This window comes from Candidatus Paraluminiphilus aquimaris (genome assembly GCF_026230195.1).
GTDB lineage: Bacteria > Pseudomonadota > Gammaproteobacteria > Pseudomonadales > Halieaceae > Luminiphilus > Luminiphilus aquimaris.
The window spans coordinates 1033814-1091484 of record NZ_CP036501.1; the positions used below are offsets into that span (position 1 = coordinate 1033814).

At 53.3% G+C, this 57671-nt stretch carries 51 protein-coding genes (2 of these 51 running past the window's edge); 38 read left to right on the forward strand and 13 right to left on the reverse strand.

Going from position 1 to position 57671, the window contains the following annotated elements; genetic code table 11:
- From rplO to rplQ, 8 genes are all read left to right on the forward strand, one after another.
- Nucleotides 1-431 carry the 3' portion of a 50S ribosomal protein L15 gene (gene rplO / locus E0F26_RS04850; protein WP_009470011.1) on the forward strand. 16 nt of this gene lie to the left of the window's left edge, so only the last 431 of its 447 coding nucleotides appear in the window; its start codon lies beyond the left edge, outside the window; its stop codon occupies nt 429-431.
- 2 nt (nt 432-433) lie between these two features.
- A complete protein-coding gene (gene secY / locus E0F26_RS04855) occupies nt 434-1759 on the forward strand; it encodes a preprotein translocase subunit SecY (RefSeq protein WP_279242916.1) in 1326 nt (441 codons plus the stop codon).
- A 16-nt stretch (nt 1760-1775) separates the two neighbouring features.
- Entirely contained in the window at nt 1776-1892 is a 117-nt protein-coding gene (rpmJ, locus tag E0F26_RS04860; protein WP_083829777.1) for a 50S ribosomal protein L36, read from the forward strand.
- A 73-nt stretch (nt 1893-1965) separates the two neighbouring features.
- Nucleotides 1966-2322: a 30S ribosomal protein S13 gene (gene rpsM, locus E0F26_RS04865; RefSeq protein ID WP_279242917.1), complete on the forward strand. Its 357-nt coding sequence runs from the start codon at nt 1966-1968 to the stop codon at nt 2320-2322.
- A gap of 78 nt (nt 2323-2400) precedes the next feature.
- On the forward strand, nt 2401-2793 hold the full coding sequence (gene rpsK, locus E0F26_RS04870; RefSeq protein WP_279242918.1) for a 30S ribosomal protein S11: 393 nt from the start codon (nt 2401-2403) through the stop codon (nt 2791-2793).
- Between the two features lie 25 nt (nt 2794-2818).
- Nucleotides 2819-3439, forward strand: coding sequence for a 30S ribosomal protein S4 (gene rpsD / locus E0F26_RS04875; protein ID WP_279242919.1), 621 nt, complete (start codon nt 2819-2821; stop codon nt 3437-3439).
- Between the two features lie 49 nt (nt 3440-3488).
- Entirely contained in the window at nt 3489-4493 is a 1005-nt protein-coding gene (locus tag E0F26_RS04880; RefSeq protein WP_279242920.1) for a DNA-directed RNA polymerase subunit alpha, read from the forward strand.
- Between the two features lie 69 nt (nt 4494-4562).
- The gene (gene rplQ, locus E0F26_RS04885) at nt 4563-4964 is read left to right on the forward strand and encodes a 50S ribosomal protein L17 (RefSeq protein ID WP_279242921.1); all 402 of its coding nucleotides are present in this window, start codon (nt 4563-4565) and stop codon (nt 4962-4964) included.
- Between the two features lie 127 nt (nt 4965-5091).
- Here rplQ and E0F26_RS04890 read toward each other — a convergent pair whose 3' ends face one another.
- Entirely contained in the window at nt 5092-6816 is a 1725-nt protein-coding gene (locus tag E0F26_RS04890) for an MBL fold metallo-hydrolase (RefSeq protein ID WP_279242922.1), read from the reverse strand.
- 488 nt (nt 6817-7304) lie between these two features.
- Between E0F26_RS04890 and E0F26_RS04895 the strand changes: the two genes are divergently transcribed.
- The gene (locus E0F26_RS04895; protein ID WP_279242923.1) at nt 7305-10214 is read left to right on the forward strand and encodes a TonB-dependent receptor; all 2910 of its coding nucleotides are present in this window, start codon (nt 7305-7307) and stop codon (nt 10212-10214) included.
- A 217-nt stretch (nt 10215-10431) separates the two neighbouring features.
- Here E0F26_RS04895 and uvrA read toward each other — a convergent pair whose 3' ends face one another.
- Entirely contained in the window at nt 10432-13254 is a 2823-nt protein-coding gene (gene uvrA, locus E0F26_RS04900) for an excinuclease ABC subunit UvrA (RefSeq protein ID WP_279242924.1), read from the reverse strand.
- A 191-nt stretch (nt 13255-13445) separates the two neighbouring features.
- Between uvrA and E0F26_RS04905 the strand changes: the two genes are divergently transcribed.
- The 4 genes from E0F26_RS04905 (at nt 13446) to moaB (ending at nt 16700) form a co-directional block, all read left to right on the forward strand.
- Nucleotides 13446-14642, forward strand: a complete 1197-nt coding sequence (locus E0F26_RS04905) for an MFS transporter (protein ID WP_279242925.1) — start codon at nt 13446-13448, stop codon at nt 14640-14642.
- A gap of 146 nt (nt 14643-14788) precedes the next feature.
- A complete protein-coding gene (gene ssb, locus E0F26_RS04910) occupies nt 14789-15262 on the forward strand; it encodes a single-stranded DNA-binding protein (RefSeq protein ID WP_279242926.1) in 474 nt (157 codons plus the stop codon).
- Between the two features lie 47 nt (nt 15263-15309).
- Nucleotides 15310-16203, forward strand: coding sequence for an SDR family oxidoreductase (locus tag E0F26_RS04915; protein WP_279242927.1), 894 nt, complete (start codon nt 15310-15312; stop codon nt 16201-16203).
- Nucleotides 16200-16700, forward strand: coding sequence for a molybdenum cofactor biosynthesis protein B (moaB, locus tag E0F26_RS04920; RefSeq protein WP_279242928.1), 501 nt, complete (start codon nt 16200-16202; stop codon nt 16698-16700). The genes E0F26_RS04915 and moaB overlap by 4 nt, the downstream gene beginning before the upstream one ends.
- Nucleotides 16701-16832: 132 nt before the next feature.
- Here moaB and fabB read toward each other — a convergent pair whose 3' ends face one another.
- Nucleotides 16833-18053 (reverse strand): beta-ketoacyl-ACP synthase I, encoded by a 1221-nt coding sequence (fabB, locus tag E0F26_RS04925; protein ID WP_279242929.1) that lies wholly within the window; start codon nt 18051-18053, stop codon nt 16833-16835.
- Nucleotides 18053-18586 (reverse strand): 3-hydroxyacyl-[acyl-carrier-protein] dehydratase FabA, encoded by a 534-nt coding sequence (fabA, locus tag E0F26_RS04930; protein ID WP_279242930.1) that lies wholly within the window; start codon nt 18584-18586, stop codon nt 18053-18055. The genes fabB and fabA overlap by 1 nt, the downstream gene beginning before the upstream one ends.
- A gap of 203 nt (nt 18587-18789) precedes the next feature.
- Between fabA and E0F26_RS04935 the strand changes: the two genes are divergently transcribed.
- The 5 genes from E0F26_RS04935 to E0F26_RS04955 all read left to right on the forward strand — a co-directional run bounded on the left by E0F26_RS04935 (nt 18790) and on the right by E0F26_RS04955 (nt 25105).
- The gene (locus E0F26_RS04935; protein ID WP_279242931.1) at nt 18790-20208 is read left to right on the forward strand and encodes a mannose-1-phosphate guanylyltransferase/mannose-6-phosphate isomerase; all 1419 of its coding nucleotides are present in this window, start codon (nt 18790-18792) and stop codon (nt 20206-20208) included.
- Nucleotides 20209-20281: 73 nt separating this feature from the next.
- On the forward strand, nt 20282-21112 hold the full coding sequence (gene galU / locus E0F26_RS04940; protein ID WP_279242932.1) for a UTP--glucose-1-phosphate uridylyltransferase GalU: 831 nt from the start codon (nt 20282-20284) through the stop codon (nt 21110-21112).
- Between the two features lie 11 nt (nt 21113-21123).
- The gene (locus tag E0F26_RS04945) at nt 21124-22479 is read left to right on the forward strand and encodes a phosphohexomutase domain-containing protein (RefSeq protein WP_279242933.1); all 1356 of its coding nucleotides are present in this window, start codon (nt 21124-21126) and stop codon (nt 22477-22479) included.
- A 205-nt stretch (nt 22480-22684) separates the two neighbouring features.
- Nucleotides 22685-23653, forward strand: coding sequence for an aldo/keto reductase (locus E0F26_RS04950; RefSeq protein ID WP_279242934.1), 969 nt, complete (start codon nt 22685-22687; stop codon nt 23651-23653).
- Nucleotides 23654-23863: 210 nt separating this feature from the next.
- The gene (locus E0F26_RS04955) at nt 23864-25105 is read left to right on the forward strand and encodes an acetyl-CoA C-acetyltransferase (RefSeq protein ID WP_279242935.1); all 1242 of its coding nucleotides are present in this window, start codon (nt 23864-23866) and stop codon (nt 25103-25105) included.
- A 153-nt stretch (nt 25106-25258) separates the two neighbouring features.
- Here E0F26_RS04955 and pgi read toward each other — a convergent pair whose 3' ends face one another.
- Nucleotides 25259-26872, reverse strand: coding sequence for a glucose-6-phosphate isomerase (gene pgi / locus E0F26_RS04960; protein WP_279242936.1), 1614 nt, complete (start codon nt 26870-26872; stop codon nt 25259-25261).
- 3 nt (nt 26873-26875) lie between these two features.
- Nucleotides 26876-27841: a polyprenyl synthetase family protein gene (locus tag E0F26_RS04965; protein WP_279242937.1), complete on the reverse strand. Its 966-nt coding sequence runs from the start codon at nt 27839-27841 to the stop codon at nt 26876-26878.
- A gap of 217 nt (nt 27842-28058) precedes the next feature.
- Here E0F26_RS04965 and rplU point away from each other — a divergent pair, with 217 nt between their 5' ends.
- From rplU to E0F26_RS04990, 5 genes are all read left to right on the forward strand, one after another.
- On the forward strand, nt 28059-28370 hold the full coding sequence (gene rplU, locus E0F26_RS04970; RefSeq protein WP_279242938.1) for a 50S ribosomal protein L21: 312 nt from the start codon (nt 28059-28061) through the stop codon (nt 28368-28370).
- 15 nt (nt 28371-28385) lie between these two features.
- Nucleotides 28386-28643 (forward strand): 50S ribosomal protein L27, encoded by a 258-nt coding sequence (gene rpmA, locus E0F26_RS04975; protein WP_279242939.1) that lies wholly within the window; start codon nt 28386-28388, stop codon nt 28641-28643.
- Between the two features lie 92 nt (nt 28644-28735).
- Nucleotides 28736-29935 carry an Obg family GTPase CgtA gene (gene cgtA, locus E0F26_RS04980; RefSeq protein WP_279242940.1) on the forward strand — a complete coding sequence of 400 codons (1200 nt, stop codon included), beginning with the start codon at nt 28736-28738 and terminating at the stop codon, nt 29933-29935.
- On the forward strand, nt 29932-31062 hold the full coding sequence (gene proB, locus E0F26_RS04985) for a glutamate 5-kinase (protein ID WP_279242941.1): 1131 nt from the start codon (nt 29932-29934) through the stop codon (nt 31060-31062). The genes cgtA and proB overlap by 4 nt, the downstream gene beginning before the upstream one ends.
- A gap of 12 nt (nt 31063-31074) precedes the next feature.
- A complete protein-coding gene (locus tag E0F26_RS04990) occupies nt 31075-31890 on the forward strand; it encodes a ZIP family metal transporter (RefSeq protein ID WP_279242942.1) in 816 nt (271 codons plus the stop codon).
- Nucleotides 31891-32062: 172 nt separating this feature from the next.
- Here the strand turns inward: E0F26_RS04990 and hemH are convergent, their stop codons facing one another.
- Nucleotides 32063-33142: a ferrochelatase gene (gene hemH / locus E0F26_RS04995; protein WP_279242943.1), complete on the reverse strand. Its 1080-nt coding sequence runs from the start codon at nt 33140-33142 to the stop codon at nt 32063-32065.
- A gap of 163 nt (nt 33143-33305) precedes the next feature.
- Between hemH and E0F26_RS05000 the strand changes: the two genes are divergently transcribed.
- The 4 genes from E0F26_RS05000 to E0F26_RS05015 all read left to right on the forward strand — a co-directional run bounded on the left by E0F26_RS05000 (nt 33306) and on the right by E0F26_RS05015 (nt 38675).
- Nucleotides 33306-34472, forward strand: a complete 1167-nt coding sequence (locus tag E0F26_RS05000) for an acyl-CoA dehydrogenase family protein (protein ID WP_279242944.1) — start codon at nt 33306-33308, stop codon at nt 34470-34472.
- A 56-nt stretch (nt 34473-34528) separates the two neighbouring features.
- Nucleotides 34529-35734, forward strand: coding sequence for an acyl-CoA dehydrogenase family protein (locus tag E0F26_RS05005; protein WP_279242945.1), 1206 nt, complete (start codon nt 34529-34531; stop codon nt 35732-35734).
- 12 nt (nt 35735-35746) lie between these two features.
- Nucleotides 35747-36874 (forward strand): acyl-CoA dehydrogenase family protein, encoded by a 1128-nt coding sequence (locus tag E0F26_RS05010; protein WP_279242946.1) that lies wholly within the window; start codon nt 35747-35749, stop codon nt 36872-36874.
- A 274-nt stretch (nt 36875-37148) separates the two neighbouring features.
- Nucleotides 37149-38675 carry a cryptochrome/photolyase family protein gene (locus E0F26_RS05015; RefSeq protein ID WP_279242947.1) on the forward strand — a complete coding sequence of 509 codons (1527 nt, stop codon included), beginning with the start codon at nt 37149-37151 and terminating at the stop codon, nt 38673-38675.
- A gap of 115 nt (nt 38676-38790) precedes the next feature.
- On the opposite strand, the gene E0F26_RS05020 is transcribed toward E0F26_RS05015, so the two are convergent.
- Together E0F26_RS05020 and E0F26_RS05025 are read right to left on the reverse strand one after the other, a co-directional pair.
- On the reverse strand, nt 38791-38943 hold the full coding sequence (locus E0F26_RS05020; RefSeq protein ID WP_279242948.1) for a DUF2256 domain-containing protein: 153 nt from the start codon (nt 38941-38943) through the stop codon (nt 38791-38793).
- Nucleotides 38930-40234, reverse strand: a complete 1305-nt coding sequence (locus E0F26_RS05025) for a DASH family cryptochrome (protein ID WP_279242949.1) — start codon at nt 40232-40234, stop codon at nt 38930-38932. Before E0F26_RS05025 ends, E0F26_RS05020 begins: the two co-directional genes overlap by 14 nt.
- Nucleotides 40235-40422: 188 nt before the next feature.
- Between E0F26_RS05025 and E0F26_RS05030 the strand changes: the two genes are divergently transcribed.
- The 4 genes from E0F26_RS05030 (at nt 40423) to E0F26_RS05045 (ending at nt 47590) form a co-directional block, all read left to right on the forward strand.
- Nucleotides 40423-41532, forward strand: a complete 1110-nt coding sequence (locus E0F26_RS05030; protein WP_279242950.1) for an NADH:flavin oxidoreductase — start codon at nt 40423-40425, stop codon at nt 41530-41532.
- Nucleotides 41533-41717: 185 nt separating this feature from the next.
- A complete protein-coding gene (locus E0F26_RS05035) occupies nt 41718-44741 on the forward strand; it encodes a TonB-dependent receptor (RefSeq protein ID WP_279242951.1) in 3024 nt (1007 codons plus the stop codon).
- A gap of 765 nt (nt 44742-45506) precedes the next feature.
- Nucleotides 45507-46736, forward strand: a complete 1230-nt coding sequence (locus E0F26_RS05040) for a NupC/NupG family nucleoside CNT transporter (protein ID WP_279242952.1) — start codon at nt 45507-45509, stop codon at nt 46734-46736.
- A 2-nt stretch (nt 46737-46738) separates the two neighbouring features.
- Entirely contained in the window at nt 46739-47590 is an 852-nt protein-coding gene (locus E0F26_RS05045) for a 2OG-Fe(II) oxygenase family protein (protein WP_279242953.1), read from the forward strand.
- Here the strand turns inward: E0F26_RS05045 and E0F26_RS05050 are convergent.
- Nucleotides 47583-48494, reverse strand: coding sequence for a DMT family transporter (locus E0F26_RS05050; RefSeq protein WP_279242954.1), 912 nt, complete (start codon nt 48492-48494; stop codon nt 47583-47585). The two genes, E0F26_RS05045 and E0F26_RS05050, sit on opposite strands and share 8 nt — an antisense overlap.
- A 78-nt stretch (nt 48495-48572) precedes the next feature.
- Here E0F26_RS05050 and E0F26_RS05055 point away from each other — a divergent pair, with 78 nt between their 5' ends.
- A complete protein-coding gene (locus tag E0F26_RS05055) occupies nt 48573-49121 on the forward strand; it encodes a gamma carbonic anhydrase family protein (RefSeq protein ID WP_279242955.1) in 549 nt (182 codons plus the stop codon).
- Between the two features lie 19 nt (nt 49122-49140).
- On the opposite strand, the gene E0F26_RS05060 is transcribed toward E0F26_RS05055, so the two are convergent.
- From E0F26_RS05060 to E0F26_RS05070, 3 genes are all read right to left on the reverse strand, one after another.
- Entirely contained in the window at nt 49141-49500 is a 360-nt protein-coding gene (locus E0F26_RS05060; protein ID WP_279242956.1) for a rhodanese-like domain-containing protein, read from the reverse strand.
- 59 nt (nt 49501-49559) lie between these two features.
- A complete protein-coding gene (locus tag E0F26_RS05065; RefSeq protein WP_279242957.1) occupies nt 49560-51188 on the reverse strand; it encodes a SulP family inorganic anion transporter in 1629 nt (542 codons plus the stop codon).
- A gap of 78 nt (nt 51189-51266) precedes the next feature.
- Nucleotides 51267-51638, reverse strand: a complete 372-nt coding sequence (locus E0F26_RS05070) for an SgcJ/EcaC family oxidoreductase (protein ID WP_279242958.1) — start codon at nt 51636-51638, stop codon at nt 51267-51269.
- A gap of 187 nt (nt 51639-51825) precedes the next feature.
- Here E0F26_RS05070 and E0F26_RS05075 point away from each other — a divergent pair, with 187 nt between their 5' ends.
- The 6 genes from E0F26_RS05075 to fghA form a co-directional block, all read left to right on the forward strand.
- Nucleotides 51826-52764 (forward strand): hydrogen peroxide-inducible genes activator, encoded by a 939-nt coding sequence (locus E0F26_RS05075; RefSeq protein ID WP_279242959.1) that lies wholly within the window; start codon nt 51826-51828, stop codon nt 52762-52764.
- Nucleotides 52765-52973: 209 nt separating this feature from the next.
- Nucleotides 52974-53738 carry an enoyl-CoA hydratase/isomerase family protein gene (locus E0F26_RS05080; RefSeq protein WP_279242960.1) on the forward strand — a complete coding sequence of 255 codons (765 nt, stop codon included), beginning with the start codon at nt 52974-52976 and terminating at the stop codon, nt 53736-53738.
- Between the two features lie 102 nt (nt 53739-53840).
- Nucleotides 53841-54665, forward strand: coding sequence for a methylenetetrahydrofolate reductase (locus E0F26_RS05085; RefSeq protein ID WP_279242961.1), 825 nt, complete (start codon nt 53841-53843; stop codon nt 54663-54665).
- A 23-nt stretch (nt 54666-54688) separates the two neighbouring features.
- Nucleotides 54689-55837, forward strand: a complete 1149-nt coding sequence (locus E0F26_RS05090) for a glycine cleavage T C-terminal barrel domain-containing protein (RefSeq protein ID WP_279242962.1) — start codon at nt 54689-54691, stop codon at nt 55835-55837.
- Nucleotides 55838-56018: 181 nt separating this feature from the next.
- The gene (locus E0F26_RS05095; RefSeq protein ID WP_279242963.1) at nt 56019-57125 is read left to right on the forward strand and encodes an S-(hydroxymethyl)glutathione dehydrogenase/class III alcohol dehydrogenase; all 1107 of its coding nucleotides are present in this window, start codon (nt 56019-56021) and stop codon (nt 57123-57125) included.
- Nucleotides 57125-57671: the 5' portion of an S-formylglutathione hydrolase gene (gene fghA, locus E0F26_RS05100; RefSeq protein ID WP_279242964.1), read on the forward strand. It continues 305 nt past the right edge of the window; only the first 547 of its 852 coding nucleotides appear in the window; the start codon lies at nt 57125-57127; its stop codon lies off the right edge, out of view. Before E0F26_RS05095 ends, fghA begins: the two co-directional genes overlap by 1 nt.

Sequence of the window (57671 nt, forward strand, 5' to 3'; positions counted from 1 at the left end):
GTTTGAATTCGCTGAGCCCTGCACCAGGTGCTAAGCGCGACGCAAAGCGCGTTGGCCGTGGAATCGGTTCGGGTGTTGGTAAAACAGCCGGTCGTGGCCACAAAGGTTTGAAAGCGCGCTCAGGTGGTACCGTTCGCGCAGGCTTTGAGGGTGGTCAGATGCCACTTCAGAAGCGGTTGCCGAAGTACGGTTTCACATCGCGAATTGGTCGTACGACTGCACAAGTGCGCTTGCACGAGCTCAATGCGGTTGAAGGCGATACGGTTGACCTGGCAGCACTAAAGGCGGCCGATTTAGTCAAAGACGACGTATTGCGCGCTCGTGTGTTTCTGTCTGGAGAAATCACCAAGGCAGTCAACGTGAAGGGCCTTAAGGTCACCAAAGGCGCGCGCGAAGCAATCGAAGCGGCCGGCGGGAGCGTTGAGGCGTAATCATGGCCAACGGTATGCCTTCAATGAATAATGCGGGAATGGGTGAGCTGTTCAGCCGACTCCGTTTTGTTCTGGTTGCCCTGATTATTTACCGAATCGGAACACACATTCCGGTACCGGGGATCGATCCTGCGCAGTTGTCTGCGTTGTTTGATCAAAATCAGGGAACAATATTGGGGCTTGCCAACGTATTCTCGGGCGGTGCGCTCGAGCGTATGAGTATTCTGGCACTTGGTATTCTTCCTTACATATCAGCGTCGATCATCATGCAGCTCATGACGGCAGTGACGCCTGAGCTCGATGCTATTAAGAAGGAAGGCGAGTCAGGTCGGAAGAGAATAAGCCAGTGGACACGTTACCTTACTGTGGCTCTTGCCCTTGTGCAGGGTACGGGTATGACGGTCGGCTTGGCGAATCAGGGCCTAACGTATGATGCCAGCCTCGGCTTTTACGTGATCGCTATAACGTCACTGGTCACCGGTGCGGTGTTCATGATGTGGCTCGGTGAGCAGATTACCGAAAAGGGCATTGGTAACGGCATTTCACTGCTTATCTTTGCAGGCATTGTGGCCGGATTGCCACAAGCGATTGGCCAGTCACTCGAACAAGCGCGCCAAGGTGAACTTAACATTCTTATTTTGCTCGGTGTTTTGGCGCTTGCGATTGTAGTTATCGCACTTGTCGTCTTTATCGAGCGCGGCCAGCGTCGCATCACGGTGAACTATGCGAAGCGGCAGCAAGGGCGTCAGATGTACCAGGCGCCTGCATCGCATTTGCCGCTCAAGGTGAATATGGCCGGCGTGATTCCCGCCATCTTCGCCAGCTCCATTCTTTTGTTCCCAGCCTCAGTGGCGCAATGGTTTGGCAGTGCTGACAGCTCTGATTGGCTGCAGGACCTTGCCGTGGCAATTGGCCCAGGGCAGCCCCTGAACATCATTTTGTTCAGCGGTTTCATTGTATTTTTCTGCTTCTTCTACACAGCGTTGATGTTCAACCCCAGTGAAGTGGCGGACAATCTTAAGAAGTCGGGTGCCTTTGTACCGGGTATCCGACCAGGGCAGCAGACTGCGAATTACATCGATGGTGTGCTTACCCGGTTAACGATTTTCGGATCAGCTTACATTGCGCTGGTCTGTTTATTGCCCCAGTTCTTGGTGGTTATGTTCAACGTCCCCTTCTACCTCGGCGGTACTTCTATGCTGATCGTAGTTGTGGTGGTGATGGACTTTATGGCGCAGGTGCAAAGTCATTTGATGTCGCATCAGTACGAAGGCGTAATGAAGAAAGCAAACCTAACCAATATTGGACCAGCCGGTCGTACTCGTTAGGTCTTTGGAGATAGAAATGAAAGTCCGTGCTTCGGTAAAGAAAATTTGTCGCAACTGTAAAGTGGTTCGTCGTAACCGAGTGGTCCGCGTGATTTGCTCGAGCGACCCACGTCACAAGCAGCGTCAAGGTTAATTCGGATTCTAATTGCGGGCGCGAAGTCGCCCACAGAATGCGGCCTCTAGGCTGCTAAAAATGGAGATTGGTAATGGCACGTATTGCCGGTGTAAACATCCCTGACAACAAGCACGCAGTGATCTCACTGACGTACATATTTGGTGTCGGTCGTACCCAAGCTAAGCGTCTTTGTGCGGAAACAAATATTCCAGAAAGCACAAAGATCGGTGAACTGTCTGAGGCTGAACTCGATCAGTTGCGTGGCCTGGTATCGGACATGACCGTCGAGGGTGATCTTCGTCGTGAAGTGTCAATGAACATCAAGCGTCTTTTGGATCTCGGTTGTAATCGTGGTCTGCGTCACCGTAAGGGTCTTCCCTTGCGTGGACAACGCACCAAGACCAATGCGCGTACTCGTAAGGGACCGCGAAAGCCAATTCGCAAGTAATTAACGAAGCAACGTCAGTTGCTTCTCATGTGTAGCTACATCCTAATTTGTAGCGTTGATATAGAAGTAGGATAGAAGATGGCAAAGCAAGCCAAGAAGACAACGAAAAGAAAGATTACCAAGCAGGTAGTCGACGGCGTGGCGCACGTTCATGCGTCATTTAACAACACCATCGTGACGATTACAGATCGCCAGGGTAATACCCTGAGCTGGGCAACCGCCGGTGGTTCAGGTTTCCGAGGGTCTCGTAAGTCGACACCGTTCGCAGCGCAAGTAGCCGCAGAGCGTGCTGGTGAAGCAGCTAAAGAGTACGGCCTTAAGAATCTTGACGTTGAAGTCAAAGGCCCAGGGCCTGGCCGCGAGTCAGCGGTTCGTGCACTCAATGGCTGTGGCTACAAAATCACAAACATTACTGACGTGACACCGATTCCACATAACGGTTGTCGCCCACCAAAGAAGCGTCGCGTTTAATTACGCCGTCTGAGGAAAGAGATAAATGGCTCGATATATTGGACCTAAATGTAAGCTTTCGCGTCGCGAAGGTACCGATCTTCAGCTCAAAAGCGGCGTTCGTGCGCTTGAGAGCAAGTGTAAAGCAGAGACTGCGCCTGGTATGCACGGTGCGCGACGTGGTCGCCTATCAGATTACGGTGTTCAGTTGCGTGAAAAGCAAAAAGTTCGTCGTATCTACGGTGTGCTAGAGAAGCAGTTCCGCAACTACTACAAAGAAGCGGCACGTCTTAAGGGCGCGACAGGTGAAAACCTTCTGCAGCTTTTGGAAAGCCGTCTGGATAACGTCGTTTACCGTATGGGCTTTGGTTCCACACGCTCTGAGTCGCGCCAGCTGGTATCGCACAAAGGTATTTTGGTAAATGGCCGCGTGGTCAATATTCCTTCATACCAAGTGGCTCCCGGTGATGTTGTTTCAGTCCGCGAGAAAGCGAAGAAGCAGCTGCGTGTTCAGTCAGCTATGGGTCTTGCTGAACAGCGTCCAGATCCAGAGTGGATCGACGTCAACGCTGAGAAGCTTGAAGGCACTTTCAAGTCGAAGCCAGAGCGTCAGGATCTCCCAAGCGAAATTAATGAGAACCTGATTGTCGAGCTGTACTCCAAGTAAGGCTTGAGTGCGTACAGGTAATAAACCGAATTCTTGAACGGGAAACACTATGCAAAATTCAGTAAATGAGTTTCTTACGCCACGCGTTATCAAGGTAGATGAAAAGTCTACAACGCGTGCACTTGTCACACTTGAGCCTCTTGAGCGTGGTTTTGGTCACACGCTTGGTAATGCATTACGACGCATCCTTCTGTCGTCAATGCCAGGCTGTGCTGTGACCGAAGTTGAAATGGACGGTGTGCTGCACGAGTACTCGGCGATCGAGGGCGTGCAGGAAGATGTTATCGAAATACTGCTCAACCTTAAGGGTGTTGCGCTGGTAATGAACGGCAAGGACGAGGCGGAGCTCACGCTCAGCGCGTCAGGTGCGGGCGTTGTCACAGCAGGTGATATCCAAGTTGACCACGATATCGAAATCCGTAACCCCGAGCATGTGATCTGCACCGTTACGGGCGACCAGCCCCTTATGATTCGTGTGGTTGCGCAGCGTGGTCGGGGCTATTCGCCAGCAGACTCTCGCGTTGACACCGACGATGAGACACGCTCGATTGGTCGCCTTCAGTTAGATGCGTCGTTCTCACCGATCCGTCGTGTGAGCTACGTCGTTGACTCTGCTCGAGTAGAGCAGCGCACTGATCTCGACAAGCTCGTTATTGATCTTGAGACCAACGGCACTATCGATCCTGAAGAAGCCATTCGTCGTGCGGCGACGATTCTGCAGCAGCAACTCGCTGTGTTTGTTGACCTCGAAGGGCAGACTCAAGCAGCTGCGGCTGAAGCGGCTGACGAAGTTGATCCGATTTTGTTGCGCCCGGTTGATGACTTAGAGCTAACGGTCCGTTCGGCGAACTGCCTGAAGGCGGAGAACATCTACTACATTGGTGATCTGGTTCAGCGAACCGAGGTTGAGCTTCTCAAGACCCCTAACCTGGGTAAGAAGTCGCTGACCGAGATTAAAGACGTACTCGCATCGCGGGGATTGTCTTTGGGTATGCGCCTGGAGAACTGGCCACCCGCCAGCTTGAAAGACGACGAGCGTCTACTCAGCGTTTAACACTTAATTTTATTACAGATGATTTAGGTCTCGCCGACAAAGCGAGCCAGACAGTAAAAGGGATTGGTCATGCGCCATCGTCATAGTGGTCGACAACTAAACCGGAACAGCTCGCACCGAAAAGCTATGTTCCGCAACATGACAGTGTCATTGGTTGAGCACGAGCTCATCAAGACCACTGTTGCCAAGGCAAAGGAGCTTCGCGGCTACGCTGAGCCACTCATTACGCTTGCGAAAAACGACAGTGTCGCAAACCGTCGTTTGGCTTTTGATCGCACGCGATCAAAAGAAGCGGTTGGTAAGCTCTTCACTGAGTTGGGTCCTAGGTACCAAGAACGCCCCGGTGGCTATATTCGTATCTTAAAGTGCGGCTATCGCGCGGGTGATAAAGCGCCAATGGCGTTTGTTGAGCTTGTGGATCGGCCAGCACCCGAGGTACACGAAGAAGTTGCGGAGATGGAAGACGAGTAAATCGTAGTCCGTATCTGTCAAACAAAAAAGCCGCGATGATCGCGGCTTTTTTGTTGTGGGCGTCTCAGGTATGCGCCTGGAGCCCATAAGCAGGCTCTGCTGATAGCGACTAACGGTCTGAAGACGGTTATTCAAAGAGACCTGCGAATATTCGATTTTGGCGCGCACTATCACGCGTACTGTCGGAGGTGGCGATGCGACCACTCCTTAGTGCATCGGCCAGAGTAAGTTCGTCAGTTAATACGGCAATAATTGTTGCTTTGTCTGTTTGCCAATGGCTGGCAACAACGCGTTCTTCGTCTGGCCAGGTCACGCGCAAAACGTTATTAATAATGCGCAGGTCGTAGGCGTCGCCATCCGTTAAGTCTAACCGAACCGTTATATCCACATGGTTGGCTCGTTCTGCAATCACTCGATTACGGAGCCTGTTAAGCAGCTCAGCATCATCTAATCGGTTAAGCGAGCCCGCTATTGGGCCTCGAAGCATGCTGTCAAAGTCAATATCGCCGTTTTCCTCTGCCACAAGACCCAGCAGGTAATTGCGCTGGTTTGTGCTAGTGGTAACTTGCGCGAAGCGGACAGAGGCCTGTTGGCGAACTTGACGGGCTTCGTTGTCTCCCTCATCGGAAAGGATGAGGTAAGTCGCGAGCCGAGCAGCCCACTGTGGGTCAGTCGCGACCTTGGTCTTAGCCATCTCAAGTACCTTATCCCGACCCCCAAGGGCCGGTACCAAGCGAGCGGCCTCTTGGTAGGCGTTGTGCGTCAGGTAATCCATCCAATCATCGATAAAACCAGCGCGTTTGGTAAAGCGTTGCTGCATCATCCACTCCCAGCGATGGTAGTAGGGCTGGAGTTTAGGGTGATCGGCGATGGCAGGGGGCAGATTGAGTGTATTCAATAGATCGTCGACCGAGCGATTGCTTAGGTAGAATCTGTCGACCTGATCAATGAGAAATTGGATGGTGTCGCGCGTTAGTGTCATTAGCTCACGAATTTCGCGGTGGTCGCTGATGATGCTGCTGTGGCCAGGCACGATCGCAATCGGGTCAAGGTCTATGGTTTTCTGGACTGAGGCCATCATTTTGTTAGGGTCTCTGCCTATTTCGAAGCGAGCCGTCTCTACAGCCGGGAATACTCCGTGTGGAGGTGAATCGCCGCTGAACAAGATTCGATCTTCCGGTAGCCATACCCACAAGTGCTCGGGCACGTCACCTTCGGCGGGGAAGAGCTCGAGATCGACCCCATCGATGCTCAGCGCTAATTTTCCGGAAACCTCTACCGTGGGGGGGTAGGTGAGTGCGTCATTTCTCTCAAGTCTTGGACTAGGGCCAATACCATTGCCGACGGTACCTTCGAGACCTTCAGGAATGGGAATGCCCATTTGCATAAAGGCGCGCCGCAAGGTCGCTTTATGCGTGACACTTTGCCCCATGGCAACCGTATCTTCCCAGTCCGCCGGCCCGTAGATAGGAATAGCGCCTGGATTATTGCCCGGCAGTATCGCCTGAATGCCGCCGTAGTGGTCCAAATGAAGATGGGTATAGATTACCGCAATGACGGGCTTGTCCGTGTGCTCTCTGAGAAGTGCAAAGGCGTTTGCGGTGGGAGTGGGAAACCAACCTGCGTCTACCACAATGACCCCGTTATCCGTTTCGATAAAGCCGAAATTCGAGTACCCCATAAATTCGGCACCGAATACACGAGACCCCAGCTTCTTGAGGCCGGGAACCAGAGTGGCCTGGTGTGCCAGAACCTTGGGGTTAACTCGCTGATCGGTCGGCGCTGTGACGACCTCAGAAAATGCGTTGGACGTCAGTAAGCTGATAATTGTGGCGACAAGGTATTGTTTCATTGTTCTGTGATTTCCAAATTATTTTTATGTGTTGCGACCTTATGGCGATGAAACGAAGATGGTTCGCGGCGCACAACACCCTCTGTGTATCGCGGCCCACAACAATAATTGGGGGCACGAGTGTGGGCGTCCTAACCATCGTTATAGGGCTGTACTTCCTATGGATCCCTCCGTCTCGCGGTACGTCAAGGCACCGAGGTGCTTACTCTTGTATGCGGGGCTTAGGACAGGTCGTCATCTCAAGGTTCTTTGTTATTTTTAAGTGACCCTACTTACGTCGAATCGTCGCCAAGCTTATATCTCTCACTCTGGTTTTGCATCATGCGTAAAATGTTGTCCAAATTGCCTCAATTCAGGGGTTGTCAATACAATCAAAGCGTAATAGCTTAGCGTGTGATAGCCCGTGTTTATGCTGGCTATGAATAAGTCTAATAAATAAACGTCGCGCCAAGCAAAGGTTCGTCGTATTCAAAACCAAAGGAGAGCGTATGAAGTCTCACGCAAACAAGTTGGCAGTAGCGGTTGCAGCTTGCTCATTGTCGCTGACTAGCTTATCGCAGGCGCAGCAACTCGAAGAAGTTGTCGTAACAGCGGCGAAGGTCGAAGCATCCATCCAAGACACTCCCATCGCGGTTTCGGCGTTTACGCAGGATCAGCTGGATGCGCAGTTAATCAACGACGCATCAGCGATGCAGTTTTCAGTACCAAACCTGAATATCACAAAGGGTAACTTTACCAGCCAAGATATTCGTATTCGTGGTATCGGTTCAGGTGCTGTGGGCACTTTTGGTGATACGGGCGTGGGTATTCACGTAAACGGAATCTACCAAGTCGCGACACGAATTTTTGAGACGCAGTTCCTCGATACTGAGCGGGTAGAAACACTGCGTGGTCCTCAGGGTACGCTGTATGGTCGTAACACCACAGGTGGTGTTATTAACGTGATTACCGCAAAAGCAGACCCCTCCGAGTTCAGCGCAAGTCTCGACGGAACGGTAGGTAACTACGGTGCAACGCAGGCGCGTTTCCACGTAAACTCACCTTTGAGCGACACACTGGCTTTGCGTATCGCAGGCATGTCACTTGAGCGTGATGGTTTCACAGAGAACGAATTCACCGGTAACGACGTTGATGACCGTAGCCTCTGGTCAGGACGACTCTCATTGACATGGGATGCGGGTGACGACACGCAAGTGAACTTCATGTACAGCAAGTTCGAGGAAGACGACTCACGTATGCGTTCGCAAAAGCAGGCGTGTAACCGCGATCCCGACGCAATCCTCGGGTGTTTGCCCGGTAATCCGACGTACAACACAGCGAACGGCGGCGGTATTGCTGATTCGCTGCTGGCCTCCATCGGAACCATCAACACAAATGTTCAGGGTATCCTAGCGCAAGCTGCACAGCTGGGTATTGGTAATCCAGCTAACTTAGCGCTGGGCGCCAACGCGGCCGCGGGTGTCACAAACTTCCCCGGAACCTTCCTGTCCGATAACAACCCTGATGATCGTCGTGTTGTAAACATGGATTACGAGCCAACTTACAAGGCAGAGGAGGAGATGTTCCAGTTGCAGATCTCTCACGATGCGGGTGATTTGAGCTTTAACTGGTCGACGGGCTTCACTGATACCTTCTTCTCTTCTACGGAAGATTACGAGAAGGGCGTCGCTACCGGTAACTTCCAGCCAACGCTTGATTCATTGGTGGACTTGGGTAACGCGACGGCGCTCTCTGGTGGCGAGTACCAAGCTCTGCTTTGTGGTCTCGCAGGCGTACCGGCCGCAGCTTGCGGTATTCCAGGTCAAACCGACACTGACGCCTTGGGTGCTGCGACAGGTCTTGCAGCCCTTGCTCCGTTCATGGTTGAGAGTGTTCCAGGATCCGGTGCGGCTCTTTGGGCGGGTAACAGTGCTCTACTCGGCGGTTATGGCGCAGGTATTCCTGTGTTGATGCCTGACGGCACAGTGATCAATACCTCAACGCAGTTTGGTGCTGATGAGTCTTACGGTAGCAACGAGGGCTGGTCGCATGAGTTCCGCATCCAGTCGAACTACGACGGTAACTTGAACTTCCTGTTGGGCGGCATGATGCTCGACTATGAGTCACGTAACCGTTATGTCGTTCGTAACGCGGGTCTTTCGCTCCCAGGTCAGATTTTGCCGATCAACCCGGCTGTGTTCCCTGCGCCCGCGAACCTTGCTAACCCACATGACGAAGTCAACCCACACATGTGGGGTTATGAGAACGACACACGTCGTTATGAGTTAGACGCGAAAGCAATCTTTGGTGAGTTGTACTGGGATGTGAACCAAGACCTTCGTCTGACCTTCGGTGCTCGTTACTCAGATGAGACCAAGAAGAGTAAGCAGCGTACGATTTACGTAACGTTTGCTGATCTTCCTCCACTTGACTCTGTTAACAACGCTTACGGCTTCCCAGAGTACGATCAGGACGAGTTCACTTGGAAGTTCAACGCGACGTACAACATGGGTGAAGATACTCTTGTTTACGGAACACTGTCTTCTAGCTTCAAGTCGGGTGGTGTAAACCCCATTTCGGTTGACGATGATCTGGCAGACCCTGCAGCCGGTGGTGACCCCGCTAACTTGGGCTTCGCACCTGAGTTTGTTGACGCCTTCGAGTTGGGCTTAAAGACCACGTTCATGGACGGTGCAGCACAGTTTAACGGTGCCTTCTTCTACTATGACTACAAAGATATGCAGCAGTCTAAGATTGTTTCGGTGACTTCACTGAACCAAAACTCTGACGCTGAAATCACGGGTGTAGAGGGTGAGTTCCGCTGGGCAGCGACCGAGAACCTTGAGCTCACTGCAAACTTTGGTTGGGTGAATGCTGAGATCGGTGAGTACGATACCGTTGATACAGCTAACCCGAATGCGCGCGGCACGACTGAAGGCGTTACCAGTGTCAACGGTGTGAACTTCATCACTCCTTACGTAGACGCAAGTGGTAATACAGTACCGGTCGATTACAGTCGTTGTGACCAGCCTGCGCCATTCCCTTGTGCTGGATATCGACAGAGCCTGAAGGGTAATCAGATCGCACTGACGCCAGAGTTCAACTACAACATTGGCCTGATCTACCGTTCAGAGATGGCGGGCATGCCTTTGGCTATGCAAACCAACTACTTCTGGCAGGACAAGATGTACACCACGAACTTCAACACTCCCGGTACCGAGATTGAAGATTGGGGGATGTGGAATGCTAATGCTCGCCTGATGGGTGAGGACTGGTATGCAGAAGTTTGGGTTCGTAACATTTTGGATGACGACAACATCACAGGTGGTTACTTGACTTCATCAGTATCAAGCCTGTTCACAAACCAGTTCATCCTAGAGCCACGTACTTATGGTCTGTCTATAGGTATGCGTTTCTAAGAGCCGCTGAATGTAAAAAGCCCGGCATTAGCCGGGCTTTTTTTTGTCTCGCGTTTCTGACTGTAACGTCAGCCTGATTCCTGGAAGCGAGCCTGGGTTTTACTCACTCACGCGGACGGCCCTCAACGTAAAGCCCGTCTGTCACTCACTCCTCAGTGAAGTGTGTATCTGACGCGTACAAAAAGCACTAAGACTCCGCCCAATTTACAGAGGCGCCTTAGCTCAGTAGTGGTAAGAGGAATCGCCCCGTGTGTGACTTTTTGTTTTTTGCGACATCTTCTGGTGTTCCCGTCGCAATAATTTCGCCACCACCTGATCCACCCTCTGGGCCGAGGTCAACAATCCAGTCTGCGGTCTTAATGACATCAAGATTGTGCTCGATGATTACCACGGTATTGCCGCCGTCTCTCAGGCGATGCAACACGTCGAGGAGCTGTCTTATGTCCTCAAAGTGCAGTCCCGTGGTGGGTTCATCTAAAATGTAGAGGGTACTGCCCGTATCGCGCTTTGACAGCTCGCGTGACAGCTTGACACGTTGCGCCTCGCCGCCGGAGAGCGTGGTTGCCGCTTGTCCGAGTCGTACATAGCTAAGACCGACGTCCATAAGCGTCTGAAGCTTTCGATGAATCGACGGTACGGGCTCGAAGAATTCGAGTGCGTCTTCAATGGTCATATCGAGCACTTCAGCGATGTTTCGCCCTTTGTACTTAATCTCGAGCGTTTCACGGTTGTAGCGCTTCCCTTTGCAGACATCGCAGGGAACGTAGATATCAGGCAAGAAGTGCATTTCCACTTTGGTCACCCCATCACCTTGGCAGGCCTCGCAGCGTCCTCCTCTCACATTGAAGCTAAATCGGCCGGGCTTATAGCCACGCGAACGCGCTTCCTGTGTGCCCGCAAACAGCTCTCGTACGGGGGTGAAAATGCCTGTGTAGGTCGCTGGGTTTGACCGAGGTGTCCGGCCAATCGGCGACTGGTCTATATCAATACACTTATCGAATTGCTCAAGTCCCTTGCACTCGTCGTGAGGCGCTGCTCGCAAGGTTGTGGCGCCGTTGAGCTCTGTTGCCGCAAGCGGATACAGCGTGCCGTTGATCAAGGTCGACTTTCCAGAACCCGATACACCTGTGACGCAGGTAAGTAGCCCCACGGGTAGGCTAAGCGTGACATCGCGGAGGTTATTTCCCGTTGCGCCCTCGATTACCAGCTCTTTTGTTTTATCAGCTGTTCGACGTTTCTTTGGCACGGTGATTTCGCGTCGCCCCGAGAGGTAGTCACCGGTCAGTGAGTCCTTGGTATCCATGATCGATTGCATAGGGCCTTGGGCAACGACCTTACCGCCATGGACGCCCGCACCGGGACCAATATCAATGACATGGTCGGCAGCGCGAATGGCGTCTTCATCGTGCTCTACGACTAAGACCGTGTTGCCTATATCCCGAAGGTGCGTCAGTGTTCGCAGCAAACGTTCGTTGTCGCGCTGGTGTAGACCGATAGATGGCTCGTCGAGAATATACATAACGCCCACCAAGCCTGCGCCTATTTGGGACGCGAGGCGAATACGCTGGGCCTCTCCTCCTGAGAGGGTTTCTGCGCTCCGGTTGAGCGTTAGATAATTGAGACCCACATCAACCAAAAACTGATAGCGAGCGCGGAGTTCCTTTAGGATTTTATCGGCGATCTCGCCTTGCCGGCCTTCCATTTCGAGCGCCTCGAAATAAGCGTATGCCTCACCCACGGGTAACTCAGTAATGCTAGGTAATGTTCTCTCGTCCACGAAGACACTGCGTGCATCGGCACACAAACGGGTGCCGTGGCACGCCTTGCATGAGGCGGTTGAAACGTATTTCGAAAGCTCCTCTCGGACACCTGAGGATTCAGTGTCACGGTAGCGGCGCTCCATATTAGGAAGAATGCCCTCGAATGCGTGCCGGCGTTTGAACACGGAGCCACGATCATTGATGTACGCGAACTCGAGTTCCTCACCCCGACTGCCGTGCAGGAGAATATCTCGGTGCTCGGGTGCTAGCGCCTCATAAGGTTGATCAATATCAAAACCGTAATGCTTAGCGAGCGAGGTCAAGAGATGAAAGTAGTATACGTTGCGGCGATCCCAACCGCGGATTGCGCCCGCTGCGAGGCTCGCTTCGGGGTGGGCGACCACACGCGCCTCGTCAAAAAATTGGGTCACGCCCAAGCCGTCGCAACTTTCACAGGCGCCTGCGGGGTTGTTGAACGAGAAAAGCTTGGGTTCTAACTCATCGATGGAGTGTCCACACTGAGGACAGGAATAGCGTGCTGAAAAAAGCGTCTCTTTTCCTTCGCCGTCCATTGGGGCGACGCTTGCGAGACCGTCGGTGAGTTCAAGCGCGGTCTCAAAGGATTCTGCTAGGCGAAGCGCGAGATCCTCTCTTACTTTAAAGCGGTCAACGACAACATCAATCCGGTGCTTCTTCTTCTTGTCGAGAGTGGGGACATCGTCAAGGTCACAAACTATTCCGTCAACACGGACCCTGATGAAGCCCGCTGCTCTGGCCTGTTCGAAGACATGTAAGTGCTCACCTTTCCTATCACGCACTAACGGTGCTAGTAACATAAGTCGCTCACCGGTCGGCATTGCCATAACGGTGTCGACCATTTGAGTGACCGTTTGCGCTTTGAGCGAAATGCCGTGTGTTGGGCATCGGGGGTCTCCAACGCGGGCAAAGAGCAGGCGCAGATAGTCATAAATTTCGGTAATGGTACCCACCGTTGAGCGCGGGTTATGGGAGGTTGATTTTTGTTCGATCGAAATGGCGGGTGACAAACCTTCGATATGATCAATATCAGGCTTCTCCATCATCGAAAGGAACTGCCGAGCGTACGTCGATAATGACTCGACGTAACGGCGCTGGCCCTCTGCATACAGGGTGTCGAATGCCAAGGACGATTTACCTGAACCTGAGAGCCCTGTAATCACTACCAATTTATCGCGGGGTATATCGAGGTCGATGTTTTTGAGATTGTGGGTACGCGCGCCGCGAACCTGAATGGTGTCCATACTTCTGGGCTCTCTATACTGTCGTTGATGGCTTTGACAGTCGTGTTGCTCGCCAAGGGCGACGACTCTCAGTTGCCGCTCGATGAATCGGGCAAACCGCATAGTATACGCGTATCGAGTGGACCCAGACTCTGGATCATGTGATTTGTCGCGATCGTGATACTCTACGTTTTTACTCAAGGTTGATATTCGTGACGTCCTTTTCCTCAAGTGAAGCGCGTGCCGTTTCAATGCTGGCGACCCTCTACGTAGTGCGCATGCTGGGATTGTTCATGGTCCTCCCACTGATTGCGATTTACAGCGCCGATCTGGCCGGTGCGACACCTTTTTTACTAGGGCTTGCTGTCGGTGCTTACGGGCTGACACAGGCGAGCCTACAAATTCCTATGGGCTGGTTGTCTGATCGAGTGGATCGCAGAGTCGTCATCATTCTTGGGCTCGCAATGCTTGTGCTGGGGAGTGTGGTTGCCGCGCTGTCGACCAGCATTTGGGGTGTTGTTCTGGGGCGTTTTTTGCAGGGTGCTGGCGCGATAGCTTCCGCCACGATGGCACTGGTTGCGGATTACACACGTGCAGAGCAACGCGCAAAAGCCAGTGCCATTATCGGTGGCAGCATTGCTATCGCATTCGGTATTGCGCTCGTTTTAGGGCCGGCTTTAGCCAGTTTCGGTGGTTTGCAGGCGGTGTTCGCCGCTACCGCTATGCTTGCGCTGCTGGGGATGGTCGTGGTCGCGTTTTTACCCAAGCCTCAACGGTTCTCTCGCGAAGAGCTGAGTTCTGGGTCCGGATTTCAGCGGTCGCGACTCGCTCAAGTGCTGAGCATTCGATCGCTCAATGTGATGTATCTGAGTATTTTCTTTTTACACCTCACCCTTATGGCCGTGTTTGTTGTTGTGCCGACAAGTCTTGAAGTCGAAGCAGGTATTGCGTTGGAACAACACGCCTTTGTTTATTTGGGTGCGCTCTTATGTTCGGTTCCCGGTATCTATTGGTTAGTCCAAGGTCGGCGATACATGACGAGGCCGATGACAAATCTCCTGCGCAGCCTCGGTGTTTTGTTTATTGGTTTGGCACTTTTATCGGCTGGGCAATGGGCGCCGACGCTTATAGGGCTTTGTTTCTTTTTCACAGGTTTTACGGCCCTTGAGGCAATGTTGCCGTCGCTGGCCTCGATTTATGCACCCGAGAGTGCGCGCGGCACCGCGATGGGGGTTTTTGCCTCATCGCAGTTTATCGGTGTTTTCTTCGGCGGTATCTTGGGTGGAGCGCTATTGGGTTCAGTAGGGGCGGTTGGTGTCTGGGCTGGTATGGCCGCTCTGACTGTCGCCTGGGCGGCTCTGTTAAGCCTGTCGCATCTGACGTCACCTGATGCAGTTGAAGTTGCATAAAGAACGCTTGAGATCTCCCTTAGACATCGCTTGGTTGTTATAGTGTGTTCAAGTTGAGTGGGGTCGCGGGCACAGCCTTGGGTTAGGTAGTTGGAAAACCCTGTCTGCATTCGATACGAGCCTGAGAGAGCCTGAAGGAGAAAGAAATGGCCAGTCGCGGAATAAACAAAGTCATCTTGGTGGGTAATTTGGGACAAGAGCCCGAGCACCGTGTTCTACCCTCGGGTGGCGGCGTGACTAATATTAGTATTGCCACATCGGAGTCTTGGAAAGATAAGAACACCGGACAAATGCAAGAGCGTACTGAGTGGCACCGTGTTGTGTTCTTTAATCGCCTAGCGGAGATTGCGTCGGAATATCTGCGAAAAGGCTCAAAAGTCTACGTCGAAGGTTCGCTGCGTACGCGCAAATGGCAGGATCAGTCCGGCCAGGACCGCTATACCACTGAAATCGTGTGCAACGAGATGCAGATGCTCGACAGTCGAAATATGTCTCAGGATGGTGGTGGCTATGCGCCCAGTCCTGCGCCCATGGCTCAGGCCGCGCCTGCGGACAACTATGCGGCGCCCGCGCCAACATCTCAGCCGGCCGACTTCCCAGAGGACGATATTCCGTTCTAAATGAATGTGGGCCCTCACCAAGACTGTAGCTAAGGTGGCTTAATAGCATGCGCGTGCTCGTTCTGGGTAATGACACGCCTGTGGGGTATTCCCTGAGTGCGTTTGCCAATCCGTTGCGGCGGCATGAGCTACTCGGTGTCAGTCTCGATAAAACGCGGTGGGGTAGAGAGCGTCAGGTTCGCAGGCTTATCAGAGACGCCGCGCCTGATGTTGTACTCGACACGCGGATTGTGACGCAGATCGATTCCTCCGATCGCATAGGGCAGCGCGATGTCCAGCGAAGTGCGTGGCTAGCCCAGGCCTGCGAGCGCGTCGGAGCGAGCTATTTATACTTATCCAGCGCCTTTGTGTTCTCCGGGACCATGACGCGGCCCTACCTTGAAAAAGACACGCCCGATGTTGAATCGGGGGTGGGTCGTGCGCTGCTCGAAGTTGAGGAAACGCTGACCTCGCACCTAGAAGACGTTTTAATTTTGCGCTTGGGACGTCTCTTTGCTGGGCGACGGCCCAATGCGCTCTGCACGGCGCTCGATACGTTGCGTCGTGGACAGGGCGTTCAAGTGTCAGACAGATTACAAGGTAATCCAGTGCACGTAGGCGAGGTCGCTCGTGTTTGTATGGCCATACTTGACCAGATGAGTGCCGGTGCGCCCCGACATGGCGTATTTCATTATTGCAGTTTGGGGGAGACCGGTTATCTCGACTTTGCCGAGGCCACCATGGCTTGTGCCTCGCAGTACGAGCCTTTCGTGGATGCTCGAGACCTACTCGAGGATTTAACGGACGAGACTCAGCCTATGGTTAACTACACGCTCGATTGCAGCAAAATCCGACGTGAGTTTGGTATCCAGCAGTTACCCTGGCGCAACTTTGTTGATCGCGCTGTGACGCGTTATCTAGAATTGTACGTTTCAGGTGAGGGAGTCATCGAGAAAACATGAGTGGCACATTAAACGTAGCTGTTTTGACCGTCAGCGATACGCGAACCCGCGATACCGACACATCAGGTCAATTTTTAGAAGACGCACTGCTTGAAGCGGGTCACAACCTCGCTGATCGGACCATCGTAATCGATGATATTTATCGCATAAGGGCGGTTCTCTCAGCATGGATAGCTGATCCCGATATGCATTCAGTCCTCGTTACCGGAGGCACAGGTTTTTCAGGGCGTGATTCGACCCCAGAGGCTGTACTGCCGTTGTTTGATAAAACCATCGAGGGTTTTGGCGAGGTTTTTCGGGCCTTAAGTTTCGAGGAAATTGGGTCCTCGACGGTTCAATCTCGCGCGCTCGCAGGCCTTGCGAATCGCACGGCTATTTTTTGTATGCCCGGATCAACCGGTGCCTGTAAAACGGCGTGGAATGGCCTCATTAGAGATCAGCTCGATATCGACCATCGCCCTTGCAATTTCGTGAAGGTACTTAAGGGCGAGAGTTAATTGGGACGAGCGGGCCTTGCGCTTAGCTGACTTATTTGGCTGGAACATTCGAAGGCTGCAAAACGCGAAACGCTCTCATTCGAGGGCGTTTTTATTTGTTGGTAACGCGAGGCTAGCGCGAAAAAACGGGGCTCAGTCTTCGAAGCGCTGGAATATGAGCGTTGCGTTGGTGCCACCAAAGCCAAAGCTATTCGACATAACGCGGTTGAGCGTAACTCCGTCTCTCGCACCGGTCACCACGTCCATACCCTCAGCACCCTCGTCGAGCGTTTCGACGTTTGCAGAGGCGGCGATGAAGTCATTTTCCATCATCAAGAGCGAGTAGATGGCTTCTTGTACACCGGCTGCCCCCAACGAATGTCCCGATAGCGACTTAGTAGAGGCAATGGCGGGTGTGCTGTCACCGAAGACTTCCCGGACCGCTTTGAGCTCCTGAATATCGCCCGCAGGGGTGCTCGTTCCGTGGGCGTTGATGTAGTCGATATCACCCTCAACGGTTGCCATTGCTTGTTGCATGCATCTCACCGCGCCTTCACCCGACGGAGCGACCATATCGTGGCCATCTGACGTGGCGCCATAGCCCACGACTTCCGCGTATATTTTGGCACCGCGGGCTTGCGCGTGTTCGAGTGACTCAAGCACCAACATGCCGCCCCCGCCTGCAATCACAAACCCGTCACGGTCCGCATCGTATGCACGCGACGCACGCTCAGGGGTCTCGTTGTATTTTGTCGACAACGCACCCATGGCATCGAATAAGCAGCTGAGTGACCAGTCAAGCTCCTCACCCCCACCGGCAAACACGACATCCTGCTTACCAAGTTGTATCTGTTCCATGGCGTTACCAATACAGTGTGCACTGGTAGAGCAGGCTGAGGATATTGAGTAGTTCACGCCCTTGATCTGAAAGGGTGTGGCTAAGCATGCGGAAACGGTACTGCCCATGGTTTGGGTGACCCGGTAAGGCCCCACCCGACGCAATCCACGATCGCGCAGTATATCAGCGGCCTCAACTTGGCTAGCGCTCGATGCGCCACCAGAGCCCGCAATGATGCCGGTCCGCACGTTGGACACTTGTTCTGGTGCTAGCCCTGAGTCTGCTATCGCCTGTTCCATGCTCAAAAACGCATAACCCGCAGCGTCGCCCATGAAGCGCCACTGCTTTCGATCGATATGTTCTGCAAGGTCAATGTTGGGCTGGCCAGAAACCCAGGAGCGCATGCCAATCTCTTCTTGCGCCGGATTATGACTGATACCGGATTTACCTTGTTTGAGTGAGGACGTTACCTCTTCTGCATTGTTACCCAGACTTGAGACGATGCCTAAGCCGGTAACGACAACACGTTTTGTCATTAGAAATTTTCCGTGGATTGGAACAAGCCGACACGTAGGTCGGTCGCGGTGTAAATCTCTCGGCCATCAACAGAGACAGAGCCATCGGCGATTCCCATGACTAATTTCCGTTCGATGACGCGTTTCATTTCAATTTTGTAGGTGACCAACTTACTACTGGGCAGGATTTGCCCCGTGAATTTCACTTCCCCTGAGCCCAGTGCACGTCCGCGCCCTGGGTTGCCGCGCCAGCCCAAGAAAAAGCCCACGAGCTGCCACATAGCATCGAGCCCAAGGCAGCCTGGCATGACGGGATCACCGGGGAAGTGACAGTCGAAGAACCAAAGGTCCTTATGTATGTCGAGCTCCGCCAGGATTATGCCCTTACCTGCTTTGCCACCGTCGCTATTGATTTCAGTGATGCGATCGAGCATCAACATATTATCAATCGGTAACTTGGCGTTGCCGGGTCCGAATAGGTCACCCATGCCGCAGGCGACAAGTTCGTCTTTGGCGTAGGTATTTTGGGGGGTAAATACAAATTCTTCTGTCATGCGCGTAGGGTACCTCGCTGGCTTGTGACTTGCACTTGCTTTCCAAGCGCGAAGTGGAGGATGTCACAATTGAAACCTTGCAGTAAAAAAAACTTACTATGCGGCATGAGACAGTCGCGCTGACAAATTTGTCACGTAGAGTCTGCGTCTCAGACGTCGTATGCTCCGTGCAAACGTCCGCGTGAACCGTATCTGAGGAGTTTATGAGACCCATCACACCCGTTTTACTCTGTGGGGGTGTAGGCAGCCGACTTTGGCCAGTCTCCCGTAAGGGTCGCCCCAAGCAGTATCTCAATCTGATGGGCGATCAATCGATGCTCCAGCAAACGCTAGCCCGTCTCGAAGGCCTCCAGCAAACGCAGCCTATTGTGGTTTGTAACGATGAGCATCGTTTTTTGGTGGCTGAGCAGTTGCGTCAACTGGGTGTAAAGAGAGCAACGATCATATTGGAGCCCGAGGGTAAAAATACAGCACCCGCGATAGCCTTGGCTGCGCACGCGGCGACCCTAACCGAGCAAGAATCACTACTTCTGGTGCTACCTGCCGATCATTTCATTGGACAGCCCGAGGATTTAAAGGAGGCGGTAAGGACTGCTGTTGAGGTGGCGACCAACGACAAACTAGTGACGTTTGGTTTGATTCCCTCGCGGCCCGAAACCGGTTACGGCTACATTAAACGTGGCGATTCCATTTCAGAGCGCGCCGCGGTCCTCGAGCGCTTTGTTGAAAAGCCCGATTTTGAGACAGCCAAGGGTTATGTCGCCTCTGGCGATTATGTTTGGAACAGCGGCATGTTTATGTTTTCGGCGAGTACCTATTTAAAGGCACTGACATCGAGCCAGCCTGAAATGGCCAAAGCCTGCAGCGATGCCATGGGCGCGGCTGAGCGTGACCTAGACTTTGTGCGCCCGAATGCGGATATGTTTGCAAAGAGCCCGGCGGACAGTATCGATTATGCGGTGATGGAGCACACCACCGAGGGTGCGGTCATCTCGCTTGACTGTGACTGGAGTGATATTGGTGCCTGGTCTGCCCTCTGGGAGACGGGATTAAAGGATGCCTCCGGCAACGTGACCGAGGGCGATGTGGTGCTCGATAATACAGTGAACAGCTACGTTCGCAGTCAGTCACGATTAGTCACGACGAGCGGCGTCAAAGACTTGGTCGTGGTTGAGACAGCGGATGCTGTCATGGTGGCTGATAGGCACTCGGTGCAGGACGTTAAGCATATCGTCACAAGGCTACAGTCTGAAAATCGAGCTGAGGCGCAGACGCATCACCAAGTGTTTCGTCCTTGGGGCTCCTATGAGTTATTGGTTTCTGGTGACGGGTTTCAGGTAAAGCGCATTGTCGTTAAGCCAGGTGGGCGGCTATCGCTGCAAAAGCATCAGCACCGGGCAGAGCATTGGGTCGTGGTTCGCGGGACTGCGGAGGTGGTAAATGGCGACGAAACCATGATCCTGACTGAGGATCAGTCTACGTATATCCCTATCGGCGCCAAACATCGACTTAGTAATCCCACTCAAGATCCGCTAGAACTCATAGAAGTTCAGTCGGGTAGCTATCTCGGTGAAGACGATATTGTGCGCTTCGAAGACATCTACGGACGCTCTCGAGACTAAAAATTTTTGACCGAAAAACAGCAAGATTGAATGGGCCAAGAGGCCGTAAATTGGGACATGAAGAGGACCAAAAATGATTGAAAAGTGTTTATTCCCCGTTGCGGGTTATGGGACGCGATTCCTGCCGGCAACAAAAAGTACAGCCAAAGAAATGCTGCCCATCGTTAACAAACCGCTGTTGCAGTACGGTGTTGAAGAAGCGTTGGCGGCGGGGATGAATAACTGTGCCTTCGTAACGGGACGCGGCAAGCGTGCTATTGCCGATCACTTCGATATCTCCTATGAGCTCGAGCATCAGATTTCCGGCACGTCTAAGGAGAAATATCTCCAGGGTATCCGCGGTGTTATTGACCAAGGCATTTTTACTATGGTCCGCCAGCGTGAAATGAAGGGCTTGGGGCATGCCATCCTCACCGGTGAACCGCTGATTGGTGATCAGGCGTTCGGCGTACTGTTGGCCGATGACCTTTGCATGAACCAAGAGGGTGCGGGTGTCCTGCAGCAGATGTCTGAGCTGTATAACCAGTTCCGCTGCTCGATTGTGGCCGTTATGGAAGTGCCGGATGACCAAATAAGTGCCTACGGCGTCATTGCGGGTGAAGCGATGGGCGATGGCTTGTATCGAGTCGATAAAATGGTCGAAAAACCGGCTGCAGAGGAAGCTCCCTCTAATTTAGCCGTCATTGGGCGTTATATACTCACGCCCGATATTTTTGACATCATTCGTACTACACCGCCCGGGCGCAATGGTGAGGTGCAAATTACCGATGCGCTTCAGGCGCAGGCGCAAAACGGCTGTGTTATCGCCTACAAGTTTAAGGGGCGGCGTTTTGATTGCGGCAGTGTCCCAGGCTTTGTCGAAGCGACGAACTTCGTCTACGAAAACATCTATTACGACCTTTAAGGAAATTACCTGTGTCTGAACCGATCCGCTGTTTTAAGTCCTATGATGTACGGGGCCGCATCCCCGATGAGCTCAATGAGGATATTGCACGGCGAATAGGGCGGGGGTACGCAGAGGTTATCAAGCCAGGCACGGTTGTTGTTGGGCATGATATTCGTCTGACTTCCGAGTCCATCAAGGCGGCGCTGGTCGATGGATTGCGTGAGCAAGGTGTGGATGTTGTCGATATTGGGCAGTGCGGCACCGAGGAAATTTACTTCGCAACCTCTCACTTGAAGGTCGGTGGTGGTATCTGCGTGACGGCCAGTCACAACCCGAAAGACTATAACGGCATGAAATTTGTGCGTGCAGAGTCAAAACCTATTTCAGGTGACTCCGGGTTAAAGGAGATTCAGGCTAAGGCAGAAGCGGACGATTTTGTATCCGCGGCCACAAGGGGAGGCTATGAGTCTGTCGATACCAGCGTGGCGTACGTTGATCACCTTCTCAGTTATGTGGACCTAACCGCGCTTAAGCCACTTAAAATTGTTTGCACGGCCGGCAACGGTGGCGCAGGTCGCGTGGTGGATTTACTCGAGCCTCATTTACCCTTTGAGTTTATAAAGCTTCACCACGAGGCCGATGGTCATTTCCCCAATGGCGTACCCAACCCCATGCTTGAGGAAAATCGTGTTGCGTCGGCGGCGTTAGTTCGTGAGTCAGGTGCCGATCTCGGTATTGCCTGGGACGGTGATTTCGATCGCTGCTTTTTTTACGACGATACCGGGGAATTTATCGAGGGCTATTACGTTGTTGGACTCCTCGCATCTGCCTTCCTAGCAAAAGGTCACGATCAAATCGTGGTGCACGACCCGAGGCTTACTTGGAATACGATTGATGTTGCGCAGTCGGTGGGTGGTTCGGCGCAGCAAAGTAAAACGGGCCATGCCTTTATCAAGGAAACTATGCGTCGAGTCGATGCAGTTTACGGCGGTGAGATGAGCGCCCACCACTATTTCCGTGATTTTGCCTACTGCGACAGCGGCATGATCCCATGGTTACTCGTGGCCGAAATTATGTCGACAACGGGCAAAACGCTTGCATCCCTAGTGGAGGAGCGTACGAAGGCGTTCCCGTGTTCGGGTGAAATCAACCGCACGGTTTCTGATGCGCAGGCGCTTATTGCCCAGGTCGAGGGTTTATATGCGCAGGGCGCCAAGACCATTGAGCACATGGACGGATTGAGCCTCAGCTATGACGACTGGCGTTTTAATTTGCGCATGTCGAATACCGAGCCCGTCGTTCGTCTCAATGTAGAGAGCCGAGGTGATGAAGCCCTGATGCGCTCCAAAACTCAGGAGCTGTTGGCGATCATCGACGTCGCATAGCGTTTGAAACGGCGGAGTACCTCAAGGATCCCGCGTGGGTTGTCTCACCCGCCCCTGTGAGTTGGATCGCCCACAGACTTCATTGCAGAAATCATTATTTAAACTGGCAGGTCCCAAAACCGTGCGTAAATTGACGTGCGGTTGCTACCCACCTAGGGTGTCTTGAGAAGTTAAAGCCCAGCTTTTTTGTGGAGAGACACCTGTTATGGAAATGAGACCGTTTAAGCCTTTTGGCGCCGTGAGTGCTTTGACCCTTGGCGGCGGGGGCCTGGGGCAAATTTGGGGTCAAACATCGCGAGAAGAAGCGGTTGCGACTGCCCGTATGGCTGTTGATTGCGGTATCACGCATTTTGATATGGCGCCTATGTATGGCCGCGGTGAGGCCGAGAGGGTGATTGGTGAGGCCTTTAAAGGTGCGGATACGTCGAGGTTTCACTTCACGACGAAATACCGATTGGGCCACGTCGACCACGCCATTACCTACGATAAATTGAACGCGTCGCTCACACGATCACTTGCGACCATGGGAATCGAACGCGCCGATCTCTTTTTCTTGCACTCGCAGTTGATTGAAGACGGACACGTGCTTTATCAGCTTGATGAGCATCGTGATCGATTGGCAACGCCTCGAAGCTATTTCTTTGAGTCAGTGATTCCCGCTTTTGAGCAGCTGCAAAAGGAAGGAAAAATTGGCGGCTGGGGATTCGCTTTGGGGCAGGAGTCGGCTCTGGAAGCCGTGATCGCCAGTGACACGCCACCCAGCGCCGTACAATGTGTGGTTAATCCGCTCAACTCCGCGGGCAATATTGCCTATACCACTGAGACCTTCGATGGCCGAAAAATATTGGAGGCGTGCAAACAGCACCATGTGCCTACACTCGCTATTCGTGCCGTTCAAGCAGGCGCGCTGACCTCGGCCATGGATCGCGAGCTGCCCGCTGATGATGCTGATCAGCGTGATTTCGATCGGGCCGGTGGGTTTCGGCAACTCGCGTCCGAGTGGGGGGAGACGCCTGCGAGGTTGGCGCATCGATACGCGCTTTCCATCGAGGGACCAAGCTCAGTGATATTGGGGGTTAAAAACCGCGAGGAGTTAAGCGAGTGCGTCGAGGCGGAGCGCACCCCTCGGCTGACCGACAGCCAATGTAAGCAAATCGAAGCGGCTTGCGCTTGACCACGCTTTTTCTTAACTGAGCCTGCACTTGACCGAACTCGCACTTGACCGAAATAGTCGCTGCGATTAGCGTTGCACAAGCATTGAGAGAGCTTCGCCACCGAGGGCCGTGCGCGCACGCCTCTGCACTCAGAAAATATAAAAACGAACGTAACTATCGACACAAAAAGGCATTTGGTGCCTGAATCACTCACCACTGGGAGAATCATCATGGGTCATGCATATATCGTAGACGCTTGCCGCACACCGCGCGGAATCGGAAAAGTCGGGAAGGGCGCGCTTGCACACCTTCACCCCTCGTACCTTGGATCAACTGTCCTTGCGGCGCTTGCTGAGCGCAATAACCTTAATACGGGTGAGGTTGATGACATCATTTGGGGCACGTCCTCGCAAAGTGGAAAGCAAGGCGGCGACCTTGGACGTATGGCGGCTCTCAACGCAGGTTACGACGTCCGATCTTCAGGCGTCACATTGGATCGGTTTTGTGGCTCGGGCATCACCACCGTCAACTTAGCTGCGGCGCAAGTGATGTCGGGGATGGAAGATCTCGTTGTTGCCGGTGGTACTGAGATGATGAGCTACCACTCACAGATTGGCGACCCTAGCACGCCTCCCATGATTGACTCGGGAAACCTTCACCTTCGTGCCATGCACCCGCAGTCGCAGCAAGGCGTTTGTGCCGATGCGATCGCAACGCTTGAGGGCATTGATCGCGATGCAGTCGATGATCTTGCACTGGTAAGTCAGGCGCGCGCAGCAAGAGCCATATCTGAGGGGCGTTTCGATAAGTCGCTCATCACCGTAAAAAATCCTGACGGCTCGGTGGCACTCGATCACGAAGAATTTCCCCGCCCACAGACAACGAAGGAAGGGCTCTCCGAGTTAAAGACGGTGTTCAGCGTGGTGCGCGATGTGCCGGTTGACGAGCAGGGCACCACTTACGGTGCGCTCATTCTTCAGAAGTACCCGGAAATTACCGAGTTCAACCATATCCACCACGCCGGTAACTCGTCGGGTGTTGTGGACGGTGCAGCTGCGCTATTACTCGCCTCTGAGTCCTATATGGAAAAAACCGGTATGTCACCGCGTGCGCGTATTGTCGCGACTGCCAACATGGGTGATTGCCCAACGCTGATGCTCAACGCACCTGTACCAGCTGCAGAAAAAGTGTTGATGAAAGCAGGTCTCACAAAAGACGATATCGACGTTTGGGAGATTAATGAGGCGTTTTCTGTGGTTGCAGAGCGCTTTATCCGTTGCCTCGGCTTGGACCGAGAGAAGGTCAACATCAACGGTGGCGCTATGGCGCTTGGTCACCCCATCGGTGCGACCGGTTCAATTTTGGTTGGTACAGCGCTCGACGAACTCGAGCGACAAGGTGGCCGTTATGCCCTGATCACCATGTGTGCTGCCGGCGGTATGGCGCCTGCGATCATAATTGAGCGCGTCTGAAGATTACGGTTCGCTGCATTCGCGAGAGAGTTAGCCGACACTGTTGTTGAACACTCAGCGGATGACGCCTTTGATAGAAAAAGCCCGGCATAGGCCGGGCTTTTTCGTTTGGGGCAGTGTTACTGGGCTTCAGGGCCGCCTTGGCCTAATTATTTAGTCGTCAGTATTGGCCCCACGCCATGCGGTAGCGAGCGTCGCCGTGGAGGCGTCGAGCTCGCCTAGAGCCTCACCTGTTTCCAGGGTGCTGCGAATTTGCTTTCCAATGACCTTACCCAGTTCAACACCCCACTGATCAAACGCATTAAGTCCCATCAATGCCGATAGAAAATACGTCTTGTGCTCGTAGGCTGCGACCAGTGCACCAAGGGTTGCTGGCGTAACCGACTCCATCACGATCGTACTGTGCGGGTGGTTGCCCGACATCTCGAAGTGAGGTGCCAATTCGGGCGCTAAGCCCTTAGCGGCCGCAAGGGTTTTGGATTCTTGTGGCGTACGCCCAATAAGGAACGCCCGGCTCTGGGCAAGCGCATTCGCCGCGAGCTTACGGTGCGCGTCGAGGTCAACGTTGCCGTTTGTCAGCGGGAAAATAATATCGGCTGAAAATGCGCGGTTTCCTTGGTGAAGCAATTGATAGTAGGAGTGCTGACCAATGGTTCCCGCAGAGCCCCAAAGCACGGGCGCTGTCGCATCGGTAATGGGCGCTCCTGTAAGCGTTACACGCTTTCCGTTACTTTCCATGGTGAGCTGTTGTAGAAAATCTGCGAGGTATTCCATGCGTTGTGAGTAGGGGAGCACAACATGTGTTTCTGTGTTCAAAAAACGTGTATTCCAGAGCTCGAGAAGCGCCATCATCATCGGTAAGTTTTGATCAGGTGGTGTTTCTCGCGTGTGTTCATCCAGGGCTTTTGCCCCGTCGAGTAGCTCTGCGAAAACCTGCCAGCCGTATCCGAGTGCAATGACAAGGCCAATGGCTGACCAAACAGAATAACGACCGCCCACCCAGTCCCACATTGGGAAGCAGGCGGTTTCACTGATGCCAAACGTCGCCGCGGCGTCGAGATTGGTTGTAACAGCCAGAACATGTTGCCCAATATTGGCCTCTGCTACGCCGCCTGCTACGAGCCACGCGCGGGCGCGCTGTGCGTTTGTCAGTGTCTCCTCGGTCGTGAATGTTTTCGAGCAGATAATGAGCAGCGTCGTCGCTGGATCGAGGTCCCGTGTAACGACATCGAGATCGTGCGGATCAACATTTGAAATGAAGTGACTGCGAAGCCTCGGAGTGTCGGTATCGAGCGCTCTACAGATCATGCGCGGCCCCAAGTCAGAGCCACCGATCCCTATATTGATAACGTCGGTGAATACTTGCCCAGAGGCGCCCGTGTGGGTGCCGCTGTGAATATTCTCTACCGCGCATTGCATGCGTGAAAGCGTCTCGCTGACCTCATTGTAGAGGTCGGGGCACTCCGCTGCTGCGGTTCCACGGAGCAGGGTGTGCAGAGCCGCGCGCTGCTCAGTAATGTTGACTTCGACCCCGGTTACTAAACGCTCAAATGCGTCGGGCAATCCTGCGTTAGTGGCCGCGCTCACCAAATCGCGGCATGCGGCGCGATCTATTTTTTGTTTTGAGGCATCAAGACTTAGCCCCGCTGCCCTAAAGGTCAGCTCACTCACACGGTTTGCTTCGTTTGAAAGCAGGTCAGAAATAGATACGTCACGTAGGCGCGACGCCTGTGTGCTCAAGGTGTCGGCATCACTGCTTTTCAGCATCGATTAACTCTCCCGGGATAATGAAAAGGCAGCGAGTGTTTCTAAGCTTTTTTTCGCAGCGCTGGGCGCCAAGGTTTTTAGTTCTTCGTTGACGCTGTCGCAATGTGCTTTGGCTGCGATCCGTGTTTCGGCAATGCCGCCTGTATCGGAGGCCAGCGCCACGATTTTATTGAGATGCTCAGCAGATTTTGTACGCAGCGCCGTGGCGATGATCGCCGCATCAGCCGGCGAGGCGTGTTGCATAGCGTGGATCAACGGCAGCGTTGGCTTACCCTCGTTTAAGTCATCGCCCACATTTTTCCCAGTTGTCTCCGGGTCGCCCTCGTAATCGAGTACATCGTCAATCAGCTGAAAGGCTATACCCAAATTGAGCCCTAAATTGTGCATGCGGTGACGCACCTCAGCACTTTCTCCGCTAAGCATGGCTGCGCCTTCGCAGGCGGCCGCGAATAAAATCGCCGTTTTACGAGTGATGACATCAAAATACTGCTCGCGCGATGTGTCTGGGTCGCCCGCCCTCATTAACTGCATGACCTCGCCCTCTGCGATGAGGTTCGTGACATCCGCCATGAGTTTGAGAACACGCATATCATCAAGCTGCACCATGAGCTGAAACGCGCGCGTGTAGAGGAAGTCGCCCACTAACACGCTGGACGCATTGCCAAACTCGCTATTAGCCGTGGGCCTGCCCCGTCGAAGCGTCGAGATATCGACGACATCGTCGTGAAGCAACGTGGCGGTGTGGATAAATTCGATTACCGCCGCGAACTTGATGTGTTTATCAGTCACCTCGCCCATCGAGGCGGCAGCGAGCAAGGCAAGCAGGGGGCGAAGCCTCTTCCCGCCGGCATCAACGATGTATTGGCCTACGTTTTCGACCATATCAACATCGGAATGCAGCTGTTCTATGATGAGCGCATTTACTTGGGCAAATTCAGCCTCAACGCTGGCTCTAATCTGATTTATCACAATACATCTCCGGGGTGAGGACGGAGTATAAAGGTCCTGCGTCTTTCTTGTCACGAAGTGGGATATTTACAGCCTTTGGGTCCCTTGCCGCCCTTGCGCTTACAGTACAAACGACGTATTCTCCGCGCCCTTGTTTATGAACAACACTCGAGTGCCTACGCTCTGCCCCGCAAAGCGGTTATTACACAGCGAGCAGGCTAACTGGAAGGAAAACGACATGTACGCAGTAATAGTAAGTGGCGGTAAGCAGCACCGCGTTGAAGAAGGCGAAGTTCTGAAGCTCGAGAAGCTCGAAGTCGCCACCGGAGAATCCATCGAGTTCGACCAAGTTTTGATGGTCGGCGAAGGTGCGGATGTAAAGATTGGTGCGCCCGTTGTTGAAGGCAGCAGCGTTTCGGCGGAAGTGGTAAGTCATGGACGTCACGAGAAGATCAAAATTGTTAAGTTTAATCGCCGCAAGCACTACCGTAACGAGACGGGTCACCGTCAGTGGTATACGGAAGTGAAAATCACAGGCATCAAGGGATAACCAGGGAGTAGTCTAATGGCACATAAAAAAGCTGGTGGTAGTACCCGTAACGGACGCGATAGCGAAAGCAAACGCTTGGGTGTAAAGGCCTTTGGTGGTCAGGCAGTCTCAGCGGGCAGCATCATTGTTCGTCAGCGTGGTACGAAGTTCCACGCAGGCGCGAACGTTGGCATCGGCAAAGATCACACGCTCTTTGCGACAGCTGATGGTAAAGTAGAGTTCTACACAGGCGGACCGCAAAATCGTAAGCAAGTTCGCATTGTGACTGGCTGATAGCAGCATATTTCTAGAAAAGCCCTGTCAGTCGACGGGGCTTTTTTTTGGGCGCCATCCGCATTTTGGCGGGGCGTCTACGGGAGCGTAACGTGAAGTTTGTCGACGAAGCGGTAATCGAGGTCCACGCCGGAAAGGGCGGGAATGGCTGTGTCAGTTTTCGCCGGGAAAAGTATATTCCACTTGGTGGCCCCGATGGTGGGGATGGCGGTGATGGTGGGAGTGTGATTCTTGAGGGAAGTCCCTCGCTTAACACCATGGTGGACTACCGGTTCACCCGAAAGTTTCGCGCTCAAAATGGCGAGTCGGGCCGTGGCCGAAACTGTACGGGGAAAGCCGGTGACGATATCGTCCTGCCGGTTCCGCTGGGTACAACCATTATCGATGAAGAGACCGAAGAGGTGCTGGGTGATATCCAGGGTCCTGGGGATCGGCTTGTTGTTGCGCAGGGCGGGTTTCATGGCATTGGTAACACGCGCTATAAATCCAGTATTAACCGCGCGCCGCGGCAGTTCTCTGAAGGCACTGTGGGCGAGTCCCGCACCTTAAAGTTAGAGCTGAAAGTGCTCGCAGATGTCGGATTGCTGGGTCTTCCTAACGCAGGCAAATCGACCCTGATAAGGGCTGTTTCGGCGGCAAAGCCAAAAGTAGCCGATTACCCGTTTACTACCCTAGTCCCTAACTTGGGCGTCGTTAAAGTCGATGCTTACCGTTCGTTTGTCGTGGCCGATATTCCCGGCCTGATTGAAGGCGCATCAGACGGCGCGGGCCTCGGGATCCGTTTTTTAAAGCACCTGACCAGAAATCGAATTTTACTACACCTTGTCGATGTCGCACCATTTGACGAAAGCGATCCCGCTGAACAGGCCTTGTCAATTGTTCGCGAGCTCGAGCGTTTTAGTCCCACCTTAGCTGCCCGCCCGCGTTGGTTGGTTCTGAATAAAATTGATTTAATTGATGCAGAGACACTCGCCGAACGTAAAGAAGCCATCTTGGCTGCACTCGAGTGGACTGGGCCCGTGTATGAGGTATCCGCTATCAGTGGTCGGGAGACGGGTCGGTTAAGTGGTGATCTGATGACCGCGATCGAGTATCTGAACGAACAGGAAGCGCAAGACGAGGAGCTCAAGCTCCGAGAGCAGGATGTCCAAATGCAAATGCAGAGCGAGGCGCGAGAGCGTATCGAGTCCTTGCGGCTGGAGAAAAGAGCCGCGCGAATGATGCAGTCCGCTGACGCAGAGGATGATGAGGACATTGACGATAGCGATGTTGAGGTCGAGTACCGAAGTTGACCTCACGCTCACGCCAAACTGTCGCTGACGCCCATCGCTGGGTGATCAAAATAGGGAGCGCTGTTCTGACTGACAATGGTCAGGGGCTCAGCACTGACTTTATTAAGCGGCTCGCCGATGATGTTGTGGCGCTTCGAGGGCGCGGGTGCGAGGTTATTCTTGTTTCCAGTGGTGCCGTTGCAGCGGGCCTCGCGAGGCTCGGTATTCGAGCACGCCCGTCAGCCCTCGATGAATTGCAAGCGGCTGCGGCAGTAGGGCAGTCGTCTCTCGTGCAAGCTTACGAGGCGGCCTTCGCCCCTGCGGGCTACCTTTGCGCTCAGATTTTACTGAGCCACGACGATGTGAAGTCACGCGATCGTTATTTGAATGCGCGTGCAACCCTGCAGACTTTGCTGTCTCAAGGTGTTATTCCCATTGTTAATGAAAACGATACGGTGGTGACCGACGAAATTCGCTTCGGTGATAACGACACCCTCGCGGCGCTAGTTGCAAACCTTATCGACGCGGATGCGTTATTGATGCTGACAGATCAGCAGGGACTATTTGATGCGGATCCACGATCCAACCCCGACGCAGTCTTGGTGAGTGAGACAGATGCACACAACGCGTCCTTAGATCCCATGGTGTCAGAGGGCTCGACGCTTGGACGTGGCGGTATGATCAGTAAACTCCGTGCAGCGCGGCTAGCGGCCCGATCTGGAACACTCTCGATCATTGCCGATGGCCGCGACGCGCGTTCAGTCATCGAGGCGACGCAAGGTGGCGTGGTCGGTACGTTGTTTACTACGGCACAGCAACCTCAGCCTGCACGGAAGCAGTGGCTAGCGTCTTTGTTGTATCCCCAAGGTGAGCTGGTGCTGGATGAAGGAGCGTGTCGGGTAATCACGACATCAGGACGATCGCTACTGCCCGTGGGTGTGACGTCCGCGTCCGGAGATTTTGAAAGAGGCGATCTCGTTCGGTGTGTGAATACCGAGGGTGTAGAGATGGCTCGTGGCTTAATAAATTACGGCTGCGAGGACACCCAAAAATTATTGGGTCGTTCATCGACAGATATTGAACGTATTTTAGGATTCGGTGGTGAGGAAGAGTTGATACATCGCGACAACCTCATCACGGTACGTTAGCGAGACGCTTGTATGACAGTACTCATTGGTTACGGCCTTGCGCTTTTTATCGCCTCTTGGTTAGGCGGTTGGCTACCTCGCCGTGTTCAGCTTTCGCATACGCAAACCCAATTGATCATGAGCCTTGTCGCGGGGCTTATGTTGGGCGTTGCCGGATTTCATCTGATTCCTCACAGCTTCGAATTGGGCCAGTCTATCGATAGCACGATGTATTTCGTCGTGGGCGGTCTGGTCTTTATGTTGCTGCTGCTGAGACTGTTCCACTTTCATCAACACGATATCGCTACCGACGATAAGTTGTGCGTCGATACGAACGAGCATGACCACGCGCATGCTCACGATCATGCCCACGCGCCTCGTGACGTTGGCTGGATAGGCTTGTTATTAGGGTTGAGTATTCATACAACACTAGATGGGGTTGCGCTTGGTGCGATTCTTCGCGCAGAACAGTCCTCGGTTTTGCTTCCCGGCCTGGGTGTTTTTGTCGCTATTTTGCTTCATAAGCCGCTCGATTCGCTGTCTATTGAGACCATGATGCGGCTTGATGGCTGGAGTGAGCGTCAGCGAAGTGTGGTCAATGTCGTTTTTGCCGTGTTGTGTCCGATCGCCGCGTTTTTGTTTTACGTGGGTTTCAATGGACCCATTGCCAGCGTCCTACCTGCTGCACTTGGCTTTTCTGCAGGCGCCTTTATCTGCATTGCGCTAGCGGATCTTCTACCGGAGGTGCAATTTCACAGTCATGACCGACTCGTGTTAACGAGCAGTTTTCTCCTCGGTTTAGCCATCGCCTTGGCGTTGGGTGTTTTTGAGCCGAACTTTCATCAATAAAGCCGTATTGATCACGGCGCGCTTGCCTAAGCGAAGCCCGAAACAGTTCTGCCTGTACCGATAGAGTTCAGCCTGTAGTAGCCGAACAACTAAACAGACCGGTAAATGGGGTGACTCATTGTGAGCACGGGGCCGCAGGTAGGCCTTACGGCTCTTACGGTGAGGGCAGTCCCTACTCGCTGCCTAACTTGCACGCTTCTTCTTTGGTAATGCGGGCGTCGTATTTAGGGGCCGTCCAGCCAACCAACTGCTCGCCTACCAGGTGCGTTAGAACGTCGATGTGTTGAGGCGTTGCATTGAGGCAGGGAATGTATTCGTAGCGCTCGCCACCGGCTTCGAGAAAGTAATCACGGTTTTCCATGCCGATTTCTTCAATGGTCTCTAAACAATCTGCTGAGAAGCCGGGGCAGATAATTTGAAGCGATTTAACGCCTTGCTCCGGGAGACTCTGGAGCGTCTCGTCGGTGTAGGGCTTGAGCCATTCATCGCGGCCAAAGCGAGACTGAAAGGTAGACAGGTATTCCTCTTCTTCAAGCCCAAGGGCCTCGGCGACCAGGCGTGAGGTCTTCATACACTGACAGTGATAGGGGTCGCCCTCTAGCAGGTAGCGTTTCGGCATACCGTGATATGACAGGATCAATTTGTCTGCTCGCCCATGCGATTCCCAATGCTGTCTGATGCTATTTGCGATGGCGGAGATATATTCGGGGTGATCGTGATAGGAGCTGACAAAACGCAGGTCAGGAAGCCATCGCTGGCCTTGGAGCTCGTCCGACAAAGCGTCAAAAGTCGATGCGGTTGTGGGTCCACCAAACTGAGGGTAAAGCGGGAGCACAACCAGTTGCTGCACACCTTCTTCAAAGAGGGCCTGAATCTGTGACCCTATTGAAGGTTGTCCGTAGCGCATTGCTCCTTTGACAACGACGTTATCGCCCCACTGTTTTGTTAATCTTTCGGCGACACCCGAGACCTGATCCTCGAGGTGATACAAGAGAGGTGAACCACGATCTGTCCACACTTCAGCATACGCTTCGGCGGATTTTTTGGGACGCGTGGTTAAGATGAAGGCGTGCAGGATCATCCACCAGAGCAACCTGGGAACCTCCACAACTCGTGGGTCCCATAGGAACTGCTTCAGATAGGGGCGAAGGGCCTTTGCCGTGGGCGCCTCTGGCGTACCCAGGTTGGTCAGTAAAACGCCGATCTTTGGCTGGGTGCTGTGGTCGAAATTCGACGCACCAATGAATCTCATATCAAATCCTGTGATAAACCAACACAACAACGCAGGCAGGTTGCAAACAACACTACGCACGCCGTTGATTCACGGATGCCATTCTAACGCGATATTCGATTTGACTCGCCCCCCACAGCCCCCTATAACTCCCGAGACAAAAAAAATAGTTCTGGAAAAGACAATGAGCCTCACCTTTGACTCTGCACGAATACCGAATCCGCATCTGACCGAAGATCATTTAGCGTGGCGTGACGCGCTCCGACGTTTTATCGACAAAGAGGTCATGCCCTACGCGGAAGAATGGGATGAGGCCGGCCACATCCCAATTGAACTATGGCCCAAGGCCGCTGAAGTGGGTCTCCTTGGTGCGGGTTACCCTGAGCAATACGGTGGTATGGAAACCGACAGCTGGCACAACTGGATTATTAATGAAGAGCTATCGCGCGTGGGTGTTGGCGGTTTGTCTGCGTCACTGATGGTGCACGGTATCGGCCTGCCCCCCGTTATCAATTGGGGAACTGAGGAGATGAAGGCCGAAATTGCGCCACCTGTGTTGCGCGGTGAATCTTGGATTTCCCTGGGTATCACCGAGCCCGGCGGTGGGTCAGACGTTGCGAACTTGAGAACAACGGCGGTGCGTGACGGTGATCACTTCATTGTAAATGGGTCTAAGACGTACATTACGGGGGGCATGCGGGCGAACTATGTCTCCACCGCAGTTCGCACCGGGGGTGAGGGTGCAACGGGCGTTTCAATGTTACTTATTCCGACTGACGCTCAAGGGTTTTCTCGCACCCCGCTCGATAAAAAAATGGGGTGGTGGGCATCTGATACAGCGACCTTGTACTTTGACAAACTCCGCGTACCGGTCTCTAACCTGATTGGCCAAGAGAACCAGGGCTTTAAAGTCATCATGACGAACTTTAATGCCGAACGCATGGGCATGGCGGCCGCCATGGAAGCCTACGGTCGGGTGTGTATGGAAGAGGCGGTCGCTTGGGCCACAGAACGCCAAACTTTTGGTAAGCGTTTGGCGGATCACCAGGTGATTCGCCACAAGATTGCTACGATGAAACAGAAGTTAAACGCCACACAGGCTTATATCCGGATGTGCTACGAGGCTATCGAGGCAGGGGAGCCGAACGCGGGCGACATCGCACTTTTGAAGGTTCAAGCCAGCGAAGTGATGGAGTTTTGTGCACGAGAAGCCATGCAGATTTTAGGTGGCGTTGGGTATATGCGCGGTAACCGGGTTGAGCGGATCTACCGAGAGGTGAGAGTCAATGCGATTGGTGGTGGCTCCGAGGAGATTATGCGAGATTTGGCGAGTCGTCAGTACGGGCTATAGTTCGAATAGCTCACACGTTGGAAAACGCGCGTAAAAAATAAAAGAAGGAAAAAAGTATGACCGTAGCTGAGACCAGTCTCAAAAACTTCCAAGCCGACATCGATAAGTGGATGGCGGAAAATGTGCCTAAGAACCCGGGCTTCTTGTTACCGCTAACATTCTTGGAGGTGGGCACAGAGCAGCAGTTAGATTTTCTACGCGACTGGCAACACAAGCTGTGGAGTGCGGGCTTTTTGGGGATGCATTGGCCAACGGAGTTTGGAGGGCAAGGTGCTGACCCGGCTTTTCAGGGCATTGTTGATAAAGCGCTATCGGCGCATAACGCGCCCATCATTTTCAATACCATTGGCCTCAACTGGACGGGTCCACTTCTGCTCGACGTCGGTACCGAGGAAGATCGGCAGCGCTATGTTAAAAACATTCTGACGGGTGAAGAGATTTGGTGTCAGGGGTTTTCTGAACCAGACCATGGCTCCGACTTGGGTAATGTTCAGACACGAGCGGTTCGAGACGGCGATGATTTCATTGTGAACGGAAGTAAGATCTGGACAACGCTTGGCAATTACGCGGACCACATGATTTTGCTGGCCCGAACCGATACCAGCACAGCCCGGAAATACGATGGCTTGTCATTTTTCCTCGCGCCAATGAAAGTCGCAGGCGTTGAGGCGCGACCGATCAGAAAAGTGACAGGTGAGTACGGCTTCAATGAGACCTTTTTCACTGATGCGCGCATTCCAGGGTCTTGTCTGTTGGGAGACGAGGGCGGTGGCTGGCGAATGGCCATGAAAACGCTCGAGTACGAGCGGGGCGTTATAGCGGGTCAAGCAAGCGCTCACTCGATGCAGTCGATCGGGCTGGAGGACTTGATGAATGCCATGCATGATTTCGAGCGCGACGGTGCGCCCATCCTCGAGGATGCAATGATTCGAGATGAGCTCGTCAAGCTTGCGATTGAGGCAAAGGCCAACTCGATTAGCGATCGGCGTGCAGGCATACCAGCCTTGAATACCGACTACCCATTCGGCATAGCCTTGTCTAATAAGTACCGTCATACCGAGTACGCACGCCGTTTGAAAATGATGGGTGCGCATGTGCAGGGAGCCCAGGGAGCCCTGTTTATGGATGACGATAAGGCCTACATGGGGGGGTTCTGGCAACGAGCCTACTTCGCGAACTTCGGAACAACGATTGGCGGAGGTACCACCCAGATTCAAGCCAACATTATTGGCGAGCACGTGCTCGGCTTACCCAAGTCCTGAGGAGGTCGAGTCATGAGCGCTGTTATTGGAAGCAAAAAAATTAATTTTTCTGAGGAGCAGGGAATGCTGCTCGATGTTGCTCGAGAGTTTGTGAAGGACAAATCACCGGGCAGCGAAGTGCGAAAGTTTCTCGAGAGCGAACAGGGGTTTTCCGAGCCGGTTTGGCAGGAGTTGGTCGATTTGGGTTGGACGGGCATCAACCTTCCGGAATCGGTGGGTGGCTCAGGGTTGGGCATCGCGGCACTGATACCCGTTGTTGAGTCGATGGGTAAGGGCCTCATGGGGACGCCGCTTGTTTCAACTGTGCTCGCTGCGGAGTTAATTCGGCGGGCCGGCGGCATTGCCGAAGAGGATGTCCTCGAGGATATTTCAGGCGGTTGTGCGGCGACCGTGGCCTATCTCGATCGGGGTGATTGGGGGGCGGTCAATACGGGCGTGTCGGTCGATGCGCAAGGCGTGTTATCGGGTAGTAAATTTATGGTGCCCGATGCAGCGCAAGCGGCTTGGATTGCGGTTATCGGCGCCAATGAGGCCAGCGAACCTGTGGTGGCTTTGGTGTCAGGCGACGACATCGCTGTTCAGGCGCAGGAAGCTCACGCGCTTATCGATTTAACCAAGCGTGCTGCGACGATCGATTTTACGGGTATCAAGGCTCGGCGAGTATTAAGTGGCGCCAAAATCGAAGGGGCGGTAAGAGATTACCTACTCATTGGTGCGCTGTTGACGGCCGCTGAGGCCGTTGGCTCGACGTCGGCCTGTCTGGACGGCATTGTCGATTATCTCAAAACGCGGAAGCAGTTCGGCAAGTTAATTGGCTCTTTCCAGGCGCTGAAGCACCCGACCGTCGATATTTATGTAGGGATGGAGCAGTCTCGGTCCTTGGTTTACCACGCCTCGAGTGAGGTAGGAGAGGGACCCTTAAGCGCTGAGGCAGAAGTCGCTTGCCGAATGGCGAAAGCACAGGCATCAGAGACTATCCAATACGCGGGTGACCGCTCGGTGCAGTTCCACGGTGGCTTCGGGTTTACCTGGGAGTGCGATTCGTCGCTGTTTATCCGTCGCGCCGCTTGGAGTCAGCAACAGTTTGGCGACGCCATGCATCATCGGAAGCGATTAGCTCCGCTCTTGCTTGACGAATAGTGGCTCAGCGATAGCGCCAGAAGGCAGAGTTGGAGGCCTATCGCTCTCGGTACTGATGAGTGAGTGACGCGGGGCTGACTGAGAGGCAATGCGGGCTCTTATGTGCTGCCGTGTCCCGCGGATTGCTTGTTGCGTGATCTAGCGCCGAACAATGCGGGCACAAACGCCTTTACAAAAAGTCCGCGGCGCAGAGGGCGCTGTCGAAAAACAGCTGTGTCTACTTTTTTAAATTTTCTTGTGGGTCTGAGTTCGGCGCTAGTTCGTAACTCCCCCCATGAATGATTCTAAGCTTATCTTGGTCCTTGGTGACCAGCTCAGTACGCAGCAACCGGCCCTGAGGGCAGCAGTTCCGGGGCGCGACATTATCCTAATGGCCGAGGTGGCTGAAGAAGCCAGTTACGTTCGCCACAACCGTCATAAAATAGCGTTGCTGTTTTCGGCAATGCGCCACTTTAAGCATGAACTCGAGTCTTTGGGTTTTCGCGTCGAATACGTGCCGTTCGAAGCCGGTATGTCTAGCTTGGAGGCCGCAGTTTCTCAAGTCTTAGACGCCAATGATGTGTCGGAAGTGATGATTTGCGAGCCGGGCGAGTATCGGTTACTTGAGCAGATGAAAGATGTCTGGCCGCGCACCCTGGGAACGAGGGTGACGCTCCTTGAGGATGATCGCTTCCTTGCATCTCACACTGACTTCGCTGAATGGGCGCAGGGTAAGAAACAACTCCGTATGGAGTTTTTTTACCGAAAGATGCGCCAGCGTTATCAGATTCTGATGGATGGCAGTGAGCCGGCCGGTGGTAAGTGGAATTACGACGCGGATAACCGAGTTGGTTGGCGCAACCAAGTCGAGATTCCCGATCGACCTGACATTAGACCTGATGCAATGACCTCAGAAGTTATCGAGATGGTGCTCGCAAAGTTCCCGGACAATCCGGGAGATCTTCGGCAATTTCGTCTTGCTGTGACAAAGACGGATGCTGAGCGTCAATTTGATTGGTTCGTGGAAAATACGCTTGGAGACTTTGGTACTTATCAAGATGCGTTGGTAGAGGAGTCTCCGTGGGTATTCCATGGTCTCATTTCTATGTATCTGAATGCGGGTCTGCTCGACCCTTTACCTGTTTGCGAGCGGGTTGAGCGAGCATGGCGTGAGGGTAAGTGTTCACTATCGGCTGCGGAGGGTTTCATAAGACAGGTCCTTGGATGGCGCGAGTACATTCGAGGTATTTACTGGCTGTTGATGCCTGAGTACAAGGAGCGCAATACCCTTGGCGCAGCCAGGGCGCTTCCTGCTTACTTCTGGGATGCTAAAACCGATATGCGCTGTCTGAGTCGCGCTATCGAGCAGTCGCTCGATCATGGCTATGCCCATCACATCCAACGACTCATGGTCATCGGAAACTTTGCTTTACTGGCGGGTTTAGACGTCATGGAGGTCTGTGACTGGTACCTCGCAGTCTACGTAGATGCCTACGAGTGGGTTGAGCTTCCGAACACGTTGGGGATGGCGCTGTACGGCGATAACGCGGTAATTGCCAGCAAGCCGTATGCAGCGAGCGGTAAATACATCCAAAAGCAGGGGAATCACTGTCAACAGTGCCGTTACAAGCCCACCAAGGTAACCGGTCCCGAGGCCTGCCCTTATAACAGCCTCTACTGGCGCTTTATCGATAAGCACATGGATAAGTTTGGGAGTAATCCTCGCATGGGACTGGTCGTGGCGAACTGGCGCAAGCGTGATCCGCAAGAGCGAGAGGTGATTGTGAGCTGGGCCGATAAAATGATTGCAGATTGGACCTAGCGTCACAGCTTAGGACCTGCCCAAAAGACGTCGCTTTGCCGCGGAGTTAAAGTGCAGAGTCCTCGTGGGAGAGCGGTCTGACGCCAATTGCTTTTGTTAGGCTTGTGTTAACTCGTTAGTTTGTTTTTTGTTTTAGCGTATAGCGCCGCCCAGAGCAGCGCTTCGAGCAGTACACGACCGACTCCCAGTTGAGCTTCCACTTGGCGCGCCACGTAAACGGACGATCACAAACGGGACAGACTTTGGTTGGGAGATCAGACTTTTTCATTTTCAATGGGCCAGTCGGCAGCGTCGGTGACAAAGTCGGGTTGATGCGGTCTCACGCCTCCCCATTTCGCGATAAACAGGCCACTTGGGTCATGCTCTGCGGTCTGTTTGCTTAAGTTGAAGTGACGGCCCCCCCGCGGATCACTTCCCACGCCGGCAATGTACTGCCAATTGCCGTAGTTACTGCCGACATCGTAGTCGATCAAATGTTTCTCAAAAAAGGCTGCACCAAAGCGCCAATCGCCATCGAGTTCATTGATCAGGCAGCTGGCCGCAATCTGACGACCTCGATTACTCATCCACCCCGTCGCGACTAATTGCCGCATAAGGGCATTCACTATGGGATAGTTAGTGTCGCCAGCGCACCATCTCGCAAAATTACGAGGTTCAAACGTCGAGCGTCTCGGCTTTCCGGTCTTACCTGAGAGCATAAACATGGATTTACCATCCACCTCCGCTCGCCAGTAGAAGAATTCTCGCCACAGCAATTCAAAAAACAGCCAATAAGTCGATTCGTTGCTGACCCGCTGTCTCTCAAAGTCAAAAATGCGATGCGCCACCTCACGCACCGATAAATTTCCGTTTGCGAGCCAAGGGGAAAAAGTGCTCGAGCCGTCGAACCCGTCTAAACAATTTCGTGTCTGCTTGTACTCGGTAATTGACTCATCATCCCAGATAAACTGCTTTAGCCGCCTGAGACCCGCCCGCCGTCCCCCCGGAATGGGCAACCCAGGGTGGGGCTTATTGCTGGAGGGGGGCACCGCATCAAATTGCGCTGAGGGCGGCGGGGGTAGTTGTTCCGGTGCCGCCTTGGGTCCTCGGACGCTTAGCTTTTCCGCTTTGCGCCGAAAGGGAGAAAAAACCTTTGGAAAGTCCTCGAGCTCCATCGGGAGATCACTTTGCGTGAAGAGACTGTTTCCCCGGTAAATTTGAATCGGTATGGAGAGTTTTCCAGTCAAATAAGCGAGCGACTGTTTTTCCTCCCAGCCCGGGTGCTCGCTGACACTGACTTCTGTGATGCCGTAGCGCTCGACCAAGTGCGGAATGACAAGCTCTGGTGAGCCCTCAAGTACCAATAGGTCTTGTCCGAGGTCTTGTAAGTCTCGCTTCAACTCGATGAGTGATTCGCGTAGAAATCGGTCTCGCTGCTCGCCAATACCCGTTAGGTTGCACCAAGGTTTGGGCTTCGGCATGAGATAAAGACACAACAGAGACTCAGCCGCGGCATGGCTTGCGAGTGCTGGATTATCATTGAGTCGCAGGTCTGATCTAAACCAATGAAGGTGACGCATGGAAGAGTCCTCTGTGGGGTCTTCCACTCTACAAGAGCTCGTGTCGCTTGGAGACCCGTGCCCGACCTTCAAGCCGGACGTAGGTTCGACGGGTCTTGTGCGTATTTTTTGCATTTCGTCTGTTGGGGGGTCTATGCTCCCTGCTGCATTTCAGTCCGCATCAATTAAAACGATAAACAGGTTTACCTATGAGTACGAATGACACCCTTTTGAGCCCAACGCGCGTTGGCGGTCTCGATCTTAATAACCGTGTGGTGATGGCGCCTATGACGCGGAATCAATCACCCGAGAATGTGCCCACCGATGCCAACGTCGAGTACTACCGAAAGCGTGCGGCCGGTGGCGTGGGTCTGATCGTTACGGAAGGCACTTGCGTTGATCACATTGCAGCCAGCGGCTACCCCGGGGTGCCCTACATTCACGGGGAAGAGCGACTGGCAGGTTGGAGGCGCGTTGTCGACGCGGTTCATGCTGAAGGGGGTAAAATAGCGCCGCAGTTGTGGCACGTGGGCGGAATGCGCAAAAAGGGCATGCTCCCTGAGGGCGATATTGACGGTTATGCACCATCAGGCATGAACGTGCCCGGTAAGGTTAATCGGCACGTCATGTCCGCCGCTGATATTGACGATGTAATTGGCGCCTTCGCCAAAGGCGCCGCCGACTCCAAGGCGGTCGGTTTTGATGCGGTTGAGATTCACGGTGCTCACGGTTACCTGCTCGACCAATTCTTCTGGGAGGGTACAAACCAGAGGGATGATTCTTACGGTGGTTCGATGGCGAACCGCGGTAATTTCGTCGCCGAGATCGTCGCGGCCTGTCGTGCTGAAGTCGGGCCTGACTTTCCGATCATTCTTCGTTGGTCTCAGTGGAAGCAGCAGGACTACACGGCACGATTGGCAACGACCGAATCAGCGATGGCTGATTTTTTAGAGCCGTTGGTTGATGCAGGAGTTGATATTTTCCACTGCAGTCAGCGTCGCTTTTGGGAGCCGGAATTTGAAGGGAGTGATTTGAATTTGGCCGGGTGGGTCAAGAAATTGACCGGCAAACCAACAATAACAGTGGGAAGTGTCAGCCTCGATGCCGATTTTATTCCCGATCCGGGTGAGGTTGGATTCAAAGCGGCAAAACCTGCATCACTCGACAAGTTAAACCACATGCTCGAGCGCGGTGATTTCGACTTGGTGGCTGTCGGTCGTGCGCTGATTGCGAACCCTGACTGGGTGCGGGTAATAGAGCGCGGTGACGTGAGTCGACTTGTGGCCTTCGAAAAGCCGATGTTGATGACCTTGGACTGATCGCAAAAAACTCAAAACGGTGGGGTGTCTCTGTAGCGAGGCCGAAAAAAGAGGCGCCTCTATCATTTTGCGTTTGCGCCGGGGTTGTAATTAAGACGTCACATAGAAACAATGTAATAGCGATCGCATAGCGATTGCATGCGACCTGCTCAAAATTATTTCCCAACCCACCCAGGAGACGACTGATGTTTGCTCGAGGACTCAAAACTTCGCGGAAGGTGCTGGCAGCAACGATTGCCGTTGCAGCGGCCTCTGCATTGGTGGCGACGCCCGCCACATACGCTCAGGAAACCACCGCTGAGGTTCGCGGTGTTGTAATAGATACATCTGGCTCGCCGCTTGAAGGCGCGACAATTGTTGTGACAAGTAAAGCGACGGGTATTTCGAAAACTGTTGAAGCGAATGCTAATGGTGGCTACTCAGTCCGAGGTCTGCCTGCCGGTGTCGTATACGATGTTGAAGTTATGGCCAATGGACTGCAAAAGTCGATGACAAAAAATGTCTCGCTAGCCGTTGGTCAAGCAGCTGTACTGAACTACAACCTCTCAGCAATTGAGGAAGTGATCGTTACGGGCGCGCAAGTGGTGCTGGCTGAAACAGCCGTAGGACCCAATGCGATTTTTGATATTGCCGCGCTGCAGGACAGCCCAGCGATCAACCGGAACATTAACGACATTATTCAGCAAGATCCGCGTCTCTACGTTGATCAGTCGCGCGGTAGTGTTGACGCCGTTCAATGTAACGGGGCAAACCCTCGCTATAACAGCCTTACTGTCGATGGTGTTCGGTTAAACGACGGGTTTGGTCTGAACTCAAACGGCTACCCTACTCAGCGCATGCCTTTCCCTTACGATGCCATTTCAAGTGTGGCCGTTGAGATGGCGCCCATGAGTGTTGTTTACGGCGGTTTCTCAGCTTGTAACATCAACGCTGTGACCAAGGCGGGTCGAAACGACATCTACGGTTCGGCTTTCTTTGATTATGGGTCTGATGAGCTGCGTGGAGACAAGCTAGAGGGTGACAGCATCGCTCAGCAGAATTACTCGGAGACGCGTTATGGCTTCGAGCTCGGCGGTGCACTGATTGCCGATAAGCTTTTCTTCTATGGCGCCTATGAGAAGTACGAGGGGGCTGACCTCAATAACCGCGGGGCAATTGGCTCAGGTGCTGTGAATGAAGTGCCTGTTAGTCAAGCAGACCTCGACCGAATTGCGCAGATAGCACGGGACGTCTATGGCTACGAGCCAGGCCGTACGGTTTCAGAGCCGTTCGACTTTGACGATGAAAAATACCTTGTGAAGCTGGACTGGTATGCGTCGGATACACAGCGTCTATCGATGACCTATATGTACAACGACTCGTTTAACTTCACTCCGTCTGATGGTGACCTTGACGAATTCGAGTTCGATAAGCACTTCTATAAGCGCGGTGCTGAGCTCACGACGTATAACATCAACTGGTACGCGGATTGGACCGAAAACTTCTCGACTGAAGTTCGTTACTCCTACAACGAAGTCGATTTCCTTCAGGCTTCCGTATCTGGGCAGGATTTTGGAGAATTCCGAATCGAACTTGATGAGGTCGATGTATACCTAGGTCAAGACGACAGCCGTCAGGCAAACGATCTTGACTGGGAAGTTGAGCAGTTAGTTGCTCGCGGCACGTATGTTTGGGGTGATCACGCTATTACCTTTGGCTACGAGCGTGATACGTCCGATATCTTTAACCTGTTCTATCAGCACGTCGACACGGAAATCCGTTTCGATGGCATTGATAACTTTGAACAGGGTAATGCTGCGCGTGTCTACTACGGTAATGCGATTAGCAACAACGAAATGGATGCGGCAGTTGAGTGGGGTTACACCATCAATACCGCGTATATCGAAGACGAGTGGCAGGTAACGCCTGACTTCCGTCTCACCTATGGTCTGCGATACGACTATTACGAATCAGATGATGAGCCAGCCCTGAACCCGGCCTTTACGGCGGACTATGGCTTCCCCAATACAGCAACATTGGACGGGCTCGATCTTCTCATGCCGCGTATTGGCTTTACCTATGACATGAATGACAGCATGACGCTCAGTGGTGGTGTAGGTCTCTTCTCAGGCGGAAACCCCAATGTCTGGTACTCAAATGTGTTCTCTAACACCAATACCACGGCGGTGCAGACACAAATAAGAGGCATCAATCTCTTTGAGCAAGACTACGAGCTTTGTGAGTCCGGTGTGCCTGTTTGCGGTCCCGGCTACGGTGTGCCCTCTCAGCAGGTGGCTCAGGTTGCTGCAGGAGACGGTAGTAACTTTGAGATCGTCTATCTTGACCCAGACTTCGAAGCGCCTTCAGAGTGGAAATATGCCTTGGGCCTTACGTGGGAAACTGATGCGGGCTACTTAATCACCGCCGATGCGCAGATCACGCGTGGCAAAGACACGGCAATTTATAAGCACGGTGATTTAGAGCAGGTTGGCACCAATGACTTTGGAAACGGCTACCCCGCTTATGAGAGTGTTCGTCTGTCGTCATTCGAGTTGACTAATAGCAGCGTCGGTAACGAGTCTGAGTCGGTTGCTGTGAGCGTCTTTAAGAGCTTTGAGAATGGTTTGGATATGCGCCTTGGCTATGCGTGGGTAGACTCGAAAGACGTCAACCCCATGACGTCCTCGGTGGCTTTTTCTAACTACGTTAATCGAACGTTCTATGACCCAGAAGAGGAAGTGCTCTCTCCCTCAAACTACAACGTAGAGCATCGTGTTACGGCGGTTCTGAACTACAACGTCAATTTGTTCGGTAGTTACAACACCCGCTTCTCGCTGTTCGGTCAGTCAAGTTCAGGTGTGCCCTACAGCGTTACGCTAGGTGGCTTCGAGGGTACAAGCTTGGCCTATGGCTTTACGCCTTACCTGGACTTCCTCGAGCACGTCTTGGTGGAGCCTGGAACGCGTAACAACCGTCGAGGTAGTTCTTGGACAAAGGCAGACCTGCGCATCTCGCAGGAGTTGCCTGGGCTTAGCGACGAGCATAGCGCCCGAGCCTTTGTGGTTGTTGATAACTTTACGAACCTACTCAACGATGACTGGGGTGTCCTCTACAAGCCTAACTTCCCGTATGGCGTCACACAGGAAGACATCGATGCGGGTCGTACCGAGTCGCGTATTGGCGGAGCGTCGCTCTGGGAGATTCGGGTAGGGTTTAGTTACAACTTCTAATTACCCACTGAATGAAAAGGCACCTTCGGGTGCCTTTTTTTTGTCTGTAAGTTTTGTGAGGGAGGCTTAGATATTCCTAAAAGTTATGTGTTTTTATTTAAAAATTAATATAAGGCAAAACTTACATTAATTTTTGTTACCTTTAATGTAGAAATAGGTAACATATAAACCAAATGATGCTTGTCTACGTTAACAAGGAGGTAACATGAACAGCACGAATTCAGGATGGTTAAACTTTGCAAGCACGGCATTCACCTTTTCTGTGGTGATCTCCGTCATGTTTTATTCTGTAGGGTCCATGGTTTGAAGGACAGTTTGCGAAAGGTTTCGAGAGGTAAGGGACTTGTGCCCACGCTGATCGCGCTGGTCGTGATAACGCTCGTCACTGAGCGAGGTCTATCATCGACCATGAGAAAGCCCGGAATATTTGTAACGCGGTCGGCGCAGGCAGGTGTTTACGTCCCCGCCTTCATGGACTCGCTGTAAGCGCGCGCATGGGCACCCCCTTCGTGGGGCCTGTTATGTGAGCGTGGTAACGACATATTTACTCGCCTTTTCCGTTTTGCCAGTAAGTGAACGGCCAGCATAAAAAACCTGATCTCATAATCTGATTTAATGACTTAGGTCGTCACACACCAGCCTGTGGCCGCAGCATTTACGCCGCTCATTGGCCGAGTCGCTCTCGATAAGTAAATTGTAATATTAAGTTTGGACGACCCTCCGTTTCTCGGTATGGTTACGCCTTCCAATTTTTCGGGGCGTCTTATGCACAGCGTTTTCGGCATGCTGGTCATCGTGGCTTTCGCCTATACAGTCTCCTCCAGTCGGGAACACATTGCCTGGCGGACTGTTGGCATTGCATTTGTTATTCAGTTTGCGATTGGCGGCTTAGCGCTATTCACCTCGTGGGGAAATCGGGCGCTTAGTGCAGCCGCTGATGCGACCGGGGCATTATTGAGCTATTCCCGCGCCGGCATTGATTTTATGTTCGGTCAATTAGCAGCCTATGACGGTCCTATCGGTTTTGTGTTTGCCGTAAATGTCCTGCCCGTGGTGGTGTTCTTCAGTGCTTTCATAGCGGTGATGTATCACCTTGGGGTCATGATGTGGATTGTTCGGTTTTTGGGTGGTGGCTTACGGCGACTGCTCGGGACGAGTCATGCCGAATCGATGTCAGCCGCAGCCAATATTTTTGTGGGTCAGGCCGAAGCGCCTTTGGTGGTGAAGCCGTTTATTCCAACGATGACGCGCTCCGAATTATTTGCCGTGATGGTAGGCGGGCTCTCGACAATCGCAGGCTCGGTTATGGCCGGTTACGTCGCCCTGGGGATACCGTTGGAGTACCTAGTTACAGCGAGCTTCATGGCGGCACCCGGTGGTCTAATGATGGCCAAGCTCATCGAGCCAGAGACAGATAATCCGATTGTGCCCAAAGTGGGTGATACATCGACGACGCCACGTTACGTTAATCTCATCGATGCGGCGGCGACTGGGGCGCTCGATGGCTTGCGTATGGCGGCGGCAATTGCCGCGATGCTCATCGCTTTTGTCGCCCTGATAGCGCTTGTAAACGGCATACTGCAGTACTTCGGTGCTTACGTGGGTTTCGGCGAAGTAACCTTAGAGATGATTCTTGGCTTTCTCCTGAGTCCTGTCGCGTGGCTTTTGGGTGTGCCCTGGGCTGACGCATCCATCGCTGGAAGCCTCATTGGTCAGAAGCTGATACTCAATGAGTTTGTTGCGTATGTTGCATACTCTGACGTCAGCGCTTCGATGTCGCCCATTTCACAAGCTATCGTTATTTTTGCGCTCTGCGGTTTCGCAAATCTCTCGTCCATTGCCATATTGCTGGGCGGTCTGGGTGCGTTGGCGCCTTCTCGGCGAGACGATATTTCACGATTAGGTGTTCGAGCACTTATCGCTGCCACCTTGGCGAATCTAATGAATGCAGCGCTGGCTGGGTTTTTCCTGTCACTACCGGGGGCTGCCGGTTGAGTATGAACACACAGACACCCTCAGAGTTACCGCTGATCGACTTCAATAAGGAGGGCGCCAGTCAGTCGTTTTTCGACAGCTTGAGGACGTTCGGATTCGCGACCCTCGTGAACCATCCGCTGGATATGGTCCGAGTGGACCGTATCTACACGAGTTGGCGTGACTACTTTGCCGCGGGTGTTGGTTCACAGTTCGTTATGGATCCAAAGAATCAAGATGGCTACGTAACACTTGAGCAAGCCGAGAGTGCGAAAGGCCAGGTATTGAGAGATCACAAAGAGTACTTTCAATTCTATGACTGGGGGCGATGCCCTGAGCACCTAAAGGAAGACCTAAGCGATCATTTTCAAGATTGCGTTCGTTTTTCCGCTACCTTGCTTCAGTGGGTTGCATCCCACCTTCCTCAAAAGGTCGCTGAGTCACTCTCGATGCCCTTAGAGGAGATGATTCAAGAGAGCGCACAGTCGATGTTGCGCGTCCTGCATTACCCGCCCGTGCCTGATGGTTCGGCACTTCCTCGCGCGGCGGCGCATGAAGACATTAATTTGCTGACTATTCTGCCCGCGTCAGACGGTCCTGGCTTGGAGCTTCAACTGCAGGACGGGAAGTGGATTGAAGTCGTCAACCGGCCCTCTCAGGTTGTCGTAAATATTGGCGATATGCTCCAGGAGGCCACGGGCGGTTACCTGCGTTCGACGACCCACCGTGTTGCTGCCACCAAGACTGAAGATCTGCGCCGCGGACGCATGTCCTTGCCACTTTTTCTGCACCCCCGGCCCGATGTCGTTTTGTCAGACCGATACACTGCAAATGCGTATCTTCAGCAGAGACTCAAAGAGTTAGATGTTATTTAGGGCGATTGAGCGCCTGCTGACCGACCAGCCCTGCCAAAATAAGCAATAGCCCGGCAAGCGTGCTCGTAGCGACCGGCTCACCGAGCACTGTCGCGATGAAGACAAGCGATAAAGGTGGTGCGAGGAAGATGAGGCTGCTGACCCTAATGGGCTTGTCTGTGAGCTGCATGGCGTTCATCCAGAGCACGAAAGCGAGGCCCATTTCAAAAAGACCCACATAAAGACCGCCCATGAGGGTGCCCACGTTCATATCGGGTAGGCTCGCAGTTGCCGCTAATATCGCCCAAAGTATCGGGACCGCCATCGAGAAGTTGAGTAGCAAGGCCACCTCAGGATCCATCCTCTCGTGCTCGACGGTTCGGGTATTGATGACCCATGACAGCCCCCACAGCACCGTCGATCCGATGGCCAGTAACACGCCCGTTACGTTCTCAAATTCGAACGATGCGAGGTTGCCGTCTGTGACAATAATTAGAATGCCAAGATAGCTTAAGAGCGCCAGCGCTGCCTCCTTTCCTGACGGAAGACTGCGTGAAAAGCACGATGCGATAAGCGGAAGCGTGAGTCCCCAAGTGTAGTTGATCGCCATCGCGTCCTGCGCAGGTAGCAGGTCATAAGCGCTGAACAATACCCAGTAAAAGAGGGTGGGGTTGAGGAAGCCTAAGCTAAAACACCGTAGGAGCGAACGCCTCGAAAGGGCGGTGAAACTCAAAAGCGTTCCTCGGGACACAAGCCGCGCAGCAAAGAACAACCACGATACCGTCGCGGCAAGCGTAATGAGCTGCATAGGGGAGCTGAACTCCAACGCCCATTTAAACGCCGTGGCCATGGTGCTCCATAGGCCAACTGCCGCCATCCCATATACCAGCGCAAGACGATTTGTTGATGGGGTTCCTTCAGACATAGGTTTCGGACTGTATTCCTCGCTAGCCAATGAGTAGACTCGAAGCCGTATTCGAAGCCTATCTAAGAGGAGCCAACAATGGGCCACATCAGCAAAAATGTCACCCTCGATAACCCAGCCTACATCCATGAATCGGCGTGGTTATATGGGAAGGTCTATATTGGCCCTGGAGCCTCGGTATGGCCCAACGTTGTGACACGTGCTGAAACGTATGAGATTCGCATTGGTGCACGAACCAACATCCAAGATTTTGTCATGATCCATGTCGGTGCGGCCTCGCCAACGATTGTTGGGGAAGAGTGCTCTATTACGCATCATGCAACCCTTCATGGCTGCACGATAGGTGATCGCTGCTTAATCGGTATTAACGCGACGATCATGGATGGGGCAAAAATCGGCAATAACTGCATTGTCGCGGGGCACACTATTGTCACGGAGGGCAGTGAGTTTCCCGACAACACGATCATTGCAGGCGTGCCCGGAAAGGCCGTTGCGACCAGAGACTGCGGTGAGGCTAACCTTGTGAATGCCAAGTTTTACAGTGCCATGGCCGAGACCTATGCAGCGGGTGACGATCGCTTATCGAAAGAAAAGGTCGATGAGGTTCTCAGCTCTTTGAGTTCCTGACCTGGTGTTGCCGGTAGCGCTAGGAGTTTGGCTCCCCGAGCGCGTCTTCAAGGTTCTCCATGGCGCCGCCATCAAAGACGCGTTGAAAGCCAGCGGCTTTTAGCCGCGTTTTAGCTTGCGCAGAGCGTCGTCCGCTTCTGCAGTAAACAATGACCTCGTCATCCAGAGCGACACCGGACTTGAGAAGGGAATCGGGTAACCCCTGAAGTGGGTGGTTAAGAGCACCATTGAGCGCCCCCGCACCGAATTCCTTCTCGGTTCGCACATCTATGAGCGTAGGCGATGTGACACCCGCTTGAATGACCTCAAGGTCCGTTGCCCAAACGGCGCTTATCCCCATCAGGAAGGTGGTGAGTCCCGCAATAAAAAGGGCGCCCATTCGCGCCCTTGGAGAAGACACGCACCGAGGAGCACCTCGTCGCGCTTGGCCTTTCTCTGTTAGTCCTCTTTGATCCATACACTTGCCGCTCTGAGTGCCGCTTCGCGGGTAGGATACTGCATATCAGCCGAGAGATATTCATTGACGCCGAGGCCTGACAGCACGCCATCAACCTCATCTCTGATACCACAGGCATACACACGCTTTCCCGATGAATGCGCATCGACGGTAATGGTCTCGACTGCACGCGCTGCTGACACATCCATAAATGAAACTTGGCTGAAGTCGAGTAGAAGCGCTTTGTGATCGTGTCGACCAACACGTTCTCGGACTTGATGACCTAAGTCAGCCGCCGCACCAAAGCTTAGAGGACCGCCAAAATCAAAGAGGGTGATATCGTCGCTGATTTGGCTATAAATCGCCGCCTCCTCGTCACTTAAACTGTGGTCTTCCTCACCGTCAGCACCACTCGCCTTGCGAAGTTGCTCGTCGGCTATTTGCTTAACGAACGCAAGCGCGGCGATCACGACACCTGCTAGCACAGCCGTAATAAGATCGACAAATACCGTAAGACCTAGAACGAGTGCCATGAGCATAAGGTCAAAGCGTGGCCCTTTATGGGCTCGCTTGAGGTAAGCGATATCGATGATGTCGTACCCGACTTTAACCAGGATGCCGGCAAGAACCGCATGCGGGATTTTTTCTGCAAGCGGAGCCAGCACTACTACTACGGCGAGTAACAACAAGCTGTGCAGCATGCCTGAAATTTTTGTGCTGCCGCCTGTGCGAATGTTGACCACTGTCCGCATCGTAGCGCCCGCTCCAGGAATTCCACCAAAGAAACCCGCTACGGTATTACCCAAGCCCTGACCAATCAGCTCACGGTTTGAGTTGTGTCGAGTTCGCGTCATGTTGTCTGCAACAAGCGAGGTCAGCAGAGAGTCAATGGCTCCGAGAACCGCCAAAATAAATGCTGCTTCGAAAATGATGATGGCAGTGTCTGATTCAATGGTAGGCACAACCAAGCCCGGCAGGCCTGTTGGAATATCACCCAGAATAGGCAGGCCTTCGATGTAGAGGCCAATGATGGTTCCCGTTATCAAAGCTGCCAGGGGTGCAGGTACGACTTTGCCCCACTTCGCTGGCCATGTGAAAACCATCGCGAGCGTCAGCAAACCCACAAAAAGGGCGCCGAAATGAGGGTCTGATACCGCGTTTGGTACTTCAAGAAGGGCCGGTATCGTCCCGCTGCCTGCAGGTTCATGCCCGAAAAGGCGGGCGAGCTGAAGCGCGATGATGATGCACCCAATACCGCTCATAAACCCGGAAACCACAGGGTAGGGGACAAGTCGGATGTACTGACCAAAGCCAAGCACGCCAAAGGCAATCTGAATGACGCCGGCAAGCACCACAGTTGCAAAAACGAGGGATGGGTCGCCACTCAGGGACGAAAAGACGCCTGCAAAAACGACGACCATCGGCCCCGTGGGACCGGTAATCTGGGAGCCCGTACCCCCAAAAAGAGCGGCAAAAAAGCCGACAATGATGGCGCCGTAAACGCCGGCGATGGGTCCTGCACCCGAGGCCTCTCCAAAGGCGAGAGCCAGCGGTAAGGCCACGACACCCGCGGTTAAACCGCCGTAAACATCGCCGCGAAGGTTACTGGTATCGAAAAATTTACCACTCATTCACACGTTCTCTTTGAAAGTCAGGGAAGTATCGAAATAGGGGGTGTTCATAGCCAACCCCCATCGTTTGCTGAGGTCCTAGCCCTCGGGCATCGCTGAGCTATGGTGCTGAATGATCTTCCAGTCACCGTCACGTAATTCGTAGGTGTAGTTAAAGCGCGCGGAAACAGTTGAGCCATCGCCAAACGTGAAGACGTAAACGCCTGCGTTAGTCGCCAAAGTTTCGGACAAAACACGTGCGTTTGATTCGGTGATTACACCCTGCGGCTTTTTGGCGAGAAAAGCGACGAAGTAGTCTCGAATTTCTGCATGGTTGTGTCTCACCTGATTGGAAACTGTCGGCAGTAACACGGCGTCGTCAGCGTACATATTTGTTACAACATCAGGGTCGCCTGTTGCCAGAGCATCGTTCCAATCACCAAAAAGCGCGATTACATTTTCTTCGTTCACTTCTGTCTCCACAAAATTAAAAGGGGTGTTTTTACCTTGGGCGGCGTAATCACGCGCCTCTTACACCATAAAACGCGATTCCCACCAAATGTACGCTTGCACTCTATTGATTGGATGCGATAGTTGTTACTAATATATCGATAACTTTTGATAGTAAAAATCTATCACCTACGAGGACAGGCTACCTATGCAGTCAAAATCAAACTTAAGCCTACGGCAGCTCGAGTACTTTAAGACGATTAGTGACATAGGTAGTTTCCGCGGGGCAGCTGAGAGACTGGGGGTGACGCAACCCACACTCACCGCGCAAATTGCCACCTTAGAGGAGTCTTTGGGTGTGAAGCTCTTTGAGAGAACGCGTTCGGGTGCGACACCGACCGTTGCAGCGCGTGAGCTCATGCCTGTATGCCACCGAATTCAAGAAGAAGTACAAAGCTTTGTCGACACAGCCCATGGGTTTACTGGAGGCGTGGCGGGCACCTACCGTATTGGTGTGACACCTACACTGGGACCTTATCTTTTGCCACAAGTATTACCCGACATTCACGAGCGCTTTCAGGCGTTACGATTGTTTGTGAGAGAAGGCGTACCGGCCGATTTAAACCATGACCTGAGAAGTGCGAAACATGACCTCATCCTGTCTACGCAGCCTATCGCCGAAGCTGGGTTGGAAATAAGCCCTCTATTTCGAGAGCCACTCAAGTTGGTCATTCCTCTGGATCATCGCCTAGCGAATAAAAAAGTAATTAACCGAGTGGATTTGGTGGGCGAGGAAGTGCTGACGCTGGATGAACACCACCTGTACCACCGTCAGGTGACTGAGCTATGCCAGACGCTCGGTGCTACGACGCGACGCGACTTTGAAGGCACGTCACTCGACACGCTGCGCCAAATGGTCGTTATGGGGATGGGTATCACCTTTCTACCATCACTTTATGTGGCCTCAGAAATTCGTGAAACGGACCCGCTGCGCGTGACTGATGTCTCTGGCGTCAACATGTACCGGGATCATGCGCTGGCCTGGCGCACCCGCTCCCCGGCGCGCCCTTTATTCCGTCGGCTTGCGCAAACGATTCGTGAGCTGCTTCCCAATACGGGCGCGACAGAGCTTCGGGTGCTCTATTAACTCAGGGTGATTAACCCAGAGCGTCCCAGGCGCTCCCTGTTTGAGCGAGTAAAACAGAAAATAGCTGAGCGGAGATAACGGCGAGCGTGTAAGTAAAAAATAAATCGTGCCTACCTCCCGTGTAATTAGCGTAGGGCTGGCTTAGCGCCCTTGCGCGCGACAGTAATGCATCGCTAGTATCGACCAATACCTTCACTTAAGAGAGTCGTATGCAGTATCAATCGGAAACACCGTTTATCAATGTGAATCTCGATGCGAATTGTTTGTCGATCGAGTTCAATCGACCCGATGCGCTCAATGCATTGAGGCCGGAAATGCTGTCCGAGGCGACGCGATTAGTGGCACAGGCGAATGAAGACGATCGCGTTAAAGTCATTGTTTTGCGAGGCGCCGGTAGGGCTTTTTCGGCGGGCGTCGATCTGAAGGTTTTGCAAGGTGTTAAGCCGCAGGGCGGCATCATTGGCAACGTATTCGATAAGCCGGCCGAGGAACTTGCAGCTGCCATTCGTGACGCCGGTGTACCGGTTATCGCGCGTGCTGTTGGCGCCTGTTTTACGGGTGCTTTGGAAGTTGCCTTACATTGCGACTTTGTCTACACCACCCACACCACGAAGTTTGGCGATACGCACACCAAATTTGGACTTCGTCCTACTTGGGGAATGTCGCAAACGCTTCCGCGAGCAGTCGGCCAGAGGCGTGCCCGAGAGCTTTCCTTTACCGCGCGTATTTTCACCGGCGCTCAAGCGCTCAAGTGGGGGGTTGCTAATGCAAGCTTTGAGACAGCAGAGGCCCTAGACGAGGCCTTGGCTGCGACCTGCGCGCAAATTGCGGGTAACAGCGCAGAGGCTGTTGCGGCGATGAAAGATCTCTACAGACTCGCCGAGACAGAGCAAGGTATTCGCCCGTCCCTGGCGGGGGAAACCGCTTCAAATTACGATATTTCTGACACTGATGAGCGACTCTCGGCTTTCTAGTCAAGGTTGTGTCTAACCCCTCAGGGGGGGGCGTTTTTACACCCCTATTGCGTCAGAAAAAAAAGACGGTTACCGTCGCGTTTTTCGCGGTTGAGACACGCCATGAGTGCGGCAAAAAGCCTATTAAAGTCGCTGTATTTCGAAGTCATTCCGATGAAGGGCTTCGAAGAAAAGTTGGGTGTGCTCAAGGCCGGAGATCGCGTCGGTATTACCTGTTCGCCGAAGCAGGGTTTACAGGTCACGCTCGATACGGTTGCCCAACTTTCTGATCGCGGGTTTTCGCTGACGCCGCACCTCGCTGCGCGTCAGGTAATGAACAAGCAGCACCTAAAAGACATCGTTTCACAACTGACTGACAGCGGCATTACGTCGATCTTTGTGCCCGGTGGCGATCTCGATGAACCCATGGGTGAGTACGATAGTTCGGCGGCGGTCCTTCGTGATCTGTCTGAGATGGACCACCCCTTCACCCGAATTGGTGTGGCCTCTTACCCAGAGGGTCATCCTGCAATATCAGACGATCTCTTGTTCGAGGCGCTGGCGGCCAAGCAAGGTATTGCCACGCACATGGTGACTCAGATGTGCTTTGACATGCCTGTGCTCATAAAGTGGCTTTCTGACATGCGCGATCGAGGCATAACAACGCCTGTATGGATTGGTCTTCCCGGCGTCATGGACCGCATGCGTTTGTTTAAAACGTCGCTGCGTATTGGTGTCGGGCAGTCGGCCAAATACGCGAAGAAGCAAAAGGGACTCATTGGTATGTTCCTGCGAAGCCCTACCTATAAGCCCGACTCGCTATTCAAAGAATTACAACCCGCGATGGCTGATGAGCGCATGGCTATCGAAGGTTTGTACATGTTCACCTTCAACCAAATCGACAACACTGTTCAGTGGTCTCAAGAACAACTTAAACGCTTGGGCTAACCCGCCCACCGGAGACTTTTCCAATGACAAACAGCACCCCTCTCGCGATAGGAATCGGGCCGCGCGTACGCCGGTCGCCTTTTTTTGACTCGACTATTGACGCCGGTGTCCGGGCGTTCACGATTTATAACCACATGTATTTACCGGTGCATTTTGGGGACCCTCTGGCGGAATACTGGGGCATGGTTAATGGCGTTATTTTGGCGGATCACGCGGTGCAGCGGCAGGTAGAAATTAAGGGGCCGGACGCGCTGGCACTGACGCAACTTTTAACGCCCAGAGACATCTCGACCTGCCCCGTAGGCCGAGGTCGTTATGTCGTTTTTTGTAATGATCAGGGCGGCATCATCAACGACGCGGTTTTGTTTCGAATGGCAGAGGACTGTTTTTGGTTATCGCCCGGTGATGGCGACGTCATCTTGTGGGCGACAGGTCTTGCACTGGGCAAGGGTTACGATGTTGAAGTGAGCGAGCCTGATGTATCACCGTTGCAACTTCAGGGTCCCGTATCGCCGCATGTGGCAAAGAAGCTCTTTGGTGAGATTGCGCTTACGCTGGGTTACTACCAATGCGTTGAGCTTGAGCTCAACGATATTCCTGTTGTTCTTACTCGGACCGGCTGGAGTGGGGAGCTGGGCTATGAAATTTACCTTCTTGACCAGACGCGAGGTGCGGAACTGTGGGACCTCATAATGGAGGCGGGGAAAGAGTTCGGCATATTACCGGCTTGCCCATCGCTAATGCGCAGTGTCGAGGGTGGGATTTTATCGCACGGCTCAGATATTACGCCCTGTGATTCGCCATTCACCATTGGTCTTGAGCGACTCATGGACCTCGACAAACCGTCGGAGTTTATTGGCCGTGACGCGCTTAAGCGAATTGAACAAGAAGGGACGCCGCGCAAGTTAGTCGGTGCCAATTTTGGAGGTGAGGCCATTGGTGGCAACGATAAGTTCTGGGATGTTTATTCCGAGGGCGCGGTTGTTGGACACATTACCCGCTGCTGCTATTCACCACGACTCGAGCACAACATTGCCCTGGTGAACGTGCCAACCGAGTTGTCAGCGCCCGGCACCCAAGTCCAACTCGATATTCGCGGCACGCTAGTGGACGCTGAAATCGCCGCTTTGCCCTGGTTCCAGTCGCATAAGACCATCCCAGAGGGAATCTGAACAGCTTGATGCAAGTTTGCACCCTCATTCTTCGTGGGTGCTTGGGCGCCAATCGGCCTGTTCGAGTTGACGGTCTGAACTTCGTATCGACAGGTCGCCGATTCGCCCACGACGTCAGTTGTTTGTGCTGCGTGTTTCGTTGACGTAGTGTGAGAAAAAAGAAATAAGAAAGGGTTGAAGGATGAAGAGTCGAGCAGCAGTTGCTTTTAAGGCGGGCGCCCCACTTGAGATAGCCGAAGTGGATGTTTCAGGACCCCGCGCAGGCGAGGTCATGGTTGAAATTAAGGCCACGGGAGTTTGCCACACCGACGCGTTCACGCTTTCTGGCGATGACCCTGAAGGTGCATTTCCCGCGATATTGGGCCATGAAGGTGCTGGCGTAGTAGTTGAGGTGGGTGAGGGCGTTAAGTCGGTCAAACCAGGTGACCACGTTATTCCTTTGTACACACCCGAGTGTCGAGAGTGTAACTTCTGTCTGCATCCCAAAACGAATCTATGCCAAGCTATTCGAGAAACGCAGGGGCAGGGTCTCATGCCCGACCATTCCAGCCGTTTCACATTAGATGGCGAGCCAATTCTCCATTACATGGGATGCTCAACCTTTTCTAACTACACCGTTTTACCGGAAATCGCGGTTGCGAAAGTCCGTGAAGACGCGCCGTTCGATAAAATCTGTTACATCGGTTGTGGTGTGACTACGGGTATTGGTGCTGTTGCTTTTACGATGAAGGTTGAGGCGGGATCAACGGTCGCTGTCTTCGGTTTGGGCGGTATTGGACTCAATGTTATTCAAGGCGCTCGGATGGTGGGAGCTACTCGGATCATCGGCGTTGACTTAAACCCAGCGAAAGCGACGCTTGCACGCCAATTTGGGATGACAGACTTCGTGAACCCCAGCGAAGTTGACGATGTTGTTGACCATCTTATTCAAATGACAGGCGGCGGTGTTGATTACAGTTTTGAATGCATAGGTAACGTCAATGTCATGCGCCAAGCGCTCGAGTGTTGTCACAAGGGCTGGGGACAAAGCTGTGTTATTGGTGTCGCAGGTGCTGGACAAGAAATATCAACGCGCCCTTTCCAGCTGGTGACAGGTCGGTCGTGGCGAGGGTCCGCATTTGGTGGTGCGCGAGGCAGAACAGACGTTCCGAAAATCGTCGATTGGTATATGGAAGGCAAAATTAATATCGACGAGATGATTACCCATACCATGCCGCTTAACCAGATCAACGATGCCTTTGACCTGATGCATGCAGGAAAGAGTATTCGGTCTGTGGTGACGTTCTAATGGCACTCGAGCGCCTCTCTGAGGCTCGTTGCTTTGGAGGGGTACAGCGGCGTTACAAAGGTGCCTCTCAGGTGCTTTCGGGGGACGCTGTCTTCTCTGTTTTTTTACCCGATTTTGCTGCCGCTAATCCCGTTCCAGTCGTCATTTATCTCTCGGGACTTACCTGTACCGACGAGAACGCTGTGACCAAATCCGGCGCACAGCGGATAGCGAGTGAGCTTGGCATTGCTGTGGTTTTTCCTGACACCAGCCCACGTGGCGATAACGTAGCTGACGACCCTGACGGTGCTTATGACTTGGGCCTTGGCGCCGGTTTCTACCTGAACGCGACGCAGGCGCCATGGTCTGATCATTACAAAATGGAAGAATTTATCGTCGCTGAGCTGCCGTCGTGGCTGGGCGATATCGAAGGCTTAGATGTTGCCCGAGTAAGTATCAGTGGCCACTCGATGGGCGGTCATGGTGCGATGAGTTTGGCCCTGAAATATCCGGGACGTTATCGCTCAGTGAGCGCATTTTCTCCCATTTGCGCGCCGGCGAGCTGTC

Excerpts from the sequence above, each read along its gene's own strand:
- E0F26_RS04890 (WP_279242922.1), bottom strand. The coding sequence starts at position 6,816 with ATGAAACAATACCTTGTCGCCACAATTATCAGCTTACTGACGTCCAAC.
- uvrA (WP_279242924.1), bottom strand. The coding sequence starts at position 13,254 with ATGGACACCATTCAGGTTCGCGGCGCGCGTACCCACAATCTCAAAAAC.
- galU (WP_279242932.1), top strand. The coding sequence starts at position 20,282 with ATGATTGAAAAGTGTTTATTCCCCGTTGCGGGTTATGGGACGCGATTC.
- E0F26_RS05050 (WP_279242954.1), bottom strand. The coding sequence starts at position 48,494 with ATGTCTGAAGGAACCCCATCAACAAATCGTCTTGCGCTGGTATATGGG.
- E0F26_RS05075 (WP_279242959.1), top strand. The coding sequence starts at position 51,826 with ATGCAGTCAAAATCAAACTTAAGCCTACGGCAGCTCGAGTACTTTAAG.
- E0F26_RS05020 (WP_279242948.1), bottom strand. The coding sequence starts at position 38,943 with ATGAAAAAGTCTGATCTCCCAACCAAAGTCTGTCCCGTTTGTGATCGT.
- E0F26_RS05045 (WP_279242953.1), top strand. The coding sequence starts at position 46,739 with ATGAACACACAGACACCCTCAGAGTTACCGCTGATCGACTTCAATAAG.
- E0F26_RS05085 (WP_279242961.1), top strand. The coding sequence starts at position 53,841 with ATGAGTGCGGCAAAAAGCCTATTAAAGTCGCTGTATTTCGAAGTCATT.
- hemH (WP_279242943.1), bottom strand. The coding sequence starts at position 33,142 with ATGAGATTCATTGGTGCGTCGAATTTCGACCACAGCACCCAGCCAAAG.
- E0F26_RS05035 (WP_279242951.1), top strand. The coding sequence starts at position 41,718 with ATGTTTGCTCGAGGACTCAAAACTTCGCGGAAGGTGCTGGCAGCAACG.
- rplQ (WP_279242921.1), top strand. The coding sequence starts at position 4,563 with ATGCGCCATCGTCATAGTGGTCGACAACTAAACCGGAACAGCTCGCAC.
- E0F26_RS05015 (WP_279242947.1), top strand. The coding sequence starts at position 37,149 with ATGAATGATTCTAAGCTTATCTTGGTCCTTGGTGACCAGCTCAGTACG.
- E0F26_RS04935 (WP_279242931.1), top strand. The coding sequence starts at position 18,790 with ATGAGACCCATCACACCCGTTTTACTCTGTGGGGGTGTAGGCAGCCGA.
- rpmJ (WP_083829777.1), top strand. The coding sequence starts at position 1,776 with ATGAAAGTCCGTGCTTCGGTAAAGAAAATTTGTCGCAACTGTAAAGTG.
- E0F26_RS05055 (WP_279242955.1), top strand. The coding sequence starts at position 48,573 with ATGGGCCACATCAGCAAAAATGTCACCCTCGATAACCCAGCCTACATC.
- E0F26_RS05080 (WP_279242960.1), top strand. The coding sequence starts at position 52,974 with ATGCAGTATCAATCGGAAACACCGTTTATCAATGTGAATCTCGATGCG.
- E0F26_RS05030 (WP_279242950.1), top strand. The coding sequence starts at position 40,423 with ATGAGTACGAATGACACCCTTTTGAGCCCAACGCGCGTTGGCGGTCTC.
- E0F26_RS04915 (WP_279242927.1), top strand. The coding sequence starts at position 15,310 with ATGCGCGTGCTCGTTCTGGGTAATGACACGCCTGTGGGGTATTCCCTG.
- E0F26_RS05060 (WP_279242956.1), bottom strand. The coding sequence starts at position 49,500 with ATGGGCGCCCTTTTTATTGCGGGACTCACCACCTTCCTGATGGGGATA.
- E0F26_RS04955 (WP_279242935.1), top strand. The coding sequence starts at position 23,864 with ATGGGTCATGCATATATCGTAGACGCTTGCCGCACACCGCGCGGAATC.
- fabA (WP_279242930.1), bottom strand. The coding sequence starts at position 18,586 with ATGACAGAAGAATTTGTATTTACCCCCCAAAATACCTACGCCAAAGAC.
- moaB (WP_279242928.1), top strand. The coding sequence starts at position 16,200 with ATGAGTGGCACATTAAACGTAGCTGTTTTGACCGTCAGCGATACGCGA.
- E0F26_RS04990 (WP_279242942.1), top strand. The coding sequence starts at position 31,075 with ATGACAGTACTCATTGGTTACGGCCTTGCGCTTTTTATCGCCTCTTGG.
- ssb (WP_279242926.1), top strand. The coding sequence starts at position 14,789 with ATGGCCAGTCGCGGAATAAACAAAGTCATCTTGGTGGGTAATTTGGGA.
- secY (WP_279242916.1), top strand. The coding sequence starts at position 434 with ATGGCCAACGGTATGCCTTCAATGAATAATGCGGGAATGGGTGAGCTG.
- E0F26_RS05000 (WP_279242944.1), top strand. The coding sequence starts at position 33,306 with ATGAGCCTCACCTTTGACTCTGCACGAATACCGAATCCGCATCTGACC.
- rplU (WP_279242938.1), top strand. The coding sequence starts at position 28,059 with ATGTACGCAGTAATAGTAAGTGGCGGTAAGCAGCACCGCGTTGAAGAA.
- E0F26_RS05095 (WP_279242963.1), top strand. The coding sequence starts at position 56,019 with ATGAAGAGTCGAGCAGCAGTTGCTTTTAAGGCGGGCGCCCCACTTGAG.
- rpmA (WP_279242939.1), top strand. The coding sequence starts at position 28,386 with ATGGCACATAAAAAAGCTGGTGGTAGTACCCGTAACGGACGCGATAGC.
- E0F26_RS05025 (WP_279242949.1), bottom strand. The coding sequence starts at position 40,234 with ATGCGTCACCTTCATTGGTTTAGATCAGACCTGCGACTCAATGATAAT.
- E0F26_RS05005 (WP_279242945.1), top strand. The coding sequence starts at position 34,529 with ATGACCGTAGCTGAGACCAGTCTCAAAAACTTCCAAGCCGACATCGAT.
- E0F26_RS05040 (WP_279242952.1), top strand. The coding sequence starts at position 45,507 with ATGCACAGCGTTTTCGGCATGCTGGTCATCGTGGCTTTCGCCTATACA.
- E0F26_RS05065 (WP_279242957.1), bottom strand. The coding sequence starts at position 51,188 with ATGAGTGGTAAATTTTTCGATACCAGTAACCTTCGCGGCGATGTTTAC.
- fabB (WP_279242929.1), bottom strand. The coding sequence starts at position 18,053 with ATGACAAAACGTGTTGTCGTTACCGGCTTAGGCATCGTCTCAAGTCTG.
- E0F26_RS05090 (WP_279242962.1), top strand. The coding sequence starts at position 54,689 with ATGACAAACAGCACCCCTCTCGCGATAGGAATCGGGCCGCGCGTACGC.
- E0F26_RS04880 (WP_279242920.1), top strand. The coding sequence starts at position 3,489 with ATGCAAAATTCAGTAAATGAGTTTCTTACGCCACGCGTTATCAAGGTA.
- pgi (WP_279242936.1), bottom strand. The coding sequence starts at position 26,872 with ATGCTGAAAAGCAGTGATGCCGACACCTTGAGCACACAGGCGTCGCGC.
- E0F26_RS04895 (WP_279242923.1), top strand. The coding sequence starts at position 7,305 with ATGAAGTCTCACGCAAACAAGTTGGCAGTAGCGGTTGCAGCTTGCTCA.
- E0F26_RS04950 (WP_279242934.1), top strand. The coding sequence starts at position 22,685 with ATGGAAATGAGACCGTTTAAGCCTTTTGGCGCCGTGAGTGCTTTGACC.
- rpsD (WP_279242919.1), top strand. The coding sequence starts at position 2,819 with ATGGCTCGATATATTGGACCTAAATGTAAGCTTTCGCGTCGCGAAGGT.
- E0F26_RS05010 (WP_279242946.1), top strand. The coding sequence starts at position 35,747 with ATGAGCGCTGTTATTGGAAGCAAAAAAATTAATTTTTCTGAGGAGCAG.
- rpsM (WP_279242917.1), top strand. The coding sequence starts at position 1,966 with ATGGCACGTATTGCCGGTGTAAACATCCCTGACAACAAGCACGCAGTG.
- rpsK (WP_279242918.1), top strand. The coding sequence starts at position 2,401 with ATGGCAAAGCAAGCCAAGAAGACAACGAAAAGAAAGATTACCAAGCAG.